Here is a 57,671-nt window from a genome sequence, read left to right as displayed (position 1 = left end):
CCGGAGCCGACCTGCGGCCCGCGCGACGTCCTCGTACGCGTGTTGGGAGCAGGTCTGTGCGGCACGGATTCCGCCGTCGTGCGCGGTAGCAGGAAGGTCCCCGCACTGCCGCGGGTGCTGGGGCACGAAGGCGTTGGCGAGATCATCGCTGCGGGCGAAGCCGTCGGCGACCGGGCCGTGGGCCAGCGGGTGGTCATCGAGCCAACTACTGCTGCCGGCGCTGCGAGCAGTGCCGATCCGGTTTCACCTCCGGCTGCGGGGACCGCATCGCCGTCGGACTCGACGCAGCGGGCGTGCTCGCCGAACGGGTCGCGGTTCCGGCGGACTTCACGCACCCGATCGCCGGTGACGTGAACAGCGCGGACGCGGTGTGCGTGGAACCGCTGACGGTGGCGCGGGCAGCCGTGCGCCGCTCCGGGGTGGGACCTGGAGATCGCTGCCTCGTCGTCGGGACGGGATCGCAGGGCCTTTTCCTCTGCCACTCCGCGGTGAGGCCTGTGGTGCTAGACGTCGAGTTCGTGGCAGGGGGCGGGCCTGCCGAGGTGGTAGCCCTGGGCCTGGTCGCAACCGAGCCGGGTGAGCAGGGCTCGCTGGGAGGACGTTTCCACGCCTTCGGCGATGACGGTGAGGTCGAGGGCGTGGGCCATGGTCACGATGCTGGTGACGATCGCCTGCAGATCGGCCGAGGTGCCGAGGTCGGTGACGAAGGAGCGGTCGATTTTGAGGATGTCCAGGGGCAGGTGCCGCAGCTGCGACAGCGAGGAGTAGCCGGTGCCGAAGTCGTCGAGGGCCAGCCGGATCCCGAGCGCTCGCAGGTTGCGCAGCGCGCGGGCCGCTTGGGCGGGGTCGTGCATGATGGCTTCTTCGGTGATCTCCAGGCACAGGGCCGTGGCGGGCAGTCCGGAGGCGTGCAGGGCGCGGTGGATTTCCTCCTGCCAGTCGGGGTCGTCGAGTTGGCGCGGTGAGAGGTTGGTGTTGAGGCTGAGGGACGGGTCGTGCCGCTGGCGCAGGTCGGCGAGATCGCGTGTGGCGGTGCGGAGCATGTGCGCGCCGATGATGTTGATCAGATCGCTTTCCTCGGCGATGGGGATGAACTCGGCGGGTGAGACCGTGCCGTGTTCCGGGTGCCTCCATCGCAGCAGCCCTTCCACGCCGACGGTGCGGCCGCTGTCCAGATCCACGAGGGGTTGGTAGGCCACCCAGAGCTGGCCGCGGTCCACGGCTTGGCGCAGGTCCTGTTCCAGGTCCACGTGCCGCTGCACGTGTTCGCGCAGGGGTACGTCGAACAGCTCGTAGCGGCTGTTGCGGCTCTTGGCCCGGTACATGGCCAGGTCGGCATCGCGCAGCAAGTCCTCGCCCGTGCGGGGATCTCCGAGTTCGCACACCGCGATCCCGAGGTTTGCCGTGACGTGCAGCTGCCGGTCCCGCAGCTGCAGCGGCCGGGTGATGGCATCGAGCAGGTGCCGGCTGAGCTCGGCCAGCCGCGCGTGCGCGGTTTCAGCCGCCAGCAGGACGAACTCGTCGCCGCCGAGCCGACCCACCACGGTGTCAGCGGAGACCACCTCGACCAGACGACGGCCGATGAGGCGCAGCACTTCGTCGCCGGCGGCGTGGCCCAGCGAGTCGTTGATGCGCTTGAAGTTGTCCAGATCCAGGTACAGCACGGCCAACGGCTGCTCGGGAGAACGCTCGTCGCAGTGCCGCAGCACGAGGGCCCGGTTGGCCAACCCGGTCAGCGGGTCGTGGGTGGCTTCGTGCTCCAGACGCTGCCGGGCGGCCCGGCTCTCGGTGATGTCGGTGAACGAGAGGACCACGGTGTGCGGTGGCTGCTCCTGCTGGGCCAGCGCCCGGGAACTGACCGACAACCACACGGTCTGTCCGTCGCGGCGCTCCAGCTGCAGCACGCGGGTGTTCTGCGGCTGGCCGGTGTGCTGGGTCGCCAGGTGGGACTCCGGCGGCAGGGCTTGGCCGGACTCGTCGAACACCGCCCACCCTTCGATGGCGGAGCCGACGAGCTCGCTCTCGGCCACGCCGAAGATGCGCTGGGCGGAGGGATTGGCCGCGGTGATCACCCCCGCGGGGTTGACCACGATGACCCCCTCGTCGAGCGCGGTGACCACAGTGGCGAAGTCCTGTTCGGTCCGCCTGCGCTCGGCCGCCTCGTGGCGAGCCAAGTTCTGCTGCACCTGCTCCCTGCGCTGCGTCTCCTCCAGGACGCGCTGGCGCATGGTCTCCACCGCCTGCGCGACCGAGCTCAACTCGCGCGGCTGCACGTCATGCACGGGGCGATCGAGATCGCCCGTGGCCACCTGGTCGACCTGGGAAACGAGCGTACGCAGCGGTCGGTTCAGCGACCTGCGCAGGAAGAACAGAGCAGCGGCCGCGAGGACGAGACTGCTCAGCCCGACGGCGACGACGAGCCCGTTCGCCGTGGATCGCGCCGCCTCCGCGTCGGCGCGTTGCGCCCCGGCGATCGCGTTGACGCGATGCTGCAGCCCGGTCAGCTCGGCCCGCAAGGCGCCGAAACGCTGCCGTTCGGCCACCGTCTCCGCTGGTGAGAGCATGTCCGGGCCCTGGGCTCGGGTTCGTGCGATCGCGGGCTCGACGGATTGCTCGCGCCAGACCTGGGCGGACTGGTCAACATTTCCCAGCAGCCCCGTCACCTCCGAATGATCGCCCAGCTGCCGACCGATGCCGACCTGCAACTGCGCGGCCTCACCCGTGTAGTTCTGGTACACCCCCAGGTGGGTGGGATCACCGGTGTTCACGAATCCGCGCAGCGCGCTTTCCTGCCCCACGTAGGCTGCGGCCAACTCGCTGGTCGCCACCTGCGCGGGCACCACCTCGGTAGTCAGTTCGGTGGTCGCCTTCTCACCTCGCCGCTGGAGCACGACCGTGCCCACCGCCATCACGCCCAGCAGCAGGATGAGGACCACCACGACCGTGTAGACGCGTCCCAGCAGGGAAACCCGTCGACGCCGCACCGAAATCACTCGTTGGAGTATCGGCGACGCACTGGCCGAGCGCTCGGCGAAAACCGCCAGCCACTTCGCCAGCGGGGGCGAAGGCCGGTGGGCGTCCGCCTGCAGAGCCTCGGCGACGTCGGTGGCGTTGCTGGTCGCCGCGTTCGGGGATGGTTTGGTGGTGGGACCGCCCGGGAGCGGCCGACAGCCTGATCAGCTGGTTCGGCGTGTTCTGCCGGTGCCGTCGCCGCGACCCCTGTGTGCTGGTGTGCGCCGGCCGCGTGCTGGTGGACGCCGCACGATCGTGGCATCCACCGCGCCCTGCCAGTCCAACGCCCCAGAGGCCTCGGCGATGACCTGCACACGGCTGACCAGATCGGCCAAGGTGCCATCCCGCCCCCAGCGCCAGAACCGAGTGCAGACGGTTCGCCACGGGCCGTACCGCTCGGGAAGGTCCCGTCACGCAATTCCCGCCTGCGCCTTGAACAACATCCCGTTGAGCACCCGACGCTCGTCCACGCGCAGCCGCCCGGGGGCTCCGGAAGCCGGCAACAACAGCTTGATGCCCTGCCACTGCTCATCGCTCAACTCGTGCCGACGGACCACACCGTGATCGCATCACACGAGCAACCGCCCTTCGAAAACACGTCCCAGGCGGGCGGTCCGAACGCTCACCTCAGTCGGCCTCCCTGCCGGACCCAGTTTCGATGTGCTGGTTGTCGACCGCGGTCGCGACGACGATCGTCACCGGAATCTCCCGCGTCAGCGCGAGATCCGTTAATCAACCGGCTCGGCACCCGGAACAACAACCAGCCCGCGCGCTGGGGAGTCGGATGAACTCCGGCGCTGCTGCACCAGTTCCTCCGCCTGACCACCCGAGGGGGACTCGCACCGACATTCCGCGACCCCCATCGGCGACACCGGCCCCAGCCGCTGGCGCCGACTCCCCAGCCGAATGCATGAGGGGCTCCAATGCCTCGATGATCCTGGTTCGTTGCTCTGAAAATAGCTGGATCGGGTGTTATTTGGTCTTGATGACGCGGAACGCTGCTACTCTTCCGGGCGCAAGATCGTTAACGCCGTTTCAACAGCGATCATGCTGTGAAATCGAAGGGCTCGTGGTGGCTGAATCACCGAAGGACGACGAAACGACGGATGTTCCCCGCAGGTCGGTGCTGCGTGGAACTGCGGGTCTGGCAGCGGGGGCCGTGTCCGCTGCGGCGCTAGCGGGTGAGGCCGCGGCCGCGTCCAAACCGGACGCGGAGACCACCATCGCGGCGGCGGAGCGGCTGGCCGCGAACCAGGATCCGTACCTGCGGCGCAAGCAGCTGTGGATGTTCGACGTGCTGGACGACGACGGCGACCGCGCGGTGACGCCCGCCGACACGCTGCAGTTCGCGCACCGCCTCGCACGGCTGACCGGTCACGCCGAGGACTCGCCACGGGCCCAGCAGCTGGAAGCGACGGTGAACCGGATCTGGCACGCGCTGGTGGTCAAACCCGCGTGGGTGCCGGACCCGGAACGGCTGGACCGGGAGCAGTTCGTCACGGTCATGGCCAACAGCGTGGCGGAGACGCCGGACAAGACGCTGCAGTACATCGGCGTGGTCACGAACCTGGCGTTCGCGATGGCCGACGAGGACAACGACGGGCGGGTCACCCGGGACGACGGGCTCCGGCTCGTCACGGAGGTGCTGCGCGTGGAGCGGCAGCACGCCGAGCACGCGTGGTCGGTGATGGACTCCGACGGGAACGGTTACCTCGGCTACCCCGAGATCCTGATGGCGGTCACCGACTTCATCATCAGCACCGATCCGCAGGCACCGGGCAACCTGGCGCTCGGACGCATCTGACGCCGTGACAGGAGTGTTCGACGGCGCCGGTCTCGTCGAACTCGCCCAGCGGGTGACGAAGCCGGCGCATCTGGTGGCGCACGAGCGGGACGGCGCGCTGGGACTCTCGGAGCGGCCGGTACCCGGGGGCGTCGGCACGGTGCCGGCCTTGTACCCGGAGTGGCTGGGCGACCAGGGCTTCACCGAGGCACACGACGTGCGGTTTCCCTACGTCGCGGGCGAGATGGCGCACGGCATCGCCGGGGTCGAACTGGTCGAGGCGATGGCGCGGGCGGAGATGCTGGCGTTCTTCGGGACGGCTGGGCTCAGTGTTGAACGGCTCGACCGGGAACTGGAACGACTGCGGACACGTCTCGCCGAGCGGCGGAACTGGGGCGTCAACCTCATCCACCACCCCGACGACGCGGCCATGGAGGACGAGGTCGCCACGCGTCTGTTACGCGCCGGAGTACCGAAGATCTCCCTGTCGGCGTTCCTGGACATCACCCCAGCGGTGGTGCGCTGCGCGGCCTCCGGACTGCGGACCGACGCGACGGGGCGGGTCATTCGGAAGACCGCGCTGTTCGCCAAGGTCTCACGCCCGGAGACGGCCGAGCTGTTCATGTCGCCACCTCCTCCCGGGCTGGTCCGTCGGCTCGTGGACACCGGTGAGATCACCGAGGAGGAGGGCCGCCTGGTCAGCCGGATACCGGTGGCGGACGACATCACCGTCGAGGCGGACAGCGGTGGGCACACCGACGGCAGACCGCTGATGTCGGTCCTGCCTACGGTCCTGTCCCTGGCGCGGCGGAAGAGCCCGGGAGTGCGGGTGGGCGCGGCGGGCGGACTCGGCGATCCGGCCGCGGTGTCCGCGGCGTTCGCCCTCGGCGCGGCCTACGTGCTCACCGGCTCGGTGAACCAGATGTCGCTCGAGGCCGCGGTCGGCGACGAGGCGAAGGCCATGCTCGCGCAGGCCGGGGTGGCCGACGTGGCGATGGCGCCAGCGGCGGACATGTTCGAACTCGGCGCCAAGGTCCAGGTGCTGCGCCGCGGCACCATGTTCGCCGGTCGGGCGGCCCGGCTGCACCAGCTGTACCTCGAACACCCGTCGCTGGAATCGCTCCCCGCCGAGACCAGGGACTCGTTGGAGCGCGAGGTCCTCGGAGCCGGTCTGGACGAGGTGTGGCAACGCACCGAGGAGTACTGGGCGCAGCGCCGCCCGAGCGAGCTCACCCGGGCCCAGGCGGACCCCAGGCACAAGATGGCGCTGATCTTCCGCTGGTACCTGGGCAATTCGGTCACCTGGGCGGTCGACGGCACGCCCGGCCGCCGCAACGACTACCAGCTGTGGTGCGGCCCCGCCGCGGGAGCGTTCAACACCTGGACCGCGGGCAGCTTCCTGGCCGAACCCGGCGGACGCGCGGTCACGCAGATCGCCCGCAACCTGCTCCAGGGAGCCGCCGTGCTCACCCGCGCGCACCAGCTGCGCGCGCTCGGGGCCCGCCTCCCCTCCGATGCCTTCGACTTCCGCCCCCGCCCACTGGTTTGAGAAACGGCAGAACGAACATGGACCACCGGATCGCGATCGTCGGCGTCAGCGCGATCATGCCGGGCGCGCCGGACGTGGACGCCTTCTGGCGCAACGTCGTCGAAGGACGCGACCTCATGACCGACGTGCCGGCCGACCGCTGGCTGATCGAGGACTTCTACGACCCCGACCCGGACGCGCCGGACAAGACCTACGCCCGCCGCGGGGCCTTCCTGCCCGAGGTCGAGTTCGACCCCATGGCCCTGGGGGTGCCGCCCCGCAACCTGCCAGCCACCGACACCGCCCAACTGCTGGCACTGGTCGCCGCGGAACGCCTGCTGACCGGGCTCTCCGACGCCGGGCTCGGCCAGATCGACGGCGAACGGGTCGGCGTGTTCCTCGGCTGCGCCTCCCTGCAGCTGCTCGGCGAGATGGCGACGCGGTCCGGACGCCCGCAGTGGCGCCGGACGCTGCTGGACAGCGGACTGTCGGAAGCCGACGCCGACGCCGTCTGCGACCGGATCCTCGAGTACTCGGCACCGTGGCAGGAAGCGACGTTCCCCGGCATGCTGAGCAACGTGGTCGCCGGGCGGATCGCGAACCGCTTCGACCTGCACGGCACCAACTTCACCGTCGACTCCGCCTGCGCGAGCTCGCTGGCCGCCCTGTCGGTCTCGGTCGACGACCTGCTGCTCGGCCGCTCCGACATGGTGATCACCGGCGGGGTCGACACGCTCAACGACGCGATGACCTTCCAGTGCTTCAGCAAGACCCCGGCCCTGTCGCCCACCGGCGACTGCCGCCCGTTCGACGAGCGCGCGGACGGCACCATGCTGGGCGAGGGCCTCGGCCTGTTCGCCCTGAAACGGCTCGCCGACGCCGAACGCGACGGCGACCGGGTGCACGCCGTCATCCGCGGCATCGGCTCCTCCTCGGACGGCAGCGGCACCTCGGTGTACGCACCGCTGGACACCGGGCAGGCACGGGCGCTGCGCCGGGCGTACGAGACCGCCGGCTACGGACCGGACACGGTCGGTCTGGTCGAGGCGCACGGCACCGGCACCGCTCCCGGCGACGTCACCGAAACAGCCGCCCTGCACTCGGTGTTCGAGGCGAGCGGGCGGACGGACCGCCAGTGGTGCGCGCTCGGGTCCGTCAAGTCCCAGATCGGACACACCAAGGCCGCCGCCGGAGCCGCGGGCCTGCTCAAGACCGCCCTGGCGCTGCGGCACAAGGTGCTGCCGCCGACGATCAAGGTCGGCCGCCCGAACCCCGCGCTGAACCTGGAGGACAGCCCCCTCTACCTCAACACGCAGGCACGGCCGTGGATCCACGCGGCCGAGCACCCCAGGCGGGCCTCGGTGTCCAGCTTCGGCTTCGGCGGCTCGAACTTCCACGTCACACTGGAGGAGTACACCGACGAAACGGCGGGAGCCCGCCCCGCGGTGCGCTGCGAAGCACGGCCGGGAGAACTGGTGGTGCTGTCCGCCGCGACGCCGCAGGAGCTGTTCTCGCTCGACCTGTCGGAAAGCCTCACGGCGGTCGCGCGGCGCTCCCAGAACGCCTTCCAGCACACGCAGGAGCACCGGCTGGCGGTGGTCGCCTCGTCCACGGAGGACCTCGAGCAGAAGCTGGAGCAGGCCCGGGGTCTGGTCGGCGCGAAGCCGTTCTCGACGCCCTCCGGCCTGCACTACGGTGTCGGTCGCACTCCGGGCCGGATCGCGTTCCTCTTCCCCGGCCAGGGCTCCCAGTACGTCGGCATGGGGGCCGACCTGGCGATGCACTTCCCCCAGGCCCACGCGGTGTGGGACCGGCACGAGATCTCCCCGCTGGTCTTCCCGCCACCGGTGTTCACCGAGGTCGAGCGGCAGGCGCAGCAGCACGCGCTCACCGACACCGGCGTCGCCCAGCCCGCCATCGCCGCGCACAGCCTCGCGCTGCTGAACGTGCTGGAGACCGCGGGTGTGCGGCCGGACTGCGTGGCCGGGCACAGCTTCGGCGAGCTGGTGGGGCTGCACGCGGCACGCGCGTTCGACGAGGACACGTTGATGCGGCTGGCCGCCCGGCGGGGCGAGCTGATGCGGGAGGGCTCCGGCGTCATGATCGCCCTGGACGCGGGCGTGGACGAGGTGACCAACCTCCTCGAGCAGCACGACCCCGGTCAGGCCTGGATCGCCAACCACAACGGTCCGCGCCAGGTCGTGGTGGCCGCGACCGCCGAGGCGGGCGCGCTGGTGCGCAAGCACGCCACCGCGGCCGGGATGACCGCACGGACGCTCGACACCGCGGCCGCCTTCCACAGCCCCCTCGTCGCCCCCGCGACCGAACCGCTGCGGGACTTCCTGTCCGCGGAGACGGTGCGCGCGCCGCTGCTGAACGTGTACGGCAACGCCGCGGCAGCCGTGCACCCGGTGCAGCCGGCCGAGATCCGGCAGGCGATCGCCGACCACGTCGCCTCACCGGTCCGGTTTGCCGACATGGTGCGGGCGATGCACGCCGACGGGGTGCGGATCTTCCTGGAAGTGGGCCCGGGAAGGGCGTTGACCAGCCTGGTCAAGGAGAACCTCTCCGACGGCCACGCGATCGCCCTGGACCGCGCGAGCTCCAACGGGGTGACCGGGCTGCTCGACGCGCTCGGACAGCTCGCCACGCTCGGCGTCCCGCTCGACTTCGCCGGGCTGTGGCACGGCCCGGACGAGCCCGAGCCCGCACGCCCGGCGATGCCCGTCCTGATCAACGGAGGCAACCACGGCAGGCGCTACCCGCCGAACCCGCAGTACGAGCCGACCGCGCCAGCACCGGTCCTGTCCGGCTCCGCAGCCCAGGAGGACGTCCCCCACGACGGCGACACGCTGCGCGCGGTCGCCGAAGCCCAGCAGGAGGTCGCCCGCGCCCACGCGGCGTACCTGAGCATGGCCGAGAAGTCGATCGACGCGCTGACCTCGCTGGACCCGGCCGCAGACCACGGCCTCGGGCAGACCGCCACCCCCTCGCCGACCTTCCGGACCACCACCCCACCACCCGCACCGGCCGGGCCACCCGCGTCTCCCGAACCCCCTGTGACCTCCGAACCGCCCGCCGCCTCCGCCACCCCGGTGGCCCCCACTGCCCCAGCGACCGCCGCGGCCCCGGAACCCGTGCCGTCACGCAGCATCGAGGAACTGGAACCCCAGGTGCTGGCCGCCGTGGCCGAGAAGACCGGCTACCCGGTGGAGATCCTGGAACCGCACATGGAGCTGGAGGCCGACCTCGGCCTGGACTCGATCACCCGCGCCCAGGTCCTCTCGGCCCTGCGCCCGATGTTCCCGCAGCTGGAGGGAATGGACCGGGAACGGCTCACCCCGCTGCTGACGCTGCGCACCCTCGGCGAGATCGCCGACCGCTTGCGCGAGCTGCTGAACGCACCCGCCCAGCCCGTCACATCCGCCCCCGACCAGACGATCCACCGGCACGTGCCGACGCTGCGGCGCGCGCCCGCACCGGGCAGCGCCATGCAAGGGCTCGGAACCGTCCTGATCACCGACGACGGAACCGGGGTCGCCGAGGAGACCGCGCGACTGCTCACCGAGCGCGGCGTCCACGCGCAGGTCGGCACCGCGGCCGCGATCACCACGCTGGAGGCCGACGGCCTGGTGCTGCTCGGCGGACTGGCCGAGACCGCGTCCGCGGACGAGGCCCTGGACACCCAACGGGACGCCTTCCGAGCCGCACAGGCGATCGCGCCCCGGCTGCGCACCGCGGGCGGTGTCTTCGTCACAGTGCAGGACACCGGAGGCGGATTCGGCCACCGCGACGCGCAACGGCCCTGGCTCGGCGGCCTGGCCGCACTCGCCCGCACCGTCCGCTGGGAGTGGCCGCTGGCCGCGGTCAAGGCCATCGACTGCCACCGCGCGGACCGCTCGGCGACCGAGACCGCCACCGCCCTCGTCGACGAGCTGCTCACCGGAGGCCCGGATCTCGACGTCGCGCTCGCCGCGGACGGCACCCGGTGGACGCTCGACACCACCGAGGCCCCGGAACCGGCCGCGGACGGTGCCTGGGAAGCCGACCCGGTGATCGTGGTCTCCGGCGGGACCGGGGCCGTCACCGCCGCCGCCCTGCGCGAGCTCAGCTCCCGGCACCGCGCACGCTTCGTCATGCTCGGCCGCAGCTCCGACCGCGAGGTGGACGGGCTGGACCAGGTCCGCTACATGCGCGTCGACGTCCGGGACAGCGAAGCCGTGCGGGCGGCGCTCGCCGACGTCCGGCAGCAGTGGGGACCGATCACCGGCCTCATCCACGCGGCCGGGGTGCTGAACGACCAGCGGGTGGAGGACAAGACCGAGGACCAGTTCGAGGCCGTGTTCAGCACCAAGGTCGACGGGCTGCGGGCACTGCTGGACGCCACCCGCGAGGACCCGCTGCGGCTGCTGTGCGTGTTCTCCTCGGTCGTCGCCGCGACCGGCAACGCCGAGCAGTGCGACTACGCGATGGCCAACGAAACCCTCAACCACGTGCTCGCCACCGAGCAACATGCTCGGCCGGACGCGGTGGTCCGCTCGCTGCTGTGGGGACCGTGGGAAGGCGGCATGGTCACCCCCGAGCTGGCCGAGGTGTTCCGCCTCGGCGGCGTCGACCTGATCCCCCTGCAGGACGGAGCGCGCGTCTTCGCCCGGGAACTGACCGCCCCTGCCGACGACCCGCGCGTGCTGATCACCGCCGGCCGCGCGCTGACGCGACTCGGGGAGGCCACCAATGGATGACCAGGATTTCGAGGTCATGCCCCGCGCTCCGCGGTCCCACCAGCCGGCACCGGCCCCGATCAGCGCCGCGGCGGCGATCTCCGAACAGTTGCGGCAGGCCACCCAGCTCCACGAACGCTTCCTGGCCACGCAGGCAAGCGTTCACCCGCCCACCACCGGGGCGGCCACCGGAACGGCCGCTGAGCCCGCCACCGAACCGGCCCGCACGGCCCGGGCCACCGTGGAGCTGGACGGCTGGTACCTCGACCGCGCCGGTCGCATGACGGGCGGGGCCGTGCTGGACGAACTGCTGGCGCTGTGGCCGCAGCGCGACGGCGCGCTCGACGGCGAACTCACCTTCCACCACGCCCTGCCCGCACCTGGCGATCAGCTGCTCAGCTCGCTGACAGTCACCGAAGCGGCGCTGCGAGGCGAGGTCGACGGCCACCTGTCGTTGCGCGGCAGCCTGGCGGACCACCTGGACCTGCCCGCACCGACCGAGCACCCCGGGGCCGCGTTCGACACCGATGCGGTCACGGCGTTCGCCGAGGGCCGCCCGGCCGACTGCTGGGCCGGCCCCGAGTGGGAACTCACGCGCGCCCACGTCCGAACCCCCGGAATCGGGTCGCGACGCATCCTGCTGCTGCGCGAGGTCACCGCGTTCGATCCCGAACGCGGGCTCACCGCGACCGGCCGCACCCCGCCGACCACGTGGCACTCGCCCGCCGCGCTGCTCGAAGGCGGGCTCCAAGCGATGGCGTTCCACCTCGCCGCGACCGGGAGCACGATCCACCACGACGGCTGGCGCTTCGAACCGCTGCCGGAGTCGCCCACCCGCCTGCGGGTCCTGCTCAACGCGCCGAGCGGCACACCCCGGTACCACCTCACCCTGCGTTCGCTCACCGGCACGACCGCGCACGCCGACGTAGTCGTCACGATCGAGCAGCAGGTGGTGCTGCGCGCCGAAGGGCTCGCCGTTCACCTCGTCGCCGACACCCCCCTGCCGCACTGGAAGCTCCTCGGTCCACCCGCGGTCCAGCGCACCGGCGATCCGGTCCCGCTCAGCGCGCTGGCAGGCCTGCGCGGCCACGAGGATCCGGCCGCAGCGAGCACGGGCCGAATCCGCTACGACCACGCCACGATGCTCACCGCCGCCTGGGGGCCGCGCGCCGAGATCCTCCCCGGCGCCAGCGACGACGCGTTGCGGCTGCCGGGGCCGCCGTACCTGTTCCTCACCCGGGTCACCGAGCTGTCCGCCACCCAAGGGAACTTCCGCCCTGGCAGCAGCCTGGTCGCCGAGTACGACGTGCCCCGGCACGTGTGGTTCCGCGAGCAGAGCGGGACGGTGCCGGTCGCCGTGCTGATGGAGATCGCGCTGCAGCCCTGCGGCTTCCTGACCGCCCTGATGAACGGCGGCACGGCCGACGAGCAGCTGCGGATCCGCAACCTCGACGGTCGACTCTCGACGGTCCGCGACGTGCCCCCCGAGGTCAGCTCGGTGCGCACCGCGGTCGAGCTCACCGACGTCGAGCACTGGGACGGCACGACGATCGAAACGTTCCGGATCCGCTGCGAAGCCGACGGCGTCACCGTCCTGGAGGGGACCACGGTCTTCGCCCTGACCTCGGCGGAGCAGTTGACGCCCCAGACCGGTCTGCCGGTGACCGACCACGACCGCTCCCGCCTCGCCCAGCCCTGCGAACACCCCGTTGTCGACCTGCGATCCCGCCCCGCCCGCTTCTTCGGGCGCTCCGCCCGCCTGCCCGGCCAGATGCTGCTGATGCTCGACCGGCTCACCGGCTACTGGACCGACGGCGGCCCGGCCGGCCTCGGACGGCTGCGCGCCGAGTGCGACGTGCGCGCCGACGCCTGGTACTTCAAAGCGCACTTCTTCAACGACCCGGTCCAACCCGGCTCGCTCGGCGTCGAAGCGATGTGCCAGCTCCTGTCCTGCTACCTGATCCAGCGCGGCGTCGACGACGGCTTCCGCTTCGACCCCGTCGTGCCCGACTCGTGGAAGTACCGCGGCCAAGTCCTGCCCTCCGACGCGCTCGTCACCGTCGAACTGGACGTGCTGGACGTCGAACTGGGCCCCGGCGGCGGGCACGCAGCGGCCGAGGCCTGGCTGTGGGTGGACGGCCGCAAGATCTACCACGTGCCCCGCCTGCAGGTGCGCGTGGTGCCCGGCGCGCCGGACTCGCCCTCCACGGTCGACACCGTGCTCGACCCCCGGGCGGACACGTGGCTGGCGGACCACTGCCCCACCTGGACGGTCCCCGCCGTGCCGCTGATGTCGACCGCCGAGCTCCTCGCCCGGTCCGCCGGGGACCGCGCCGGACGCCCGGTGCGGGTGCTGCGCGACCTGAGCATGCAGCGCTGGCTGCCCGTGGCCAACCCGACCCGGCTGCGCACCACCTGCACCGACGAACAAGTCCGGCTCGCGGTGTGGCACGAGGCCGGCGCACTCTCCCGCTTCGTCCCGGTGGCCACCGCGACGGTCGGCTTCGAAGCACCACCCCGGCCGACTCGCTTCGCCCCGCTGGAGGACCTCGCGGACGCGCCGGACCCCTACGAGAACGCGAACCTCTTCCACGGGCCGAGCTTCCAGTACGTGACGAGGCTGCGGATGGGCTCCACCGGGGCCAGCGGCGTCCTCGAGGCCGAACGCGGGTCGGTGCCCCGCGGCGCGCTGCACCAAGGGCTGCTGGACGCCGCGCTGCACACCATCCCGCACGACGCGCTGCACCGGTGGGACCCGGCGATCGGCTCCGACCGGCTGGCGTTCCCGCACCGACTCAACCACCTCACCGTGTACGAGCCCCTGCCCGACCACGGCCAGATCGAGGTCGAGGCCCGTTTCGCCGGCACGCTGCCCGACGACCTCGTCGCGATCGACATCCAGATGTGCCGCGGACAGCACGTGCTGGTCGCCTTCCAAACCGTGGTCATGCACATCCCGATCGGAGCCCTGACCGCGGTGTCAGGTCCGGAGCGACGCGCCTACCTGCGCGACGCCGCACCCGACTCCCGCCTCCTGCTGACCGGCTCGGACGGAGTGCTGCGCAGGCGCGACGTGGAGCGGGCCGACACGGTGCCGGGCACCGTCAACGCCCTCTACGGCCTGCCCGCGGACACCCGCGCCGCCGACTGGCTGGCCCACATCGCCGTCAAGGACCACCTCGCCCGAACCACCGGCGTCCACCCGAGCACGGTCGAGGTGACCACCCTCGACGGCGTCAGCTGGGACGAGAACTCCGCCACCGTGAGGACCCCATGATTCTGATCACCGGAGCCTCCGGGGCCGTCGGCTCCGCCCTGCTGCGCGAGCTGGACGGCACCGAGGAGGTCATCGCGCTCACCCACCACAAACCGGTCGAGACCACGTCCGTGCGCGGCGATGTGACCCGCCCCTGGCTCGGCCTCCACCCGGCCGAGTACCGCGAGCTCGCGGCCGAGGTCGACGTGGTCGTGCACTGCGCGGCGGCCGTGAACTTCTCGGCCTCGCACGAGCACCTGCACCGGGTCAACGTCGTCGGCACCGGCCACGTGCTGCAGTTCGCCGAGGACGCGGGCGCCCGCCTCGTGCACGGTTCCACGGCGTTCGTCACCCGAGCGGGCAACGGCACGCCCTTCGACGCGTACGCCGCCACCAAGACCGCCGGCGAGACCCTGGTCCGCGAATCCGGTCTGCCCACCTGCATCGCCCGCATCTCCACCGTGATCGGCGACTCCCGCACCGGCGACATCCCGCGGCTCCAGGCGTTCCACTACCTGCTCGGGTTCGCACTGTCCGGCCAGCTCCCCTTCCTGCCCTGCACGCCCGGCACACGCATCGACCTCGTCCCCCGGGACGCCGTCGCGGCCGCGCTGGCCGCTCTCGCCCGCGACCACGACGCGCACGGCGAGCACTGGGTCACCGCCGGCCCGGCCGCCCTGCCGATGGAACGCATCATCGACGTCGCCAGCGACGCCTCGGCCGCCCGCGCCCAGTACGACGAAGACCTGCGCGACATCGACCAGACGGTCTTCCACACCCGTCTCATCGATCCGGCCGTCGCCGCCACGGTCATCACCAGCGTCCTCTCACGCTCCTCCAGCTCCGCGGCACCCAGCGTCATCCAGCGCGCCGCCGACCTCATGGCCGCCTACGACAACGCCGATCCCTTTCCCACCTCCCTGGGAGGCATCCCCTCCGGCCCACCTGCACCCACCGCCGAATCGAGCGAAACCGCCCTGCGCCACCTGATCGATCACCTCGCCGAACTACCCCGGGAAACTTGGGAGCTCTCGTGACGCGCACTCCTCGAGAGCCTCCAACTGGGCCTCAAGTACGAACCACACGCGAGGACCGTGGAAGCCGCTATCACGCCGCGTGTGGTCAACGATCGTGTCGGAGGGGCGAGCCGAACCGACTCCCCACGCTCGTGCGGACCCCGAGCTCTGGCTCAGGACCTCGTCGTGGGCGGTTGCGAGACGTGCTGCTCATCGTGTTCACCAGGAAGACGGGCACGATTCCCACCGCCCGGCCTGGAGCCGGAGCCCAGCGGGCCGAGGTGGTCGCGGTCTGACCACGGCGAAGCACGGGTGGGTGAAGCGGCTGTTGCGCAGACCGCCGGCTCGGCCACGTCGGTCTCTCCGCCGGAATCGGGCGCAGGCGGTTCCGCGCGTACCGACGCCACGCCCGACGATCAACAACGTAGCTGGTCACAGCGTCCCAACCGCGAAAAGGACCCTTCCGATGAAGTGCTCGCGGAGCGCGAAGACCTACAACTGCCAGCGACCTGCTGCTGCACGGCTCTGATCCGGGCACTACCGCGCGGTCTTGATGAACCGGAGCACGGTGGCGCCGACAGCGGAGAAGAGCGCGGCGCCGAGGTAAAGCGCCATGTAGTTGCCGCCTCCTCCGATGGCCAGGAAGATCGGTGCGATCGCGGGACCGACTGACTGGGGAAGGGCGCTGGCGATGTTGAAGACGCCCATGCCCCTGGCCGCCTCGGTACCGCTGTTGGGCAGCACGCTGGCGACGAGCGCGTAGTCCACGCCCGCGTAGACCCCGTAACCGATGCCGGCGATGGCCACCCCGATGATGAACCCCGTCACCGAGTACGAGAAAGCGATCACGAGCATTCCGATTCCGAAGAGGACGGACGCGGCCGCGACGAAGATTCTCCGGCGCTGTATGCGGTCGGACCACCAGCCGCAGACCGTGCTGCCGCAAGTGACGGTCACGGCCAGTACGAGCATCGTCCACAGGAGGATGCCGGCCGCTTGCGCGCTGGAATAGCCGAGCCGGTCCATGAGGAAGTAGGTCTTGTAGGTGCTCAGCAATGCCCAGGCGATCCACACCAGGAACCGGCTGGCGAAGGCCCAGGCGAAATCGGAATGCTTGACGGGATTGATCCACAGGCTGCGGGGGATGTCCATCCAGGACCGTTGTGGCAGTTCTGCACGGGTTTTCGGAACTTCCTTGAGGTAGAAGGTGAAGCCCAACAGGAACGCCAAACCGATGGCGGCCGGGACGAGGAACATGCCGAGGCCGGAGGTGTCGGTGAACTGGATGAGGAACGTGCCGGTGACCACGGCGACCTGGTTGGTCATCCCCATCAGGCCGGCGACCTTGCCACGCCGTGCGTCCGGCACCCGTTCGGGCAGCAGGGCGACCATGGCCGCCAACGCGGCGTTGAGGGAAACCTGGGTCAGGCACCACCCGAGAGTCACCACGGCGATGTTCGGTGCCGCGCCGATCAGCAGCAGTGCGGCGGCGCCGAGCACGGTTCCGCCGAGCATGAAGGGCCGGCGCTGCCCGAAGCGCGAGGCGGACTGGTCGGACAGCTGCCCGAAGACGGGGTTGGCGAGCACGGCGAAGATCGCACCGGTGCCGGTGACGATCGCCAGCGATGAGGCCTTGCCCTCCGGGTCGAGCGCGGCGACTCGCAGCGAGAGCGTGACCGAAGCGGGGGTCATCAGCGCCACCCACAGCCCGAACATGGCCAGGATGTACAGGGCAACGAATCCGATGCCCACCGGTTGACCGGTCAGGCGGATGAGGCGTTCGGGCTGGGATTCCGAGGCGTCGGGTCTGTGTTCGGGACTTTCCGGCAGGGGTGGGTGCGCAGTCGTGGCCACGGGTGACTCCTTCGTCAGTACCGGCGGAGTTGCCAGCCGGCGCCGGCTGCGCAGAGCCGTCGAGGAGCCGGTGCCGGCCGGTGGAGGGGAGGGGGTTCGTCGCCGTCAGCGGTGTCAGGCGGACGTGCGGGCGCCACGCACGGGGGCGGGGCGTTCGACGGTGCTGGTGATGGGCGTGGCGCCGGTGGACATGGCGCGACTTTGCAGCGCGGAGAGCACGTCGAGGACGTGGTAGGCGAAGGTGCCGGTGGCGCGGTGGTCGTCACCGGCGAGGTGTGCGGCCAGGTCGACGACACCGAGGCCCCGGAAGGGACGTGGTGGGTCCGGGGTGGTCCGTGCGATGACCGGGGGAACTTCGGACCAATCGTCGTCGGTGCGTCGGCGGAGCAGCACGGGTTCGTCGAAGCGGTTGGGGTCGGGGACTTGCAGCGTGCCGTCGGTGCCGTAGATTTCCAGGTGCGGCAGGGTCGTGTCCCAGACGTCGAAGCTGTACATCGCGGTGGCCAGCGCGCCGGAGGCGAACTGCAGGACGGCGGCGGCGTGGGTGTCAACGGACACGTCGATGCGCTCCACGCGCCGGTTGGCGGCGGTGACCGCGAGTTCGTCCTGTGCCCGGCTCGTGGCCCCAACGACCTGCGTCACCGGCCCGAGCAGGTTCACCAGGGCCGCGACGTGGTACGGCCCGAAGTCCATAACCGGGCCGCCTCCGTCCTGGTACAGGAACGACGGGTCGGGGTGCCAGGTTTCGGCCCGGGAGGACCGCACGAACGAGGCGGCGGCGAAGGGCCGTCCGATGAGGCCACCGTCAACGGCGGCGCGAGCGGTTTGACCGGACGTGCCGAGGAACGTCTCGGGCGCTCCGCCCAGGATCCTGCCGGTTTCTTTCGCCACGACGAGGTTCTCCCGCGCTTCGTCCGCGGTGGCGGCGAGCGGCTTTTCGACGTAGACGTGCTTGCCCGCGCGCAGCGCCGCGTTGGTCAGCGCGGCGTGGGCTGCGGGTGGGGTGATGTTGACGACGAGGTCCACCTCGGGGTCGGCGAGGAGGTCGTCGGTGGTGCCCCAGGCCGGGATGTCCCATTCCTCGGCTGCTGCGCGGGCACGGTCTTGGTCCAGGTCGGCGACGCGCACGAGGGGCAGGTTCTCGTGCAGGGAGAGTCCGCGGGCGTACGCCCGGAAGATGGTGCCGGTGCCGAGGATTCCTGTGCGCAGGGACTGACGAGCGTCGATCATGGTGTCTCCACGTCTCGGTTTGTCGGGCAGCGCAGGGGGTGCAGCTCCCTGCGGACGTCGCTGCTTGCGGCGGCGACAAAACCGGGCTGTGAGACAGAGCACATGATTAGCGTTGCGGTGCGGTCGTGTCAAGTGCCGGCGTGGTCATCAGGCGGGAGATGCCCGAGGGGGACAGGACGTTCTCGATCCCGGCGACCGCGCCTCCGGCGAGTCCGGCGGAGCGGCCGAGCAGGCTGTGCTGCAGGGCGAGGTGGCGGGTGGCCAGCGGTAGTGCTCTTCGGTAGACGACGCTGCGGATGCCGGCGAGCACGTCGTCGCTGGCGACGGTGATGAGTCCACCGAGGACGATCGTTTTCGGGTTGTAGAAGTGCACCAGCATCGCCACGACCTCGCCGAGGGTTTCGGCCGCGGAACGGACGAGGTGCACCGCCGCGGGATCACCATCGCGCAGAAGCCGTGCGAGGTCCGCGACGGACGACTCCTCGCCGCCCTGCTCCGCGTGCAGGCGGCGCAGCACAGCACCGGCGGAGGCGACGGCTTCGACGCACCCGACGTTGCCGCACTGGCAGACGACGTGATCGGCGCCGGCCACGCGGATGTGGCCGATGTCGCCGGCAGAGCCGTCGCTGCCGCGGTGCAATTCGCCGTCGGCGGAGACGACGCCACCGCCGATGCCGGTGCCGGTCTTGAGGAACAGCAGGGGAGCCGCCTCTGCCGGGAGGGCACGGGCCTCGCCGAGGGCCATGAGGTTGACGTCGTTGTCCACGAGCGCGGTGCAGCCGAACCGTTCGCCCATCACCTGGCCGACCGGGAAACCGTCCCAGCCGGGCATGATCGGTGGGCGCACGGGCGTGCCCACCTGCGAGTCGACCGGACCGGGCAGGCCCATCACCAGCGCCTGCACTTCGGCCTGCGCCACCTCGGACGAGGTGAGCAGGTTGTGGAAGTGCTCGGTCAGCGCGTCCAGGCCCGATTCGGGTCCCTCGGCGATGTCGAGAGCCACCTGCTGTTCGGCCAGCACGGTCTGCGCGAGATCGACGATGGCCAGCCGGGTGGTGTGCACACCGACGTCGGCCACCAGGACCACCCCTGCGCGGGGCGCGAGGCCCAGCCGGTGAGCGGGGCGGCCCTTTCCACCGTTGCCCGCGATCCCGGATTCGACCACGGCCCCTGCGGTGAGCAGCGCCTCGAGATGCGTGTTCACCGTCGAGCGCGCCAGGCCCGTGGCCCGCACGAGCTCCGCCCTGCTGACGGCGGCACCCGAGGCGATCAGACGGGCCAACGAGCTGTGCACCAGGCTGCCGTGGGCTCGTCCGGACGTCGTCGGCACTGCCAGCCTGATCGGCTCCCAGCTCACCATCCGTCCCCCTGGTTCGTTTACAGCGGATTAATGACTGAAAAGAACATAAATGATGTCTCTTGTGGTCGCAAACAACGCGATCTACCTTTATTAGCGACGAAAATCGGGCGTGAGACACCCGTACTCCTGTCGATTCCTGCGGAAGGAGGCTCTCCGTGAGCCCGGAAACCGCTGTCGAACCCCCCGAACGCGGCGGCCGCTGCGGTGAGCGTCGCCGAATCGCCGTCCTCGGTGCCGGCATGATCGCCGAGGTGCACCGGCGGGCCGCCCTGCTGGCCGGGGCTGAAGTCACCGGTGTGCTGGCCTCGTCGCCGCACCGGTCGCGGCAGGTCGCCGAGCAGTGGCGGGTGCCGACCGCCTATCACGATCTCGACGACGTGCTCGCCGATGACCGCATTGATGTCGTCCACATCTGCACGCCCAACACGACCCACGCGCCGTACGCCGAAGCCGCGCTGCGGGCCGGAAAGCACGTCATCTGCGAGAAACCGCTCGGCGTTTCCGCCGAGGAAGCCGAGCGCATGGCCGGGCTCGCAGCGGAGAGCGGGCTCGTGGCCACCGTGCCGTTCGTCTACCGCTACCACCCGATCGTGCGCGAGCTCCGCTCCCGACGGCTGGCGGAGGAGTTCGGGTCCTGGAACTTGATCCACGGCAGTTACTTGCAGGATTGGATGCTCTCGCCCGATGCGTCGGGGTGGCGCGTGGACCCCGAGGTCGGTGGACCGTCGCGGGCCTTCGCCGACATCGGCTCGCACTGGTGCGACCTCGTGGAATGGGTCGCCGGCGAACCGTTCGCGGAATTGCTGGCCGCGACCTCGGTGGCCGTGCCGCACCGCCCCGCCACCGGAGGACCGTCGTTCACCTCACCTGACCAGGAGGCGACCAGTGACCACCGCGTGGCGGTGTCCACGGAAGACTCGGCGGCTCTGGTGTTGCGCACCAGCGGTGGCGTCCTGGCTTCCACCACGATCTCGCAGGTCGCGGCGGGGCGGAAGAACCGCTTGTGGTTCGAACTGGACGGGTCCCGTGCCAGCGCCGTCTTCGACCAGGAAGACCCGGAACGGGCGTGGCTGGGAACTCCGGGCGGAGCGCGCGTCCTCGTTCGCGACATCGACACCGGCTCGGACGAACAGCGGCGCTTGTCGCATCTGCCCGGCGGGCACGCCCAGGGGTATGCGCAGTGCTTCGAGGCGTTCGTCGCCGACACCTACGCCGCGATCGACGGCGAGACCCCGGAAGGGCTTCCCACCTTTGCCGACGGACTCCGCTCGGCCCGCCTGGTCGAGGCCGTCCTGAACTCCTCCCGCACCGGCTCGTGGACGAAGGTGTAACCATGCAACTCGGAATGATCACCGCCTGCCTGCCCCAATGGCCACTTCCCCGCATCGCGGAGTGGGCCGAAAGCGCGGGATACGAAGCGCTGGAAGTCGCCTGCTGGCCCAGCACCGGCAGCCGCGACTTCGAAGCCAACCACCTCCCGGTCACCGATTTCCGCCCGCAACACGTCGACGACACGCTCACCCTGTTCGAACGGCACTCGTTGAAACTGTCCGCACTGGCCTACTACGAGAACAACCTGCACCCGGACCCCGGGCGGCGCAAGGAAATCCACACACACCTGCGCCACACCATCGACGCCGCACACGCCCTCGGCGGGGGCTACGTCGGCACGTTCATCGGCCGCGACTGGACCAAACCGGTTGCGGACAACCTCGCCGAGGCCGAGGCGGTGTTCCGGGAACTGGTGGACTACGCCGGGCAACGCGACGTCGCGATCATCATCGAGAACTGCGTCATGGAGGGCTGGCACCCCGACGGCTACCCGGGAAACCTCGCCTATTCCCCGGAGCTGTGGGAGTGGATGTTCTCGCTGGGCCTGTACCTGAACTGGGACCCCTCGCATCTCACGTGGATCGGCATCGATCCCGTCGAGACCATCGCCCCGTACGCCGACCGGATCGTGCACGCCCAAGCGAAAGACGTCGAACTCGACCCGAGTGCGCGGCAGCGCTACGGATTCTTCGGCAAGGTCAACAAAGACGACGACCCGTGGGACATGGGCTGGTGGCGCTACCGCGTTCCCGGACTGGGCCAGGTCGACTGGCCCCGCGTGGTCGATCGGCTCTACGAACACGGCTTCACCGGAACCCTCTCCGTCGAGCACGAAGACCCCGTCTGGAGCGGCGATGCCCACCGCGTTACTCAAGGCTTGAGCATCGCCCACCGCACGCTGCGCCCGCTCATCATCGGCTGAAACGAGGAGATCTGCATGACCCGCACAGGCACCTTGTCCGCCCAGCTCTACAGCCTCCGAGACCAGCTCGCCGCTGACCAGCACTCCACGTTGGAACGCCTGGCACAACTCGGTTTCCGCTACGTCGAACCCTTCGGCCTCGGCTTACCGGACCGGCCCTTCACCGAACGCCTCGCCGCCGCCCGCTCCCTCCGCGCAGGACTCGACGCCACCGGCCTGACCGTTTCGGCCGTGCACGCCGCCGTACCACCCAGCATCACGGAACTGGCCGAGGAATGCGCGAGCATCGGGGCCGATACCATCTTCGTCCCGCACCCGAAACTGGTTCCGGGATTCGATGAACAGGCATTCGCCGACGTCGCCCGGGTGGACGCCTTCGCCGACGCACTCAGCGCCCTCGTGCAGGAAGCCGCCGCACACGGCCTCAACGTCGGCTACCACAACCACTGGTTCGAATGGGCTGCACTTCCCGACGGCACGAGCGGCTACGAACGGTTCTTCTCCCGCGCCAGCGATGACCTCCTCGCCGAGCTCGACATCTACTGGGCCGCAGCAGCCGGCGTCGATCCCGCCGGAGTCCTCAAGATGCTCGGCACCCGAGCCGTCTCGGTGCACGTCAAAGACGGACCCGCCGAACCCGGAGCACCGCAAACCCCCATCGGAACCGGCACCGTCGACATCCCGGCAGCCCTCAAAAGTGCGGAAAACGCTGACTGGCACGTGGCCGAAATCGACACCACCAACGTCGACCCCTACGAGTTGCTCAGCAGCAACGCCGAACACCTCGTGGGAACAGGTCTGTCCCGCTGGTACTGACTGGTCCGACAACGACGGCTCTGGTGGGGAACGTTCCACGGCACATCCCAACGCGTCACCCACGGGCGGTTCCGAGCACGACGACGTTCACCTGCGCCTGGTCTGGCCGCAGTGGCAGGGTGCTGGCAGCTCCAGCGTCGAATCCTTCGCCTCCGAGTTCTCCCCCGACGTCGCTCACCGCGGTTATGCCGTGGGCACGGCCGTGCTCGAAGCGGTGCTGCCGCCGCACGACGGCCCCACCGCGACCGTGCCGGTCACGATGGCCGACCGCGGTCTCGAGCAACGCGACGGCGTCGAGGCCAAAACGGTCGTCGTCGAGCAGCTCGCACGTGCTGTGGAGATCGTGCGCCACCACGACCCGGCACGCATCACGACCCTCGGCGGCGAGTGCTCCGTGAGCGTGGCCCCGTTCGCCGAACTCGCCCGCCGCTACGGCGACGACCTGGCGGTCGTCTGGATCGATTCGCACCTCGACATCGGCACCCCGCGCAGCGAGTACCCGGGTTATCACGCGATGGCCGTGGCCGCGCTGACCGGCCACGGCCATCCCGAGGTGCAGGATTTGCTGCCGGCGACCGTTCCCCCGAACCGGGTCGCCCTGGTAGGGCTGCACTCGTGGACCGACGACGATGTCGGCAACATCGCCGAGTGGGGCATCCCGCCGTTCAGCCCCGGCACCCTCCGCGAAACCACGCAGCCGCTGCTCGACTGGATCGCGGGTACCGGCTGCTCACGCGTCGCCGCACTTCGACGTCGACGCGGTCGACAGCAACGAGATCGCGCTCGGCCTCGGCCCCGAGAACCCGGTGGACTCACCAGCACCGAGGTGCGGCGCGTCGTGGCCGACATCGCCGGAGCCGCAGACGTCGTCGGGCCCGCGATCGCGGAGTTCCTCCCCCGCCAGGTGATGCACCTGCAGCAGATCCTGAACGGCTTCCCGCTGATCTCGGAACCGACGGCGGACCGGCGCTAGGCACCGCGTGGAATCTTCGTCTCCCACATCGCGGGCGCCAAAGGTCACGGCAGCTCCTTCGGTCAGCGAACCGTGAGGCCGCCGCTGAGTACGAGTGTTTCGCCGGTCATGTAGGTACCGTTGCTGAGTTTCCGGACCCAGTCGGCGATCTCTTCGGGTTGTGCGGCGCGCCCCAGCGGGATGGTCTGCACTGCCTGTTCGAGGCGTCCTCCGGCTCGGGTGCCGGGCGTGTCGACCCAGCCGGGGGCGACGCCGTTGACGGTGATGTTGTCCTCGCTGAGCTCGGTGGCCAGCGAGCGGCTCAGGGACACGACGGCGGCTTTGGAGGCGCTGTAGAGCAGTTGACCCCGAGAAACGGCGAAGGCGTCGATGGAGGCGAAGTTGACGACGGCGCCGCCACCGGAGACGCGCAGGGCAGGTACGGTTTCGGCGATAACGTTGACGGTGCCGAGTACGTTGACGTCGAAGATGCGGCGGTAGTCGGACTCGTCGTAATCGGCCAACGTCGTGGTTGGGCAGGTCCCGGCGGCGTTGACCACGGCGCCGAGCCCTCGCGGCAGAGTGCCCAGCGCTGCTGACAGTGCCGTGCGGTCGGTGATGTCCGCGGCGACCGGGGAGAATGCCGCGCCCTTCGAGGTCGCCGCCTTGTTCAGGGCGTCTCCGTCCTGGTCGACGCCGAGGACGGTCCACCCTTCGGCGAGGAAGCGTTCGGCCGCGGCCAGGCCCATGCCGCTGGCCGCGCCGGTCACGACGACCGTTCGCCGAGCGGAGTCAGGGGACGGTGCGGGGTCAGCGGGCGAGGAAGCCACCATCGATGATCATCTCCGTTCCGGTGGTGAAGCTGGAGTCGTCGGAGGCGAGGAAGGCCACGGCCGCTGCGATTTCGTCGACCCCGGCTCGGCGGCCCATGGGGGTCTGGGGGATGACCCCGCCTTCGGTCTCGTTCTCGTTCATGGGAGTGCTGACTCCGCCCGGGCAGAGGGCGTTGACCCGGATGTCGGTGGCGGCGAGTTCAAGCGCGGCGGTCTTGGTGAGCGCGATCAGCGCGCCCTTGCTGGCGGTGTAGGCGGCGTGGCCGGCGGCACCAGCCGCTCCGAAGGTCGAAGCGGTGTTGATAATGGAGCCGCCGCCGTGCTGGCGCATCAGGGGCACGGCCGCTTGGACCCCGAGCAGCGGACCGGTGGTGTTGACCGTGAGCGTGGCGTGCCAGTCTTCGAGGCGCTCGTCGAGGAGCGGGTTGATGTCGAGGATGCCGAAGGCGATCACCGCCACCGGACGCGTGAAATCCAACAGCCCCGCCACCCCGGCGCGGCCAACACCGCCCCGGGCTCGCACGCGTCCGCCTCGGTCACGCTCACGCGAGCCTCGTCGCCGAGGATGTGCCGCGCGTGGTGACGCGCGATGGCCTCCCAGTCCACGTAGGCCACCCGCGCCTGGGAGTTGTGAGCGTGGGCGACTTCGTGGACGTTGCCCACCGTCGGCACCCAGGGGCCCAGCAGAGGACGAGCAGCCCCACGCCGACGCCGAAGCTCGTCCAGGTAGCGGTCGCACGGTCGGCGATGAGCCGCAGAGCGGGGCCGACCGGAGCGCACACGGTGAAATGCGGGGGGACCCTCGTCCCCGCCGGCCGGTGCGCGCCGGACCTGAACCGAACATGACCGGACCGGAGACCCTCGCGGCCACCGAGGGGGAGGGTGTCAGGCGAGCCGGTCACCAACACCGTCGGCGGTGACAGCCGGGGCGTTAGGCTGCGTCTGCCCCGATGACGGACGGAACGGCGAAAGCGATGTCGAGATGACGGCAGTTCCCCGAACGGCACGGCCGTCGGCTGCGCGACCGGCCCGGACGGTGCTTTTCGGATTCGGCCTGGCAGCTCTGCTCGGCACAGTCTTGTTGATGCTGCCGGTGGCCACGGAACCCGGCGCGCGCATCGATGTCGTGCGCGCGCTGTTCACGGCCACCTCGGCGGTGTGCATCACCGGCCTCGCGGTCGTCGACACCGGCACCACCTGGTCGATCTTCGGAGAACTCGTCATCCTCGGGCTGATTCAGGCCGGCGGACTCGGTGTCATGACCCTGGCGTCCCTGCTGGGTCTGCTGGTGTCGCGACGGTTCGGGATGCAGATGGAACTTTCCGCTCAGCGCGAGACCAAAAGCCTCGCGCTGGGCGAGGTGCGGTCCGTGGTGGTCGGGGTGGTCAAGCTCAGTCTCGTCTTCGAAGTCGTGATCTCGCTGGCGCTGACCCTGCGTCTCCTGCTCGGCCACGGCTATGCGTTCACGGAGGCGCTGCACTCAGGGATCTTCCACGGGATCTCCGCGTTCAACAACGCCGGATTCTCCCTCTACGACGACGGAATGACCCGCTTCGTCGCGGATCCGTGGATTTCGGTGACGGTGTCATTCGCGGTCATCGCAGGGGGTCTTGGATTTCCGGTGTGGTTCGAACTCGGCCGCAGGCTCCGGAAGGGCCACGGGGGATGGACGATCCACACCAAGATCACACTGCTGGCCACCGGAATGCTGGTACTGGTGGGCTTCGTGGCCATCACGGCCAGCGAATGGAGCAACGACGCCACCTTCGGCCCCCTCACCGTTCCCACGAAGTTCCTCGCCGGCTTCTTCGCGGCGGTGATGCCCCGCTCGGGTGGATTGAACACCGTCGACATCGGCGAGATGAACTCGGTGAGCCTGCTGGTGCAAGACATACTGATGTTCATCGGTGGCGGCAGCGGTAGCACCGCGGGCGGCATCAAGGTCACCACGTTCGCGCTGCTGGCCTTCGCCATCGCGGCGGAACTGCGCGGGGAGCCGAGCGTGCACGTCATGGGCCGCAAACTGCCCGTCGACGTGCAGCGTCAGGCGTTGACCATCGTCCTGCTGACCGTGGGCCTGGTCGTGCTGACGACCACCACGTTGTTGGCCCTGACCGACTTCGCCATGGACGCGGTGCTGTTCGAAGCGATCTCCGCGGCCGCAACCGTGGGGTTGTCCACCGGCATCACCCCGGACCTGCCGCCAGCGGCGCACATGTTGATGTCGGCGCTGATGTTCATCGGCCGCCTCGGACCGATCACACTCGGCGCTGCCCTGGCACTGCGGACCCGTCCCAGACGCTACGAACGACCGGAGGAAAGGCCTATCGTGGGATGATCCCGACACCACCCACCACTTGCAGCGCCATCACGTTCGGGTGGCTCGCTCGGCAACGGTGAGACACCCGAACGGGTGCTCAACTGGTGTGCGCGGCAGGCTGGTCTGCGGTTCGTGCGGAGGCCTGGGCGGTGCGCCCATCGCGGTTTCCGCTGTCGGCGGGGTGTTGGCTGAACCAGTAGCCGTAGGAAACGTAGTCGGGCAGGGGGCTGAGGAACGCATCGTGCGAGCCGAACCGGAGGCGCAGGCTCTCGTCGGTGACGAACCGGGCGGGGATGGTGAAGGTGGGCTCGGCCCAGCCGGCGCGGGCGTCCGCGCGGTGCCAGGAGCCGACGCGGCGACCGTCCACGGAGACCTCGATGCCGTATGGCGAGGTCTCGTCGTCGACGGCCTCGATGCGCCCGGTGATCGTCAACGGCAGCCCCGGGGTGAGGTGGCGGACCGTCATCGTTTCCCCGCCGAGGACTTTCCGCCCGCTGTCGACGACCTGCCCCCGTCGTGTGCGCTCGGTGTCCAGGTCGGTGGTGGGTTGGAATCCCGTGTGCGCCGGGTCGACCTGGTAGTCGTGGGCCCGTTCGTCGTCGAGGTCGGCGACGTTGACGTGGTCGCGGACCGTGCCGGCTCGCATCGCCGTGAGCGGGGTAGTGTCGGGTTCGGCCGCGTTCCAGTCGGCGCGGTGGATGTGCACGACGTTGCAGTAGCGGGCCGCCTGGCAGGTGCTGCTCCCGCCGGGGGCGGTGTGGGAGTAGGTCGGCGAGTCGAGCCGGAAGGTCGCCAGCGGCTTGCCGGCGAACACGCCACCGTGGACGAGGTCGTGCACCGACCAGTTGGGAAAGACCACGAAGTAGTCCGGGCGCTGCTGCTCCGGCATGTCGTGCAGCGCCTCGTACAAGCTCCCGGCGCCGTGGGTGCTGGGCACGGTGAGCTCGTTCGTGGCCAGGCCGATCAGGTCGACGATCCGGTGCTCGCCGAGGAACGCCGGCGCGCCGACGTCGTTGACCGCCACCACCGCGTCGGCGGGCAGGTGGCGATCCGCCCAGGCGGTGATGGAGACCTGCTGGTCGCGGATGCCGGCCGCCTGCTGACCGAGTCGAATGCCCCATCCCGGCGTGTGCACCACGGTGAACAGCAGCGCGCCGGTGAACACGAACGCTCCCGCTCGCCCGCGGCCGCGCTGCGAGTCGAGCGCGGAGGCGAGGCCGTGCAGGCCGACCGCGGCCAGCAGCACCAGGATCGGCAGGAACGGCTGGACGTAGCGCAGGTGGTGCACCGTGGGCGTGCTCATCGTCGAAATCGCCAACAGCACCAGCAGGAAACCCGCGAACAGGGCCAGCGCGATCGGGAAGTGGTCCGATTGCCGCCGGGCGAGCCGCACCACGCCCGCCAGCGCGGCGATCAGGGCCGCGGGAAAGAGGAAGTCGAAGCCTTCCAGACCGGTGAACACCCGCACGAACTCGGTGAAGTGGGCCAGCGCGGCGCCGGCGAATTCCGTCGGGTAGAAGATCGGCTCGTGCAGCAGGGACTTCGCCAGCATCCCGTTGGCGGAGGAGCTCCCGGTCGCCGCGAGGTAGAACAACGACTGGCCGCCGTAGGCGAGCACCGGCAACGGCAGCAGCGCCGAGGACGCGAACACGCGGGGCCACGTCCCTGCGCCACGAGCGTGCCGCAGGGCGATCCAGGCCATCGCGACCGTCAGCACGACGACGAAGAGGAAGGCCTCCGGGCGGGCCAGCGAAGTGACGAACCCGAGGACCGGGGCGAGGACGAACCGCCCGCGCGGTGCTTCGACGACCACGGCCCACGTCGTCGCCGCCAGCAGGACGGCGACGACACCGATCTCCATGCCGCTGGCACCGCCCCAGACCAGCGCTCCGTTCACCGCGACGAGCAGGCCGGCCCAGATGCCGACCGCGCGGCCCGCGAGCCGGCCGCCGATCGCGCAGACGCACACCGCCGTGAGCGCCATGCACACGGCCCCGAAGATCATGGCCGTGGCCAGCAGGGCGTGGCCCTGCACTCCGAGCGCGGCGAAGCCTCCGAGCACGACCACGTAGAGCAGGCTGCTCGCGCCCTTGCTGACCGGATCGCCGGTGTTGTACTCGAACGGGTGGCCGGAGCCGAACTGCGCGGCGTACTGCAGGTGGATGTAGACGTCATCCAGCGGCGGAACGAACGTCCAGTCGTTGTAGGAGAGGCTGATCAGGATGAAGCACGTCGACAGCAGCGCCGACAACGCCCCGACCGCCCAGTAGGCCGGATCGAACCGACCAGCGAACCACCGGCGCCGACCCGCTGCTGCCGGGTGGTCCGCAGGCCGGGCGGCAGTGTCGGCTGCGTGCTCATCGAGCGGCGCAGACGGCGGCAGGTGGGGACTTCGTTCGTGCGTCGCCTCAGCGCTCATGCGGTGGTTGCTCCCCTGCTCGGCACTCGGGCGCGCATGTCGGCGGCCCGCTGGACGAGCAAGCATTCTAAAGAGGCTCGAATTGCACCCCGCATCGGGACGAAAAAGAACGATTTGACATGATCGCCGGAATTGAATTGCCGCATTTCGCGGCTGCGGCGACACTTCGAGCCCGCTCGGAATCGCTGGTCGCGTGACGGACGTGTCACGCAGGACGGCCCCATCTGTGCGGTGTACGTGGCACGCTTGGTCGCGACCGGTTTGCACCGCCGACGAACCTGGGCCCGCCTGCTCGTTCGATCGAACGGCGAGCCAGTGGACGCGTCCCCGGGACTCGCCGCATCGGAGGGTCGCGGAGCCGACCCCGTCCTACGGGGAGACACTGCTGTGCGGCCACTCGCGGAGGCGCTTGCGCCCGGTGACCCTGTCGTAGATCACACGAAGGGTGACGGCGCCGATGATCGTCCACAGCATTGCACGCGCCCTCGTCGTCCGGCGGACTCCGTTCCTGATCAGACTGCGGCTCGCGCAGCTGTGCCATGCACCTGGACCGTTCCCGCTCCTCGGGCAGTCGTGCGCCTGCCCGCGTTGCGGCCTGTTCGACCTTTTAGGGTGAGTTGTGTGGCTGTGATGTGGATGTGCGCTCGTGACCGGGGTGGGGCCTGTGGCCGTTGAGTGGGTCTTGCTCGGGCTGGCGGTGGTGTTGGTCGGGGCGAACGCGGTGTTCGTGGCCGCCGAGTTCGGGTTGGTCACGGTCGACCGGGCGCGGGTGGATCGTGCTGCCGAAGCGGGCGATCGACGCGCACGAGGCGTGGCGTCCGCGTTGCGGTCGTTGTCGACGCAGTTGTCGGGTGCCCAGTTGGGCATCACGGTCACGAGCCTGGTCGTGGGCTACGTCGCCGAACCCTCCCTGGGGAGGCTGTTGCGCGGCCCGCTGCAGGCGGTGGGTCTGGGGCAGGCCGCCACGCCGGTGGCGTTCACCCTCGCTTTCGTGGTCGCGACCGGCGTGCAGATGGTATTCGGCGAGTTGGTGCCGAAGAATCTCGCGATCGCGCGTCCGTGGCCCATCGCCCGCGTGGCCGCGCCGCTGCAACGGGGGTTCACGACCGCGGCGGGGCCGTTGATCCGCGTGTTGAACGGCTCGGCCAACGCGACGTTGCGGATGGTGGGGGTGTCTCCGCAGGAAGAGCTGGCCTCGGCCCGGTCACCGCAGGAGCTGGCCTGGACGGCCCGTCATTCCGGCGAGCAGGGCACGTTGGACGCCGAAACCGTGCGGCTGGTGTCGCGGTCGCTGGCGCTGGGCGCGAAGACCGCCGCCGAGGTGATGACGCCGCGGCGGCGGGTGCGCACCGTGGCGGCAACAGCGCCGGTGGGCGAGGTCGTCGCATTGTCCGAGACCACGGGGCATTCCCGGTTCCCCGTTGTCGGGCACAGCGCGGATGATCCGGTCGGAGTGGTGCACCTCAAACAGGCCGTCGCCGTGCCGGAGCACGAGCAGCCTCACCAGTTGGTGAACACGGTCATGTCCCCTCCAGTACTGGTGCCCGAGAGCAAGGACCTCGACGGATTGCTGTCACTGCTGCGCCGCCAAGGCATGCAGTTGGCCGTCGTGGTCGACGAATACGGCGGCACGTCCGGGGTCGTCACGTTGGAAGATCTGCTCGAAGAACTGGTCGGCGAGATCAGTGACGAACACGACCCGGGCGGCGCGCCGATCCGGCAACGAACGGACGGGGTGTGGACGATTTCGGGGCTGGCCCGACCCGACGAAGTCGCTGAGCTGACCGGGGTCGCGCTGCCGGAGCACGGCGAGTACGACACGATCGGCGGCCTGGTGCAGTACTCGCTGGGACGGATCCCGACCGCGGGGGACGTGCTCACCCTTGCCCTGCCGGACGGCAGCGTGGTGATCACGGTGCGGCGGATGGACGGATTCCGCGTCGACCGCGTCGACCTGCAGTGGCAACCGGCGGACCCGGCGAACGATACCGGGCAGGAGGAGCACGCCTGATGGGATCGATCCTGCTGGCCGTCGTGCTGTTGGGGGGCAACGCCTTCTTCGTCGGTGCCGAGTTCGCCCTGATCTCGGCGCGGCGCAGCCAGATCGAGCCGCGCCTCGCCTCCGGGGGACGGATGGCGCGAGTGACGCTGCACGCGATGGAACGCGTGTCGCTGATGATGGCCGCCGCCCAGCTCGGCATCACCGCGTGCTCACTGGGCCTGGGTGCGGTGGCCGAGCCGGTCGTGGCGCACTGGCTCGAGGCCCCGTTCACCGCCGCGGGCCTGCCGGACTGGTTGCTGCACCCGACGGCGTTCGTGCTGGCCCTCGCGGTGGTGACCTACTTCCACATGGTCTTCGGCGAAATGGTGCCGAAAAACCTCGCCCTGGCCGCGCCGGAACGAGCCGCGTTGCTGCTCGGACCGCCGCTGTACGGCCTCGTGCGGGTGGTCAAACCCGCCGTGGTCGTGCTCAACGCCCTGGCCAACGGTCTGGTGCGGCTGCTGCGGGTGACCCCGCGCGAGGAGGTCTCCGCCAGCTACAGCCGCGACGACATGGCAGCGTTGATCGACGAGTCCCACCAACACGGCATGCTGCCCAGCGCAGAACACGAGCTGCTGGAACGAGCACTGCAGTTCCCGCAGCACACGGTGGGCTCGGTGCTGCTGCCCCTGCGGGAACTGGTGACCCTGCCGGCCGCGGCCAGCCCGCAGACGGTGCAGGCCACGGCCACGCGCACCGGATTCTCGCGGTTTCCCATCACCGACGCCTCGGGTGAGCTGACCGGCTACGTGCATCTGCGCGACGTGCTCTCCGCCGCCCGAACCACACCGCAACCGGGAGAGCCACCACTGGCCGGGGCACTGCGCGCGTTGCCCACAGTACCGGCGCACACCCCGCTGCACGAAGCCCTGCACACCATGCGCCGCCAAGGCACCCACCTGGCACGAGTCACCGACACCCACGGCACCGTCCTCGGCGTCGTCGCCCTGGAAGACGTGCTCGAAGAACTCGTCGGCGAAATCCGCGACACCGCCCATCGCCGATCGGCGTGACCGCAGGAAAAGCACCGCGACGGAGGGGCAGGCGCGCCGTAGGCGTGCAGGGCGGCGTCGCCGGGCAGCTCGGTCGCACCGCTGACCTCGACCGAGGCCGCGTACGAACTGGAGGCCCCGACGAGGCGGTCAGCGGTCTCCCCCGAATTGATGCCCATGCCCTGCACCGGGGCGGAGGATCCCTCCGGGTAGACCTCGCCGGCCTGCGGGAAGGTGAACTGGACGTTGCGCATCGCGATGCCGCCCTTGTCCTCCGAGCCGCCGTTGACGGCCGCGACCTGGGTCTCCGCCGCCGCGTTCGTCAGCTCTCCCGTTGGTGTTCCGGAGCGCGGACGGGGAGGAGCGCGATGAGGCCGAGTGCGAGGACGAGCACGATTCCAGCTATGCCCGCCCGTTGGACGCCGAACACGGCGATGAAACCGCTGAAGGCCAACGGCCCCAGAAAGCTCACCGCCCGCCCGGTCGTCGCGTAGAGGCCGAACGCTTCTCCTTGACGGGCCGAGGTGCTGATCCGGGCCAGGAAGGTGCGACTGGCCGACTGGGTCGGTCCCACGAAGATGGCCAGTGCCAGCCCGCACACCCAGAACACCGTTTTTCCTTCGAGGACCATCAGAACGATGCCCATCAGTATCAGCGCGAGCAAGCCACTGACGATCAGTCGTTTCGGCCCGAGCAGATCGTCCAGCCACCCGCCGGTGATCGCACCGAGACCGGCAGCGAGGTTGGCCGCGATCGCGAAGAGCACCACCTCTGCGGCGCTGAAACCGAAGGTCCCCGCGGCGAGCACGCCGCCGAAGGTGAACACGGCGGCCAGTCCGTCGCGGTAGAGGGCACTGGCTCCGAGGAACCACAGGGTGCGGCGTTCGGTGCGCCACATGTCCCTGAGCCGTTTGCCGAGCGCGACGTAGCTGGCGAGGAAGCTGAGCCGCCGCGCGTCCTGCGACGGCGGGTTCTCCGGTGCGAAGATCAAGACCGGCAGCGCGAACATCGCGAACCACAGCGCCGAAAACACCGCGACCGCCCGGATGTTCAGACCGTCCTCGCTGGTCACGCCGAACAGGCCGACCTCAGGTCGGATGAAGGCGAACAGCACGATCACCAGCGCGATGAGGCCACCGCAGTAGCCCATCCCCCAGCCGAAACCCGAGACCCGCCCGACAGTTTCCCGTCGGGAGATCTGCACGAGCATCGCGTTGTAGTTGACCTGGGCGAACTCGGAGAAGACGCTGCCGACCGCGAGGAGCACCAGCCCCAGCAACAAGTAGGAAGGCTCGTCCCGGACGAAGAACAGCCCGCCCATGCTCGCAACGACCAGGCCAGTGTGGATGCCGAGCCACAGCTTGCGTCGGCCGCCGGCGTCGCTGCGTTGTCCGGTGATCGGCGCGAGTACCGCGATGAGCAATCCCGCGACGGCCAGGGCGGCGCCGAGGCCCTGCGAGCCGCTGTCCGGGTCCGGGGCCACGGTATCGGTCAGGTAGACCGTGAAGACGAAGGTCACGATGATGGTGTTGAACGCCGCCGAGCCCCAGTCCCACAAGGCCCAGCTGATCACGGCACGCCGCCCCCGGCGGACCCTCGACGACGCAGGAACAGGTGTTGTGGCCACAGGGGCAAGGGTAGGGGCTTGCACGGTAATCAGCTTCGCTGGAAGCCGGAGCCCAGCAACCCCCGTGCGGCCGCGGCCGCCTCAACCTCGATTCCGGCGGCGAACTGGTGCGCCCGAGACGGCGGCGAGATCGCCACCTTCGCGGGTGCACCGCCTCGTCATCGCCGCTGGCCTGGAGGTGGTCGGGGCCACGCTCGGCGCGTTGCGGGAGCGGGGCGGTGCGGTCGGCCGCGGAGAAGGTGGTCACGCCCGCACGCGTACCTGTCGCGCCTGCCGCACGGTGGCCTTGCCACGGGTGTTAGTTGACGCAGGGGATGTCGTCGGCGGTGATGGCGTCGTCGCTCGGCTCCGGTGGCGCCGCGGGGGCGGCGGGGGCTTGGTGGGCGGAGCCGTCCAGCTGCACCGGGCCTTGTGCGGCGACGTTGGTTTGCAGCGCGGGGCCGTCGTAGTCGTCGGCCAGCAGCACGCGCACCTCTCCCCGAGTCAGGGTGGGGTCTTCTCGCGTGGGGATCCCGTCGAGGCGGTCGGCGACGAACCCGGCCGCCTGCTTCTCGCCCGGCGCGTAGCGCACCTGTGAGGTCTCGCGCGGATCGGCGTTGCCGGTATCGCCGACGGGCACGTCGTCGGCGGCGAGGTCCTCGGAGACGCGTCCGGCCAGTCCGGTGATGTCGGTGGTGTTGCGCACGTCCACCGTGGCCTGGGCCAACTGCCGGGGTGGCCGTGGCTCGGGCGGGCGACCGTCGTTGACGCGTTGGATCGTCTCGGCCACCTCGTCCGGGTCCACTTTCACGGCCTCGCCCTCGGGTGTCTCGTAGGCGGGGTTTTCCACCGGGATCGTGTCGAAGGTGAGGTCACCGCCGGCCAGGCCCTGCATCTGCTGGGTGAAGGAGAGCACGTCCCACCCGTCGTCGAGCACGAGCGAGTCCTGCACCGAGTCGAAGATCTCGCCCAACCGGCCCGGGTTGGCCAGCGTGCCGCTGGAAAGCATCGACCGGGCCAGCCCGGCCAGGAACGCCTGCTGGCGCTGCACCCGGTCCAAATCCCCCATCGGCAGGCCGTGGCGCTGCCGCACGAACGCCAACGCCTGCGAGCCGGACACCGTCTGCACCCCTGCGGAGAAGTCCGCACCCGAGCACGGGTCGTCGACCGGCTCGTTCAGGCACACCTGCACCCCGCCGACGGCCTGGGTCAACCGGTAGAAGCCCAGCAGGTTCGCCTCGGCGTAGTGATCCACCCCCACCCCGGTGAGCCCCTCGACCGAATCCACCAACAACCCGCGCCCCTCTTCGGCCGACCGGCGGCGCAGCTCGGCCGGATCGGTCAGGCTTGCTGCTGCAGGTCCTGCTCGGCCTCGCTCTGGGCCCGAGCGTAGGCCGAGTTGATCTTGTGCTGGCCGTAGCCGTCGGGCAGCGACACGTACGTGTCCCGCGGGATCGAATACGCCACCGCGCGGGACCGGTCGTGGGGAATGTGCAGCAGGAGCAACGTGTCGGTCAGGCTGGCCTCGTTGTCACCGGCCTGCAGCTTGTCCAACACCTCCTGCGGCAACGGGTTGCCCTGCGCATCGGTGCGGCTGTCCTTTCCGACCAACAAGATGTCGGTCGCCCCGTCCGCACCGGCGTCGGCCGTGACCTCGCTGGTGTTCATCCCCGCCCCGAGATCCCGCAGCGCCACCCAGCCGTATCCGGTGACCACGAGCACCACGGCCGAGACCACCGCCAGCGCGCTGCGCAACCCCGCACGCCACCGCGGCGAGAACCAGCGGCCACTGCCCGAGGCCGACGACATCCGGACCGTGGGCTCGGCGCCGGCCGTGCCAGCAGCCGGTCGGCCAGAGCCCGTACCGTCGACCGGTTGGTCTCGCTGGGGCGCACGCCGTGGTGCTTCCGCACCACTCCGAGCGCGGGCGGACGTCTCCGGGTGGGGTGGTGGCTGCACCGGCCCGGTCAGCGAGCCCTGAAACGCCGGGCCCCGGTTCCTGCTCACGCCGTCCCCGTGCGGTGTCAGGCCGTGCCGGCCGCGGGGGCGGGGTGGGTGGCGCAGCTCGCTGCGGCCTGCCACCGCGTTGATCCGGAGGGGGCGCGCCGGGACCGTGCCGGGACGCGGGGTTCTGCGGCGAACCGTGGCCAGGACGCTGTGCCTGTTCCCGGGGAGGCTGCTGCGCCGGTCCCTGGGAAGGCCGCTGTGCCGGCCTCTGAGGGGGTTGCTGCGCCGGCGGGCCGGGTTGGGAGTGGCCTCCGCGCGGCTCCCGCTCCTGCGGGGGTCGTCTGCGCGGGCCGTCGGCGCTTGCCAACATCCACCTCCCGTGCACTGGCGCGCGTGCTGCATCAGGTCGCCGCTGCCCCCGGTCGGCGCTCGTTCCATGGTCCACACGTTCAGCCAGTCTGTGCCACGAGGGGCCACATGTCGGTAGGGTCAGACCCGTCTGGGCGAAGCCAGCTACCCCCGATGTGCCGACACCTCTGAGCCGGAGGAGGGCCCGTGCCCGGCATCAGCGACCTGCTCGCCGCGCTCGGCACGCTGCCGCGGCCCGCGCTCATCGCCGCCACCGCCGCCCTGGCCCTGGCCGAATGCACCCTCGGCCTCGGCTTCGCCGTCCCCGGCGAAAGCGGCCTGCTGCTGACCGCGGCAACAGTGACCACGCCGGACATGTTCGCACTGCTGACCGCCAGCGTGACCCTCGGCGCCTCCGTGCGCTACCTCGAAGACATCCTCGGCCAGGCCAGCTGGCTCGTTCTCGGAGCCGTGGTTCTCGCGGTACTCGGCACCGTCGTCGTCACACGTCGCCGCCACCGCACCCAAGACCACGACGCCGCTGTCACGACTCGATGACCCGGAAGTCCCGGCCAGCGAGTACGCTGATCGCGCCCAACATCCTGGCTGGGCGCTTGCCGCGCCCCGAGGACACCCCCTTCGGGGCGCCCCACCGGGGCCGACGCGTTCTCACGCACAACGTTGGCGCGCAACGTTCAGCTGGCGAGAAACACCAGCAGCATGACCACCGCAATACCTGCGCACGCGAGCGTCAACGGCCACAGCTCCTGCCACCACGACCGCTCCGACGAGCGACTCCGATCACCGGTCCCCATGTCACCGAGCATAGTCGTGGGCTGGCACTTGATGGCTGGCCGAGAGGTTCACGCTCCTGCTGCGGGGCGCATCGCGGCACAGAAACGGCGCCTGTCGTCAACGGAGGGGCGCAGTGGTGTTTCACATGTCGCGGCTCGTGATGACTCAATTCCCAATGTGACGATCCGGGCCTCGCGCCGAGCACGTCGGCCGAAATACCGCCCCCTTTCCTGCTCAGTCGGTTCCTCGTGGCGGACATGCGTGTGCTGTAGTTGTTCCGCGCACGTGTCCGATCACGGCGCGGCCGGTCCAGGGGAACCAGCAAGCCCCGGTTGCCGCGCTGGCGGGGAAGAGAGGTTCGTTGCCGGTGCCCGACGAGCACTCGATCCGGTTCGCCAACATCCTGGCCTCTTTCGGGAGACGTCGCTGAGTAGCCCCAGCCCTCGCACGAACCGCACCACACACCCAGCACGCACCACCCCTCGACCGCTCAGCGGGCGCGATCCGAGGGTGGGCATCTGTACCAGATCAACCTGTTCCGGGTACTCAGCTTCGCCAGCGTGATCCTGATCCACGTGCTCAGCGGGGCGGCGCTGCTGCCGAGCATGCCCTCGCACGCGGTGCAGATGCTGTTGCACTTCACCCGCGAGGCGTTCTTCGCGCTGACCGGGTTCGTCCTGACCTACCAGGCCCTGCGCCGTCCCCTCCCGGCGCGGCAGTTCTGGCGCAAACGCTTCCCCTGGGTGGCCGCGCCCTACCTGACCTGGAGCGTGGTGTACTGGATCCGGTTCACCTGGGGCGCCTGGCCGCAGACCACCCTCGAGGACGCCCTCGACGGCCTCCTGCTGGGCCTGGTCACCGGCGGACACTGGTACCACCTGTACTTCCTGCTGGTCACCCTGCAGATGTACCTCGTCTTCCCCGCACTGCTGCGCCTGGTGCGCGCCACCGCCGGCCAGCACCGATGGTTGCTCGCGGCCAGCATCGCCGCACAGCTGGCCCTGGCCGGACTGGCCAGCTACGCCCCGCGGACAGGCCTGTGGACGCCCGTACTGGATGAGCACATCGACGTGATGCTGCCGGCCTACCAGCTCTACGCCCTCGTCGGCATGCTCACCGCGTGGCACTTCGACGCGATCCACGCCTGGGTGCGCCGGCACGGCCGGATCGTCCTGGCCGCGCTCGCCGGTACCGCACTGCTGGCGCAGGCCTGCTACTGGACCGTCGTGGCCCACGGCATGTCGCCGCTGCGCGCCGGCACCGTGTTCCAGCCCTGGCTGGTGCCGTACTTCCTCACCGTGCTGGCCACGTTGTACGCCGTCGGCAGCTGGTGGGCCGCGCACCGGCGACCGGGCGACCGGGCCTCCCGCGTGATCACCTACGCTTCCGAGCGCTCCTTCGGCATCTTCTTGGCCCACCCGCTCGTCCTCGATGCCTTGCTCGCACCCTTCCGCGCCCTCGCCGCCACGATCGGCCCCCTGGCCAGCCTGGCCCTGCTGTACCTCGCCACCATCGCCGGCACCGCGCTGCTGACCGAACTCCTGCGTCATCTGCCCGGCAGCCGCGCCCTCACCGGACGGGCCCGACTTCCCTGGCCCCCGCTCCCGCAGTTCGGACATCCCCGCAACTCATGACCAGCCCGCCGGACGACGAGGTAGCAGAGCCTGCCGGCGAAGCTCCAACCGCCGCGGGGGCCGCGCGGCGTGGTGCGTGCAGTCGCATTCGCATCGCTGCCTATTCACCGCTACGGTGACACCGGCCCCTGAAAAGGCCCCGGCACCGTCAACAGAATGCACTGAGGGATCATGCGCAACACATACACCAATCTCCTCGGGCTGTTCACTCTCCTGTTCTTTCTCCCACTGCTGGTCCTGGTCGGCCGATCGACGCTCACCGGCTTCCGAAGAATCGACGAAAACGCCTATATCGACACTCTTGCCAACCCCGTGACGCTGCTCGGCGGGCTCCTCGCAGCGCTGTGGATCCTCTTGAAGCTCACCACGGGCGATCAACCCTCAAGCGGTCAAAACGACCAGGAAACGTGAATCCTCCGCGCTCGGAACGGGATCCCCAGAAGGGGACTCCGCGGGGCAGTCGAGCACGGCCGAGTCCCGGCGCGGAGAATTTGGCCGACGAAGAACACCAGCAGCAGTACTGCTGCAACACCTGAGCACACGACTCTCAACGGCAACAGCTCTTGCCACCACGGCAGTTCAGACGGCCGATTCGGATCACGAGCTTCCACCGCATCGACTCCAGTCGTAGTGCCTCGGGAAGTTGCGCACGGGGAGATCGGCTACGGCTATCTGCCGGGCGCCGTCGACGATCACTCCCGGCTGGCCCACAGCGAGCTCCTGCCCGAGGAGCGCAAAACACCGCCCCGGTATTCTGGATCCGCGCCTGCGCCCGGTTCACCTCCTCCTGGGGTGAACTCCGTCGGTCGAGCAAGCCCCGTTGAGGCGGTGCTGCAGGATGCCGGGAGTCGTTTGGTGTCCGGCGGTGGTGGGTATCGATTGATCAAGTGCGAGTGTCCCGGGACACGTGGCACTCAGGTTTGGTGTCGTTCAGCGCGTAGCGGCAACGATCCCGGGGGCGTCGGGGCATGGGGGTTCGTTCAGCAGCATCCACGTCCCGCCCTGCCGTCCGTCCGCCCCTGGGCGGGGTCGGATCGACCGAAGGTGCGGGAAGCCGGTAGCGTGCTTGGTGCGGTCGGTTGAGCAAGCAGCCTGCCAGGATGCCCAGCCCTCGTTGGGTATCGCTGCGCCGCAGGGGTGTGCCGCTCCCACCGTGCTCTGAACGTGGGTTGGCAAGGTCCGGACTGGGAGACCCGTGTTCAGAGATGGAGTGTTGTGCCCACGAGTTCCCGGTCAACCGGAACCAACAGCCCACAACGCACTCGAGCACAAGCCCCTCAGCGGAACAGGCGGAAGCACTCCGCAACTTTGCCGAGGAGCGACTGCGGCTGCGGGTGCGGGTGCACTACCCCACCGGCAACACAGCAGTGCTCACCGTCAGCGGCGAGGTCGACGACGCCAACGTGGAGCGGCTGTGCGCCGACGACACCCTCGACAACGCGCTCGCGACGATGTCTCGCTTCCAGGTGCGTCAGCTCCCCGTCATCGACCAGGGGCGACTCGTCGGCATGATCTCAGTGGCCGATATTGCCCGGGCTCTTCCGAACTCGCAGGTCGGCGACTTGGTCGAGCTCCTCAGCGCCCCCTGAGCACGACTTGCTCGCCCGCAGCCCTGCGGGCGCACGACACGGAACCGTGAACGGCGACTCACGAAAGAGGACACAGTGGTGGAAGAGATGTGGGAAGGCACGACCATGCGTGCGTTCGTCGAGCAGGTGCAGTCCGGAGCTGGTCTGTCCTCAACGGACGAGGCCTCGCGGGTGGCACGGGCGACGCTGACCGCGTTGGCTGAAGGCATCGGCGGCGGTCAGACCGATGAGTTGATGCAGGGGCTGCCGCCGGAACTGCGGCGCGAACTGTCCCACCGCAGCGGACAAGCGCGGGCGCTGGACAAAACCGAGTTCCTGGACCGGGTCAGCGATGAGATCGCCACCACCGATCCCGATACCACCGAGCAGCAGGTGCGGGCGGTGTTGACCACGCTGCGCAACTGGGCTCCCGAAGGCGGAACCGACGACGCCGTGGCACAGCTGCCCCGTTCGATCGCCGCCCTCTTCGAGTAGGCGCAGCCCCGGGGTGCTGGTCAGCAGGCCTGTTGACCAACACCCCGCCTCGCGCGGCGCACGGGAAACGCGGTCGACGCAGAACGTACGTGCTCGCGAGCTCTTCGGGCAGTGCGTCGCGCAGCGCCGTGCGGTCCTGCACCTCCCCGGCCAGCACGAGCAGCCGCGGACGGAACGAGGCCGTGTCCGTGCGCAGATGCGCCACCACATCCTCGAAGTTGCGCTGCAGGGACCGCTCGGCACGGCGTTGCAGCTGCTTGTGCGCCAACGCCCCACCGCGTGGCTCGTGCGCGTCCGAGCGCGCATGACCCGTGACGCTGTCGGTCTCCACCTCGCGGGCCACGTGCTGCTCGGCCACCACCTCCTGGCGCACTTGCGCTCCCTGGTGCTTGGCGATGGCCACCAGCATCCGTACCGAGCGGCATTCCTCGCGCACCAACGCACCCAGCTCCGCTCCCACGAGCCCATCAGCGCGGACCGGCCGAGGCCGGGGAGAACGCGGCGATGAGGGCCTACGAGTCGGCCGAGTCCTCGTCTGCAAGCTCCGAACGAAGCCGGTCGGCACCGGAAACGGACTGCAGCAACCTCGGATCGAGCGGCCGGCCCTGCCCGTCGACCGTGAGCACCGACACCGTGCCCGTGGTTTCCAACACCACCGCAGCGACCTGCTCACTCCGGACAACGCCCGCCAACCGCAACTTCGACCGCAGATCATCATCGCTCATGCGGGCGCGCGCCAGATTCCCGGTCAGCACCTCAGTGCCGTCCATGAGCAACAACGGTCGACTATCCACGGCCCGTTCAATTCTCTTGGTCCGACGCAGGTAGGCGATCAGTGCCTGCACCGCGAACAGCACCGCAAGCGCCACAACTCCCTGCACCAGCGACGTCGATGTGCTCACAGCCGTCGTCGCGGACATGGAGCCGAAGATGATCGTGGCGGCGAAGTCGAAGTTCGTCATCTCGGCGAACGACCGCAACCCGGCGATCCGCGAGAACAAGATCAATGCCAGGTAGACGCCAACGGTACTGATCACGACCAGGACGATCGTGCTCCACGCGGCCCCCAACTGAGACAACAAAACCCATCACATCCTTCCCGACCGTGCGACATACTGGATAGGGCTCGACGATCCGTTCGCCGCGCCGCGGGTCACGCAGTGCCAAACCTAAGACGTTCAGGCAACAAGGCTTCGGGCTGACCCAACGCCCCCATGAGCTGCGGCGCGTCGCAGCCTCCTCGTGGCTCAACGGCGATGTTGAACCGACCCGCGCAGCCGAGTGCCCCGACAAAACGGAACCATGCAGACTGCGGGCCACCTGAACCCCCGAGCAGTTCGCACCAGGAGCAGATCCGGAGGAAAGGCTCGAGGGGCGGCCACGGATTCCCCGGAGTGTTTAGGTTTTGGTTGATGCCTGATGTGCGAGGCTCCAGCAGGCTGGCATTCGGACGCGATTCCAGCGCCGCGCGGCTCGATGCGACGTGGCTGACCGACATCACCGAGCACCACCGACACCGCCGGTCACGAGGACTCGGCCGTTTCACCCCGACCGAGTTCGAGGTCATCGACACCGCCGCACGCGGCCTGAAAACCGCCAACCCCGCGTGCCAACCGAACCCGGGGCACTCCCCTGCCCGGCAGGTGCGCCGCTCGCCTCGCCTCGCTCCTCGAGCGAACCGGCACCGAGGGCGGGTACTGGCGCTCTGACGAGCGTCCAGACGCCGGGAAAGCCCCTGCGGTGCCTCCGCGACCCCCTCGGCCCCGTCGGCCCCGTCGCGGACACCAGTTCCGGAGTTCCGGCTATTCTTGCTCCGGACGTTGGGGGACGGCGGTTTCGACGTCCCCGGTGCTGGTGTATTCGCGGTCGGCGAGACCGTGCAGCGCTCGCATCGTCTTCGCATCGGCCTGGCGGGTCTCGGCGTAGTCGAGCAGGTAGCTCTTGCTCACTGGGAACTCGAGGCCTTGCAGGATTTCGCGGACGCGTCGTTCGTCGGCATCGGTCATCGCTGCCTCCTCGCTCTCACTCGTCGTCGACTCGCACCGCCCGGCGGTCGGCGCGTGCACCCGGGCCATCACCCCCGAGAAAAGGCCGCATTCCCCGGGGTTCGGAGTTTGCCCGCAATGTGGGCGCGCATGCGTGCTTGCGTCGCGCGGCTCGCAGCGGTCCTCACCCACACCCGTCGGCTCGACCTGTTTGAGCTGCCGGGGGCGCGTCGACACCGTCATTGACGGGGGACCTACCCGCGGAGCGCGAACATCAAACCCGAACCGGAACTACCTGGTGCGCGGCGCCGCGCAACTCCCGCCAGCAACCGGCCGTGGCACTGCTCCGCGCGAACGCGCACCGGGCGTGTTGCTCGGTGTTGGCGGTGAAGCCGCTCCGGGACGGACTCGACACGCCCGCCCCGCCCCCGCCAGAGTTGTCCCACGCGGTGGCGAACACCCCGCCGCACCGGGTCCGGAGCCCTCTGGATAATGAGTTGTCCCTCGAACAACACGCCAACAACACACCGAGGTCGTTATGTCTGGATTCCCGATGGAAACGGTCCAGGTCCTGCTGCCCATCAGCCGGCTCACTCCCACGGAGTTCCACGTCACCGGCGGATCCAATCCCCAGCTCCGCGCCTTCGGCGAGCACATCTCCGTGGGCCTGGCCGCAGCCGGCGACGCGCAGGGCAACCTCGACGAACAGGATGCTGCGGCGGCAGAGGCCTTGTTGCAGGCCGTCACGGAATACCGCAACGCCGTGCGCGCCCGCGTCGCCGACCAAGAGGCGGTATGACAGCTGGCGCACATGTGCGCCGCTCCGGGCGAGCGGGAAACCACCGCATCTGACAGCGCCGGAGTCGCATGAGGCACCTCCGCCGATGAGGGCGCGAACTCGTCCTGTGATCCCGATCAGCACGCTCCGCGACGGCCTCGGCGTGACTGGCGGAAACGGCAGGAGCTTCCCGGAAAAGGAGGCAGCATGCACGCACACGAGGACAAGTGGGACCTCACGCCTGACAAGCCCGAATACGAGGAAGAACGAGTCCAGGAACGGGCTCAACTGCTGCCCGAGGAGGAAACCGCGGGCAGCACGAACCCCGAAGAACAGGCACAGATCATCCTGCAGGAGTCCGAGGAACGCGCCGCGCAGGCCGAAACGGATGCACGGACGCGCACGGAGCCGATCGAGCGGCACAACCACGACGACCCGCTCTGATCGGCACGCTCCGAAGACCTGCTGAGGCCAGCTCACCAGGTGCGTGCGGAGTTGCCCGCTCGCGTTGCTCGGCCCGTCGACCGCCGGGACAGTGAGGCCCTGTTGACCTGTAGGAGCAGCGCGCTGCTGCCGCTTTCCGCCCGGCGTGCTGACCCGGTCGGGATCGGTGGTTCCGTCGTGCTGGTCTCTGCCTGCAGGTCGTGCCAGTGGGGTCTGCGGCGTTGGGGAGGCTGCGGTGGCTGGTCCGCACGGGGCCGCGAGCGCGTCCGGATCGGACCCGGAGGCCGACGGGTGGCTGGTGGCCAAGATCCGCGGTGGTGACGTGCAGGCCTACGAGGCGCTGGTACGTCGGCACCGGGATCGGACCTACCGGATCGCACTGCGCATGCTGGGCAATCCGCACGACGCCGACGACGTGGCCCAAGAGGTGGTCATCCAGCTGTGGACCGCGATCGCGAGCTTCGCCGAGACGGCGCGATTCATCACGTGGCTGTACCGCGTGGTGATCAACCGGTGCCTCAACCACCAGCGCCGCCACCGCCCCGCGCAACCGTTGGTTGAGAGCGACCCGCCCGCGGTGACCGGGGCCGAGGAGTCGGCCATCGCCGCGCAGCGGGCCCGGGCGACGATGGCCGCCGTGGCGGCGTTGCCGGATGAGCAACGCGCTGCGCTGGTGTTGCACCAGTTGGAAGGGTTGAGTTACCGCGAGGTTGCCGCCGTTTTGCCCGATCCGGACACCCCCACCCGCTCCACCTTGTGACGCACATCACCGAAGGAGAAGCCGGTGATCGCGTGAGGCTTCCCGGAGCGGCGGTGTCCCACGGGTGACAGCGGAACGAGGCACGCGCCGCCGCCCGCGACCGTGCCCACCACCTGCGGAGGAGTCTGCGATGAGCACTGCCGCCAACCCCCAGTCGGCGAACACCGAACAGGAAGAGACCAACGGGACCGCCCGCAGCGAGCCGACCGCGTCCGGCTCGCGCGCCCTGGCGACGACGTCGAACCAGCCCACGGAGCTGGAGAACAGCCAGGGGACGACCACGATCTCGAACATGGTGGTCTCGAAGATCGCCGGTCTGGCCGCCCGCGAGGTCAACGGCGTGCACGACTTCGGCGTCGGTGCCTCGCGCGCCTTCGGCGCGATGCACGAACGCATCCCGGGAGCGCGCTCCAGCACCAGCCAGGGCGTGGCCGTCGAGGTCGGCCAGCGCCAGGCGGCGATCGATCTGACCGTCGTCGTGGAATACGGGGCGTCCATCGTCGAAATCGCCCGCGCGATCCGGCGCAACGTGATCGGAGCCCTGGAGCAGATGACCGGTCTCGAGGTCGTCGAGGTCAACATCAACGTGGTCGATCTGCACCTGCCCGGCGACGACGAGGAGGGGTCCACGCCCTCGGGCCGCGTGGAATGAGCGGCGGACCGAGCTCGGAGGTGCCCACCCGAGCGGAGGCCCTCGCGTCCGCGGTGCTGGCGCGATCGCCGAGCCCCCGGGCGCAGCGCAGGAGGAGTCGTCATGAACTACACCGCCCTGGGCCTTCTCACGGGGCTGGCATTGGGATTCGCCGGCGCGTTCGGCGGATTCGGGGCTTTTCTCATCGTGGCTCTGCTCGGTGCCGTCGGCCTCGCGGTGGGCCGGTGGCTGGACGGGCACCACGACCTGGCCCGGCTGGCCGAGACCGCGCGCGAGCGGGAACGCTGATGAGCGCACCCCGCTCCTCGACAACGCCCCCACCGCCACGAGGTCCCCGCAGCAGGCCGACAACCCCGAGCACCCGCGAGACCTGCACACCACGTGCGCCCCCGCCGACGCGGAGCAGCGGGGCTCGCGTCTGACGGGAATCCCAACCCTGTGCCCGGCGCGGCCACGAACTCCGAGCTCGGTACGGGATGCCCTCGCCTCAGCTCACCGGCGCGGGAACGGTCTCATCCTGGTCGGCCGTTCCACGCCGCCGACCCCACCTCGCTCCGCTTGAGGCGCTGGCCACCGTGGTGGTGGGGGGCTCAGCCACCGCGGTACGGGTACTTACCGGGCATGTCCCGCGAACAGGAACCCGCTGAGGAGACCCCGGTCCCGGCCCGGGGCACACGCCCGGACCCGATCGAGGAGGGTGGTGCGGTGCCTCCCGGCGGGACACCACCGGAGGCAGCCCAGGCGAGCCGCGCCGTTGCACTTCGGGAAGGCGCGTCCGCCCGGCGATCAACGAAGTGGACCGGGCTGATCGCGCTCGGAGTCATCGTCCTGGTGGTCGCCGTGTTCTTCGTGACGGTGGCCCTCGGTCTCCTCCCTTAGAGCTCCTAACGCATTGGTTGTGGGAGTCGGCGCCAGCAGATGAGGCTGGTGGCCAGGGTGAGGAAGCCGTTGTGGATGTCGGTGCGGCGCTCCCAGCGGGTGGCCAGGCGTCGGAACTGGTGCAGTAGTGCGAGGGTTTGTTCGATCACCCAGCGCACGGGTTGGTTGTTGTCCCGGGTACCACGGCGGCTGATCAGCGGTCGGATTCCCCGCTGTCGCAACAGAATCCGGTGATGATCATAGTCGTAGCCACGGTCAGCGACCAGAACGTCGGGCTTGCGTCGCGGTCGGCCAGGTCGGCCGCGCACGGGCGGGATGGCTTCGACCAGTGGGAGGAGTTGGGTGATGTCGTTGCGGTTGCCGCCGGTGAGGATGGCCGCGAGCGGCAGCCCGCGGCCCTCGGTGATGAGGTGGTGCTTGGAGCCGGTCTTGCCGCGGTCTACCGGGCTGGGGCCGGTCGCTGACCCCCTTTTTTCGCCTGCACATGGGACGAATCCACGATCGCTCGTGACCAGTCGATCTGACCGGCTGCGTGTAGCTCGGCGAGCAGCACTTCGTGGAGTTCAGCGAAGACGCCCGCCTCGTGCCAGTCCCGTAACCGGCGCCAGCAGGTCATCCCCGAACCGAACCCCAGCTCCTGGGGAAGGTCTTCCCACCCAATGCCCGTGATGAGCACGAACAAGATGCCTTGGAGCACCTGCCGGTCCGGCAACGGCTTCGGACCGGTCTTACCGGCCGGGCGTACCGGCAGCAACGGCTCGATGCGCTCCCACAACGCGTCCGAGACGATCCATGGCGCAGTCACACCAAGATCATCTCACATCAAGATCATCAATGTGTTAGGGCCTCTTAGGGCGGATAGGTTTGACCCCGTTCCTGACCAGCCACGACCGGTCAGAACGCACAACCACCACGTGAGCTCAATACCGCGAAGGGACGCAGTGAGCACTGACCACACCACACGTGACACCGCGAAGCCCGCAGACGAGAACGCGGAGCGTGCCGCGGAGGCCCCGCAGAACGTTGCGGACGCGGAGGGCGAGGAGACCGCGGCCGCGGAAAGCGCGGAAGCTGAACAGGAGGCTCAAGCTGAACAGGAAGAGGAGGCCGGGGTCGCCGCGCAGGAAGGTGCAGGCCCCCGCGTGTTGGGCATCGTGGCCGATCCCGACATGCCCACCCAGGTCGGCTCCAACCTGGCGGCCGAGCTGACGCACTGGCTGAACGAGCACGCCGGCGGGAAATGGACGATCGAGGTGCTCTCCGACCCCATCACCGCGGGCGAAGGAGATCGGGCAGACCTGTTCGCGGCGCTGCAGGACTACCAGTCGCACCGCGGCTGGGAATACACCATCTGCGTGACGGACCTGCCGTTGCTGCTGCAGCAACGCCCGCTGATCGCCGACGTGGACCCCTCCCGCCAGGTCGGCGTGGTCTCCCTGCCCGCCCTCGGCGGGCTGCAACCGCACCGGCGGATGCGGCACATGCTGCGCCAACTGCTCGAAGAACTGCTCACCGAGGGCCACCACCAGCCGAGCAGCACGAGCCGCCACCGGCTCTACAGCTGGCTGACCAACCTCACCGCCCCGGTGCACCGAACGACCCTCTCCGAAGCCACCGGAGTGCGCTACACCGCCACCCGGTGGGGCGGCTGGTTCCGGTTGCTCTCCGGCATGGTGCGCACCAACCGCCCCTGGCGGTTGATCTTCGGAATGTCGAGCGCGCTGGCCGCGGCGCTCGGCACCAGCGCCTTCGGGCTCTCCTCGAGCACGATCTGGCAGATCGCCGATGCCCTCAGCCCCGCCAAAGAAGTCCTCGCCGCGGCCGCCTCCGTGGCCCTGCTGGTGGTCTGGCTCATCACCGCCCACAACCTCTGGGAACGCAGCAAGCACCGCGCGCAGGGCTTCCGGCGCCTGGCCCGGCTCTACAACAGCTCCACCGTGCTGACCCTGACCATCGGCGTGACCTGCCTCTACCTCGGACTGCTGATCACCAACACGGCCGTGGCCGCGTTCCTCATCCCGCCCTCGGTGTTGACCAGCACGCTGCAAACCCCGGTGACGCCGGACACGTACTTCAACCTCGCCTGGAGCTTCACCACCATGGGCATCATCGCCGGAGCCCTCGGCTCCAGCCTCGAATCCGACCGCGCCGTCCGCCAAGCCGCCTACGGCTACCGCGAAGAACAACGCCGCAACAACCACAGCAGCCGATGAGAACTCGATGAGCCCTCCACCACGGAGCGCAGCATCTCGCCGTACGTCGCCTGGCCACCGCGACCGAAGCGGCCCACGACCACACTGCGGCGGTACTCACCGCCCTGCGCCAGTGGGCACCCCGTGAACTGCTCGACACCGCCGGACAACTTCCCGAGGAACTGTCGAACCTGCTCCGCTGAGAAACCCGGATCCCTCAGGAGTGCGCACCCTGGAAGAGTCCCCGTGGTGCACAGCTCACCCTGCGCACCACGGGAACGGGCGGGGGATCCGATGCACTGCCCCATGATCTGCGCAACAGCAGGTTTCGCCGATCACCGTGCCGGGAACATGGGCGCTGTGCACATTGATCGATTACAGCACGGCGAAGTTGCACGTTCGACCTTGCATGCGGCTGCGGTGTTCTGCGCTCGGTGGCTGGTGATCGCAGCGGCGCTCGCCCTGGCGGGGTGGGTGGCGACACGGCTTCTCATCGTGGTTTTTCCCCTGGCAGTCGCCCTGTTGCTGGCCGCGCTGCTGGCGCCGTTCGTCCGAGCCCTGCGGCGCCGCGGTGTGCCGCGAAGTCTGACCACCGCAACGGTCGTTCTCACCGGCATCGCAGCGGTGGCAGCCGTGCTGACCTTCGTGGTCGGATCGTTCCTTTCCAACCTTCCCGTACTTGCCGAACAGCTCGGCGAAAGCCTGCGGCTGACGCGGAGCTGGCTGGTGCAGGGCCCGCTGAACCTCGAACCCCAACAGCTCACCGGCCTGCAACAGCAGATCACCACATGGGCGAGCAACAATCAGCAAGGCCTGGCCCGCGGGGCGTTGACCACGGGGTCGACGGTGGGCAGCCTGCTGACAGGAACACTGTTGACCCTGTTCGCCCTCGTCTTCTTCCTCCACGACGGTGCACGTCTCTGGAACGCAACGTGCCGCATCGCGCCCTCCACGCAGCGAGAACGCATCGCCGCTGCGGGCCGCCGCGCGTTTGCCGCGTTGACGGCCTTCATGCGCGCGACAACCCTCGTCGCCGCGGTCGACGCGGCCGGCATCGGCCTCGCGCTCGTTCTGACCGGAGTCCCGCTCGCAGGCCCGATCACAGCTCTGGTGTTCATGGGCGGATTCGTCCCCGTCATCGGCGCGCTCGTGTCCGGAGTGATCGCGGTGCTGGTGACGCTGGTGACCCAAGGGCTGCTGCCGGCTGCGATCATCCTGCTCGTGGTGGTGGCCGTGCAGCAGCTGGAAGGAAACGTGCTGCAACCGTGGTTGCTCGGCGACGCCGTGCGCATCCACCCCTTGGCGATCGTGTTCGGCGTCACCGGTGGGACCGCACTCGCCGGAGTCGCCGGCGCCCTCTTCGCCGTCCCCCTGATCACCACCGTGCACAGCGCGGTCACCACGTGGACGCACGCCGGCGCTGACAACTCCGCTCGCGGCGACGTGGCCACCGGCCCCAACTCGCCCGAACTTCCCGTTCAGTGACGTGCCCACCACGGAATCCGCGCCCCTGCATCGCACGCCATCCTCGATCCCGGTTCGTTCAGCGCGGCTCGTGGCCGTGGAACCGACGCGCTCCTCGTCGCGCCTCGTGATCAACGACCGCACGCGGTTGCGCCTGGACCGCGCCGTCACGACCGCCGGCCGTCTCGAGCACAGGGGAATCGCGGCCATCGCCCGCGCGGTGGCGCGGGCCCAGGCGGTCGCTGCCCACCACCGCCTCGCGCGTGCTTTTCGTTGGCGACCTCGAGCATCCGCGACGCGCCCAACGCCGCGGCGGTGGTCCGGGCGGTCGCGGCGCAAACGGGGATGAGGCTGCGGTTCCTCTCCGGAGCTGTCGAGGCGGTCTCGGCCTACCGAGCCTGCCGCCGGTGGTTCGGCGCAGCGCCAGACCGGTTGACGCTGGTGGACATCGGCGGCGGCGGCACGCTCGAACTCACCGCCGGTACTGGCGAACAACCCGAGACCGCGCACAGCGTGGCCCTCGGCGTCCGCACGGTCAGGAACTGGTGCAGCGCTGAGAACCCCTCCCCCGCGGAGCTGCCCGCCCTGCGCTCATGCGTGCGACGACGCGAAGCTGCCGGTGGCCGGCACGCGGCCGCCTTGCGGCACTTGTGCACCGAAATGCTCGGTCAGCTCTTCCACTGCCTCCAGCCCCGCCAGCTCCACGACCCGATCAAGGCGTTCGGCACCGTGCCGCCCACCGCTGCCGCTCGACCAGTACCACCGATCGGCGGCTGATCTCCTGCAGCACCCAGGCCAGTTCCGCTTCCCGCCCGTTGGGCGTCCCGGGCCGCCCGTTGGCCACACCCTCGATCGCGTCACCGTCCGGAACGACGATGCCGAGCGGCATGTCCGAGGCGATGATCTTCCAGGTGGCGTGGGACCGCGCCAGCTCGTCGACCAACCACCGCGCCTGCCTCTCGCCCAGAATCCGCTCTGGCGTCGTTCCGGCTGAGTTCGGGTCGCTGTAGCTGCGCATGTCGAGCACGAAGACGTCCAACAGCGGCCCGTGCGGGACCTTCCGGTACACGCGGCCGTCCACAGGGCCCTGGCGGCGGACCGGCTGCCACTCGTGGAACGCCTGGAATCCGCGCTGCGCGAGTACGTCGACGCGCTTCTCGGTGCAGTCGTCCGAGTCGAGGACCTCGGCCGGGTACCAGTTGTTGGTCACTTCGTGGTCATCCCACTGCACCAACTGCGGAACGTTCGCGGCGAACCGCCGGAAGCTCTCGTCGAGCAAGTTGTAGGCGAACTGGCCGCGGAACTCGGCTAGCGTTTCCGCCACCTTGGACTTCTCCGGGGTGACGAGGTTGCGCCACTCCCGGCCGTCCGGCAGCGTCACGGACTCCGAAATCGGTCCGCCCGCGTACACGGTGTCGCCGCTGTGCAGGAAGAAGTCGGGATCGAGGGCGGTCATCGCCGAGCAGATCGGCATGCCCCGATATCCGGGTTGATCCCCAGCCCTGTCCGGCGACGTCGCCCGACCACAGGAAACGTGCGTCCCGCCGGTCCACGGCCGCGGTGCGGAACCTGCCGGTCAGTGGTTCGCTGTCGGCGCGGCCCTCGACATCCTGGGCGATGACGCGGTAGTGCATCTCCTGTCCCGGTGGCAGGCCGGTCAGCAGCAGCTCGCCGGTGCCGTCGGCCTCGGGGTGAGCATCGGGCCGGGAATCCGCACGGCGGCGCGAAAGTCCGAGTTGCGGGCGACCTCGACGAACATCCGGGACGGACGGTCCGCTCGGGTCCACACCACGGCGCCGTCCTGTCGGGGATCACCGAGCTGCGCGCCGTGCGTGAGCACCGGACGATCGGCGCGGACGAACCCGGGAGCTGCAGTGGCGGTCGGGGACGCGGCCAGACCAGTGGCGGCCAGGCCAAGACCGGTGGCTCCGTGGCGGAGGAGAGCACGTCGATTCAGGCGCATGGGACGGTGTCTACACGTCCGCAGCGGCGCACTCGTCACACCGACACGACGAACACGTGAACCAGGCACCGGGCTCGGGGTGAGACAGACGCCACAGCTGCGCGCGCCTTCGACCTCGATCACTCCCCGATCGCCCTGAGCATGATCAGTGATCCGGGCCAGGTCGAAAACGCTGACTGTCCTGAACTGCGAGAACCACGAGGTGAACGCGTTCCTGACCATCGCTGGAAACCCGACCCCACTGAAGCGGATGCGCGGTGATGCGCATGACCGATGCGCTGATGCGCATCACCGGGTGATCATGCGTTGGTAGCGTGTGCCGCTCCGCGGCGACCGGCGCGCGCCGCGTCGTCGCATGACGGGTGGCAAGGCGGAACTCGGTCACCGATCACCGGCGCGGGAGTCCGCCGCGGTGCCGTTTCCGGCCGCGCCGGAATCCGGCCGCGAACAGCCCCGACCCCGTGGACCCTCCGCGAAGTCGGAGGGACCGGAGTCGGGCACGTCGTCGTCGAGCTCGCCCCGTTCGAGCAGGTAGGCCGCGGTGTTCACCTCGATGGTGCGGTCGCGGTCACGGCGCTCGGCCATCCCAGCACTCCTTTCACCCGGGAAAAGTATCCGCCTTCGGCGAGACCGACGCATCCCCTCGGCCACGCCGATCACCGACGGTCGCAAAGGACGATCATCCGATGGAAGGAGAGTGCCGCGGCGGCGGCACGGCAGCCCCGAAGCGGCGTGCGGAGATGGCACGATCCCGGCAGGATGCCGCTATGAAGGTCAACAGCCTCTCCCGCGTCCCGTTCGGCACGGCGTTGCCGCCGGAATGTTCCGGCACGGTGACCGAGCACGTCGACGGCACCGAAGGGCCCTGCTCCCGCGGAACCACCTGCACCGGTGGGTACCACGCCCGGGCCGAGGAATGCGTCTTCGCTCCCGAGCAGTGCCGCTACTGCCTCGCGCTGCGCTGCGAGCACAACGTCATCGAACACCGCACCGGCGCCGAGGAATGCCTCGGCCACGGCGCGGCGTGCCCACCCGGGGCCTGGCACAGCGGGGTGCACGTGGACTGCCTCGACGTCTGCGGCACCGAGCACGTCTGCCCACCGCGGCGCGCACTACCAGGCAAGGCCGGCCTCAACTGACCCGGCACGGGGTCCGGCGCTGTTTCCACCGCTGCCCTCGGTGCGTCGGCACCGGGACTCGTGCGCAGGCGGCGACCGTGCGCACGGATGCACCTGGTCGCCGTGCTGCGCGGCGGCTTACCACCAGGCATCCAGCACGGCCGAGTGCTGCTGCAGCCGTCGGCGGCGGGCCGGGGCGGTGGTTTCTTCCGGCTCGGCGGCCCACTGCCCACAGCACCGCAGCACCGTCGCCGGTTCTGCGGCAACACCAGAAGCCGCACAGAACTCGGAACTGCCACGCGCGCAGCCAGCCGTCATCGCGGCTGCGCCTGAGCCGCAAGGTAGTCGGGATGGGCGGAATCCGCGAGGCCACCGCTACGACCATCGCCGAGGCCGCGGTGGAAGCGGCAAAAACACAGACCACCACGATGTCCGGCGAGGAGGTCACCGCACAGCTGGTAGCGGGGCTGGCCGAGGACATGCTGCGCCTCGATGACCGCATCGCCGAACTGGATATCGCCATCGAGAGCCGATTTCGCCGCCACCGACTGGCCGAAGTGATCACCACCATGCCCGGCATAGGCTTCCGCCCCGGCGCCGAATTCCTCGCCGCCACCGGAGATCCGAGCTGGTTCGCCTCCGCCGGGCACTTGGCCGCCTACGCCGGCCCGGCGGCGTAAGTAGCTGTCACCAAACCCCGCATCAGCCCCACGACACCACACCGCCGAGCGAGTACGATCTCGCTCGCGTCGCGTGTCGTCGTACCGCGGGGAAGGAGAGCCAGGATGGGTGAATCGGCGTTGCCGCCCAGTGAGCAGCCGCACACGGGAGTGGATGGGACCGTGCCGCATTCGGCGCGGCTGTACAACTACTGGCTCGGCGGTAAAGACCACTACGCGGTGGACCGCGAGGCAGGCGAGCAGTACGAGCGGATGTTTCCCGGCATCACCCAGCAAGCCCGCGACAGTCGGAGCTTTCTCGCGCGGGCCGTGCGGTATCTCGTCGACGAGTGCGGCATCCGCCAGTTTTTAGACATTGGCACCGGTCTGCCCACTGCTGAGAACACGCACGAGATCGCGCAACGATGCGCGCCGGAATCGCGCATCGTCTACGTCGACAACGACCCGCTCGTGCTGACCCACGCTCGTGCGCTGCTTGCCAGCACTCCAGCCGGTGCCACCGACTATTTGGATGCCGACCTGCGCGATCCCGCAACGATCCTGCGCCGCGCCGCCGAGACACTGGATCTCACCCGCCCGGTGGGGCTGCTGTTCATCGCGGTGTTGGGCCACATGCCCGATCACGCGAGTACCCAGACGATCGTGCATCAGCTGCTGGGCGCGCTCCCGGTGGGCAGCTACCTCGTCATCAACGACGCCACCAACACCAATCCGGAACACGCCCAGGCCCAGGACCAGTACAACAGCGGCGAGGCCGTGCCCTACCGGCTGCACACCCCGGACCAATTCGCCGAGCTGTTCCAGGGGCTCGAGTTGATCGAACCGGGAATCGTGCCCACCACGCACTGGCACGCGCACACCGCGCCACCGACCACCATCCCCGCCTCCTGGTCCACCCGCGCTGCCATCGGGTACAAAACCTCGGCCACCCCACCTCCGACAGCACCGAGCACGCGTAACCGGGGAGTCTCGATCTAACGGCGCTGTCCCAAGGTGCGTGACCGCCGACCAACGCAGGTCGACACGGTCGTCGAGATCACCGTCGGCGCGACCGCACGCGTGTTGTTGTGCCACGGATGCGACGCGGCAAAGCAGCAGTGGTCCACCCCGACGTGGAGAAGGTCGGACGGATCCCCGACGGTGGAGGTTGGCGTATCCACGGCCGCGGAAGCGATCGGGCCAAGGACGCCGGGCGAGCGAAGTCAGCTGGCGCGAAGCGCGGATGCACCTACCTGCATTCGGCGATCGACGGCTTCTCCCGGCTCTCCTGCACCGAGCCTCTCAGCGACGAGAAGGGAGCGACCGTTGCGGCGTTCCTGGCACGAGCGAAGATCTAGGAGCTGTTTAGGAATTGATCTTGGTGAGGTCACGGAGCCAGATGTCGATGGCGGCGATGTGCAGGGTGGCTGCGTACCGGACGGCGAGTGTGTCGTAGCGGCTGGCGACGGCCCGGTGGTGTTTGAGCTGGTTGATGCCGCATTCCACGGCGTGCCGTTGCCGATACATCACCGGATCGAAGGCGGGTGGGCGTCCTCCGGCCGTGCCGCGGGCACGGCGGTGGGCGGCCTGGTCTTTCGGGGTCGCGATCGTGGCCGGGATCGCTCGCCTGCGCAGGTAGCGCCGGTTGGCTGCGGACGAGTACGCCTTGTCGGCCAGCACCCGATCCGGGCGTGTGCGTGGGCGGCCGCGCCCGGGGCGTGTCACCCGGATCGCGTCGAGCACGGGGATCATCTGCGGGCTGTCCCCGGCTTGACCGGCCGTGATCAGCAGCGATAGGGGTTTGCGGCCCTGTTCGCAGGCCAGGTGGATCTTCGTGGACAACCCGCCCCGAGACCTGCCCAGCGCGTGATCACTGGGTTCGTCGCCGGGCGGTTCGACCTGCTGCTCGGGTCGGTGGCGGGCCCCGGCGGCGTGCTGATGAGCCCGGTTGATCGTGGAATCGGCCGAGACCTGCCAGGACATCACCCCTGCGGCGTCCGCGAACGCCTGCAGCTGCACCCAGATCCAGACCCAGATGCCGTCCCGTTGCCAGCGGCGAAACAGCTGATAGATCGACTGCCAATGCCCATACCGCTCCGGCACGTCCCGCCACGGAGCACCGACCCGCGTGCGCCAGCGGATCCCGTCGAGCAACTGGCGGCGTGTCCACGTCGGACGTCGCCCGACCTGCGGTTGAGGCGGGAGCACACGTTGCAGCGCTCGCCACTGCCGGTCTGTGAGATCCTTCCGCGCGCCGACCGATACGCTACCCATCGAGGTCTCCGGTTCGATGTTGGTCTTCTTGGTCGTTGATCCCTCTACCGGAGACCTCGCTATTTTCTGACGGCGGGCCCTCGTTCCTAAACAGCTCCTAGTAGGGCTTTGTTAGGTGTTGATCTTCTGTGTGATGATCTTGGGGTGACTCCGGAGGAGATGCGGTCGGTGGCCCCGCGTGTGGAGGCGTTCGCGGCTGAGATGCTGGCGGGGCTGTCGCGGCGGGATCAGCGGGCCAAGGGCCAGTTGTATCTGCGTGGGCTGTTGTTGGATGGCAAGCGCAAGTCGATGCAGCCGATGGCGCAGCGGCTTGAGGTGGATCATCAGCAGTTGCAGCAGTTCGTGTCCTCGTCGACGTGGGATTACGCCGGGGTGCGCCAGCGTCTGGCGGGCTGGGCCCAACGGTTTCTGCAACCGCGGGCGTGGGTGTTGGATGACACCGGCTTTCCCAAGGACGGTCTCGACTCGCCCGGGGTGGCGCGGATGTACTGCGGGGCGCTGGGCAAGACCGGTAACTGCCAGGTCGGGGTCAGCCTGCACGCGGCCACCGACTGGGCCTCGGCCGCGCTGGATTGGCGCCTGTTCCTGCCCGTCAGTTGGGACGATCACACCACCGAGGATGCCGAGGCCGCAGAGCGCATCCAGCGTCGCCGGGCTCGTGCCAAGATCGACGACGAGGTGCGGTATCGGGAGAAGTGGCGCTTGGCGCTGGACATGCTCGACGAGGCGATCAGTGACTGGGGCTTGTCGGCACGGCCGGTGGTGGCCGACGCCGGCTACGGCGGTATCACCGAGTTCCGCCGCGAGCTCGCTGCACGCGGCCTGAGCTACGTCGTGGCGGTCAAGGCCAGCACCAGTGTTCAGCCCGGCGACGCCGAGATCACCACACCACCCTGGCCCGGCACCGGGCGCCCGCCGAAACCCGGCTATCCGCACCAGCCCACTGACCTCCGCACGCTGGCGCTATCCGCCGGGAGGACAGCACTGCGGCAGGTGACCTGGCGCCACGGCACGAAGAAAACCGCCAGCAACCGCACCGGCGCGATGCGCTCGCGCTTTGTGACCCTGCGGGTACGCCCGGCCAACCGCAACAACGCCCGAGACACCAACGGAAACCTGCCCGCCTGCTGGATGATCGCCGAATGGCCCCCAGGCGAGCCCGAACCCACCGACTACTGGCTGTCCAACCTGCCCACCGACACACCGGCGCGTGAGCTGGTGCAACTCGCCAAAATGCGCTGGCGCATCGAACACGACTACCGCGAACTCAAAGACGGCCTCGGCCTCGACCACTTCGAGGGCCGCAGCATGCCCGGCTGGCACCGCCACGTCACCCTCGCCAGCCTCGCCCAAGCCATCTGCACCCAACTGCGCTATGACCCAAAAGCCCCTGCGCCGGCCTGACCCTCTACGCCGTGATCCGCGAACTCCAGACACTACTGGCCGTCTGGACCGGCGCCTGCCACACCTGCCACCAACCCCTCCGAGACAGCGCGAAACCCCCACGCCAGCAACGATTACGCACTTAACAAAGCCCTACTAGCCCCGCCGCGTCGCGCACGACACGCACCACCCCTGGTGGCCGCCCACGGGCGAGACACCGCTGCTGCGCGCAGCACATCCGGCCGGGGCACCCCGGGCGTGTTCCGCCGCGAGCACAACCGCACCGCCGACGAGTTCACCTGACCCGAGCCGGCCACGCGGGGCCGGGTGGCCGGCGGCC

General features: G+C 69.7%; 49 protein-coding genes and 4 pseudogenes (1 of these 53 only partly in view). 33 read left to right on the top strand and 20 right to left on the bottom strand.

Translation table 11 applies throughout. The features are described 5' to 3' along the window. Positions 1-354, top strand: the 3' portion of a protein-coding gene (locus tag ACVGV0_RS09940) for an alcohol dehydrogenase catalytic domain-containing protein (protein ID WP_459159567.1). Its footprint begins 51 nt before the window's first position; the window shows 354 of its 405 coding nt (coding positions 52-405); the start codon falls outside the window, past its left edge; the stop codon is at positions 352-354. A 149-nt stretch (positions 355-503) separates the two neighbouring features. On the opposite strand, the gene ACVGV0_RS09935 is transcribed toward ACVGV0_RS09940, so the two are convergent. Further along, positions 504-2,993 carry an EAL domain-containing protein gene (locus ACVGV0_RS09935; protein ID WP_459159566.1) on the bottom strand — a complete coding sequence of 830 codons (2,490 nt, stop codon included), beginning with the start codon at positions 2,991-2,993 and terminating at the stop codon, positions 504-506. 429 nt (positions 2,994-3,422) lie between these two features. Then, the gene (locus ACVGV0_RS09930; RefSeq protein ID WP_459159565.1) at positions 3,423-3,569 is read right to left on the bottom strand and encodes a transposase; all 147 of its coding nucleotides are present in this window, start codon (positions 3,567-3,569) and stop codon (positions 3,423-3,425) included. A 566-nt stretch (positions 3,570-4,135) separates the two neighbouring features. On the opposite strand from ACVGV0_RS09930, the gene ACVGV0_RS09925 reads away from it, so the two are divergent. The 5 genes from ACVGV0_RS09925 to ACVGV0_RS09905 are packed head-to-tail and all read left to right on the top strand — an operon-like array spanning position 4,136 to position 15,337. Further along, complete coding sequence (locus tag ACVGV0_RS09925) at positions 4,136-4,816, top strand: EF-hand domain-containing protein (RefSeq protein ID WP_459159564.1); 681 nt, start codon at positions 4,136-4,138, stop codon at positions 4,814-4,816. Positions 4,817-4,820: 4 nt separating this feature from the next. Then, positions 4,821-6,344, top strand: coding sequence for a PfaD family polyunsaturated fatty acid/polyketide biosynthesis protein (locus ACVGV0_RS09920; protein ID WP_459159563.1), 1,524 nt, complete (start codon positions 4,821-4,823; stop codon positions 6,342-6,344). 17 nt (positions 6,345-6,361) lie between these two features. Beyond that, positions 6,362-11,065: an SDR family oxidoreductase gene (locus ACVGV0_RS09915; protein ID WP_459159562.1), complete on the top strand. Its 4,704-nt coding sequence runs from the start codon at positions 6,362-6,364 to the stop codon at positions 11,063-11,065. Next, positions 11,058-14,321 (top strand): polyketide synthase dehydratase domain-containing protein, encoded by a 3,264-nt coding sequence (locus ACVGV0_RS09910; protein ID WP_459159561.1) that lies wholly within the window; start codon positions 11,058-11,060, stop codon positions 14,319-14,321. The genes ACVGV0_RS09915 and ACVGV0_RS09910 overlap by 8 nt, the downstream gene beginning before the upstream one ends. Beyond that, positions 14,318-15,337 carry an SDR family oxidoreductase gene (locus tag ACVGV0_RS09905; RefSeq protein ID WP_459159560.1) on the top strand — a complete coding sequence of 340 codons (1,020 nt, stop codon included), beginning with the start codon at positions 14,318-14,320 and terminating at the stop codon, positions 15,335-15,337. Before ACVGV0_RS09910 ends, ACVGV0_RS09905 begins: the two co-directional genes overlap by 4 nt. 516 nt (positions 15,338-15,853) lie before the next feature. On the opposite strand, the gene ACVGV0_RS09900 is transcribed toward ACVGV0_RS09905, so the two are convergent. The 3 genes from ACVGV0_RS09900 to ACVGV0_RS09890 all read right to left on the bottom strand — a co-directional run bounded on the left by ACVGV0_RS09900 (position 15,854) and on the right by ACVGV0_RS09890 (position 19,760). Further along, positions 15,854-17,170 carry an MFS transporter gene (locus ACVGV0_RS09900; protein WP_459159559.1) on the bottom strand — a complete coding sequence of 439 codons (1,317 nt, stop codon included), beginning with the start codon at positions 17,168-17,170 and terminating at the stop codon, positions 15,854-15,856. Positions 17,171-17,284: 114 nt separating this feature from the next. Further along, positions 17,285-18,400, bottom strand: coding sequence for a Gfo/Idh/MocA family protein (locus ACVGV0_RS09895; protein ID WP_459159558.1), 1,116 nt, complete (start codon positions 18,398-18,400; stop codon positions 17,285-17,287). A 106-nt stretch (positions 18,401-18,506) separates the two neighbouring features. After that, on the bottom strand, positions 18,507-19,760 hold the full coding sequence (locus tag ACVGV0_RS09890) for an ROK family transcriptional regulator (protein WP_459159557.1): 1,254 nt from the start codon (positions 19,758-19,760) through the stop codon (positions 18,507-18,509). A 155-nt stretch (positions 19,761-19,915) separates the two neighbouring features. Between ACVGV0_RS09890 and ACVGV0_RS09885 the strand changes: the two genes are divergently transcribed. The 4 genes from ACVGV0_RS09885 (at position 19,916) to ACVGV0_RS09870 (ending at position 23,803) form a co-directional block, all read left to right on the top strand. Then, positions 19,916-21,091 (top strand): Gfo/Idh/MocA family protein, encoded by a 1,176-nt coding sequence (locus ACVGV0_RS09885; protein WP_459159556.1) that lies wholly within the window; start codon positions 19,916-19,918, stop codon positions 21,089-21,091. Positions 21,092-21,093: 2 nt separating this feature from the next. Next, the gene (locus ACVGV0_RS09880; protein ID WP_459159555.1) at positions 21,094-22,014 is read left to right on the top strand and encodes a sugar phosphate isomerase/epimerase family protein; all 921 of its coding nucleotides are present in this window, start codon (positions 21,094-21,096) and stop codon (positions 22,012-22,014) included. Between the two features lie 90 nt (positions 22,015-22,104). Next, the gene (locus ACVGV0_RS09875; protein WP_459159554.1) at positions 22,105-22,830 is read left to right on the top strand and encodes a sugar phosphate isomerase/epimerase family protein; all 726 of its coding nucleotides are present in this window, start codon (positions 22,105-22,107) and stop codon (positions 22,828-22,830) included. 190 nt (positions 22,831-23,020) lie between these two features. After that, positions 23,021-23,803, top strand: coding sequence for an arginase family protein (locus ACVGV0_RS09870; protein ID WP_459159553.1), 783 nt, complete (start codon positions 23,021-23,023; stop codon positions 23,801-23,803). Positions 23,804-23,865: 62 nt separating this feature from the next. Here the strand turns inward: ACVGV0_RS09870 and ACVGV0_RS09865 are convergent, their stop codons facing one another. Genes ACVGV0_RS09865 through ACVGV0_RS09855 form a run of 3 tightly spaced genes read right to left on the bottom strand, consistent with a single transcriptional unit; the run spans position 23,866 to position 25,395 of the window. Then, entirely contained in the window at positions 23,866-24,552 is a 687-nt protein-coding gene (locus ACVGV0_RS09865; RefSeq protein ID WP_459159552.1) for an SDR family NAD(P)-dependent oxidoreductase, read from the bottom strand. A 40-nt stretch (positions 24,553-24,592) separates the two neighbouring features. Next, on the bottom strand, positions 24,593-25,105 hold the full coding sequence (locus ACVGV0_RS09860) for an SDR family NAD(P)-dependent oxidoreductase (RefSeq protein ID WP_459159551.1): 513 nt from the start codon (positions 25,103-25,105) through the stop codon (positions 24,593-24,595). Next, positions 25,066-25,395 carry an SAM-dependent methyltransferase gene (locus ACVGV0_RS09855; RefSeq protein WP_459159550.1) on the bottom strand — a complete coding sequence of 110 codons (330 nt, stop codon included), beginning with the start codon at positions 25,393-25,395 and terminating at the stop codon, positions 25,066-25,068. The genes ACVGV0_RS09860 and ACVGV0_RS09855 overlap by 40 nt, the downstream gene beginning before the upstream one ends. A gap of 304 nt (positions 25,396-25,699) precedes the next feature. Here ACVGV0_RS09855 and ACVGV0_RS09850 point away from each other — a divergent pair, with 304 nt between their 5' ends. Next, positions 25,700-26,953: a TrkH family potassium uptake protein gene (locus ACVGV0_RS09850; protein WP_459159549.1), complete on the top strand. Its 1,254-nt coding sequence runs from the start codon at positions 25,700-25,702 to the stop codon at positions 26,951-26,953. Positions 26,954-27,032: 79 nt separating this feature from the next. On the opposite strand, the gene ACVGV0_RS09845 is transcribed toward ACVGV0_RS09850, so the two are convergent. Next, positions 27,033-29,186, bottom strand: coding sequence for a hypothetical protein (locus ACVGV0_RS09845; RefSeq protein WP_459159548.1), 2,154 nt, complete (start codon positions 29,184-29,186; stop codon positions 27,033-27,035). 832 nt (positions 29,187-30,018) lie between these two features. Here ACVGV0_RS09845 and ACVGV0_RS09840 point away from each other — a divergent pair. Both ACVGV0_RS09840 and ACVGV0_RS09835 read left to right on the top strand, forming a co-directional pair. Then, complete coding sequence (locus tag ACVGV0_RS09840) at positions 30,019-31,365, top strand: hemolysin family protein (RefSeq protein ID WP_459159547.1); 1,347 nt, start codon at positions 30,019-30,021, stop codon at positions 31,363-31,365. After that, a complete protein-coding gene (locus ACVGV0_RS09835) occupies positions 31,365-32,408 on the top strand; it encodes a hemolysin family protein (RefSeq protein ID WP_459159546.1) in 1,044 nt (347 codons plus the stop codon). The genes ACVGV0_RS09840 and ACVGV0_RS09835 overlap by 1 nt, the downstream gene beginning before the upstream one ends. Positions 32,409-32,709: 301 nt before the next feature. Here ACVGV0_RS09835 and ACVGV0_RS09830 read toward each other — a convergent pair whose 3' ends face one another. The 3 genes from ACVGV0_RS09830 to ACVGV0_RS09820 all read right to left on the bottom strand — a co-directional run bounded on the left by ACVGV0_RS09830 (position 32,710) and on the right by ACVGV0_RS09820 (position 35,748). After that, complete coding sequence (locus ACVGV0_RS09830) at positions 32,710-33,960, bottom strand: MFS transporter (protein WP_459159545.1); 1,251 nt, start codon at positions 33,958-33,960, stop codon at positions 32,710-32,712. Between the two features lie 352 nt (positions 33,961-34,312). Next, the gene (locus ACVGV0_RS09825; protein ID WP_459159975.1) at positions 34,313-35,281 is read right to left on the bottom strand and encodes an LCP family protein; all 969 of its coding nucleotides are present in this window, start codon (positions 35,279-35,281) and stop codon (positions 34,313-34,315) included. 53 nt (positions 35,282-35,334) lie between these two features. Then, positions 35,335-35,748 (bottom strand): LCP family protein, encoded by a 414-nt coding sequence (locus ACVGV0_RS09820; protein WP_459159544.1) that lies wholly within the window; start codon positions 35,746-35,748, stop codon positions 35,335-35,337. Between the two features lie 747 nt (positions 35,749-36,495). Between ACVGV0_RS09820 and ACVGV0_RS09815 the strand changes: the two genes are divergently transcribed. The 6 genes and pseudogenes from ACVGV0_RS09815 (at position 36,496) to ACVGV0_RS09790 (ending at position 40,780) form a co-directional block, all read left to right on the top strand. Continuing rightward, positions 36,496-36,846 carry a hypothetical protein gene (locus ACVGV0_RS09815; RefSeq protein ID WP_459159543.1) on the top strand — a complete coding sequence of 117 codons (351 nt, stop codon included), beginning with the start codon at positions 36,496-36,498 and terminating at the stop codon, positions 36,844-36,846. Positions 36,847-37,601: 755 nt separating this feature from the next. After that, positions 37,602-38,717: an acyltransferase gene (locus ACVGV0_RS09810; protein WP_459159974.1), complete on the top strand. Its 1,116-nt coding sequence runs from the start codon at positions 37,602-37,604 to the stop codon at positions 38,715-38,717. Positions 38,718-38,888: 171 nt separating this feature from the next. After that, positions 38,889-39,128 carry a hypothetical protein gene (locus tag ACVGV0_RS09805; protein ID WP_459159542.1) on the top strand — a complete coding sequence of 80 codons (240 nt, stop codon included), beginning with the start codon at positions 38,889-38,891 and terminating at the stop codon, positions 39,126-39,128. Between the two features lie 249 nt (positions 39,129-39,377). Next, a pseudogene (locus ACVGV0_RS09800) lies at positions 39,378-39,505 on the top strand (IS481 family transposase); the annotation flags it as partial. Between the two features lie 552 nt (positions 39,506-40,057). Next, positions 40,058-40,306, top strand: coding sequence for a CBS domain-containing protein (locus ACVGV0_RS09795; protein WP_459159541.1), 249 nt, complete (start codon positions 40,058-40,060; stop codon positions 40,304-40,306). Positions 40,307-40,393: 87 nt separating this feature from the next. Further along, complete coding sequence (locus ACVGV0_RS09790; RefSeq protein ID WP_459159973.1) at positions 40,394-40,780, top strand: DUF2267 domain-containing protein; 387 nt, start codon at positions 40,394-40,396, stop codon at positions 40,778-40,780. 97 nt (positions 40,781-40,877) lie between these two features. Here ACVGV0_RS09790 and ACVGV0_RS09785 read toward each other — a convergent pair. The 3 genes and pseudogenes from ACVGV0_RS09785 to ACVGV0_RS09775 form a co-directional block, all read right to left on the bottom strand. Next, positions 40,878-41,189 (bottom strand): annotated as a pseudogene (locus ACVGV0_RS09785) (baeRF2 domain-containing protein); the annotation flags it as partial. Between the two features lie 103 nt (positions 41,190-41,292). Continuing rightward, positions 41,293-41,817, bottom strand: a complete 525-nt coding sequence (locus ACVGV0_RS09780; RefSeq protein WP_459159540.1) for a DUF421 domain-containing protein — start codon at positions 41,815-41,817, stop codon at positions 41,293-41,295. A gap of 765 nt (positions 41,818-42,582) precedes the next feature. Further along, positions 42,583-42,786, bottom strand: coding sequence for a DUF2795 domain-containing protein (locus ACVGV0_RS09775; RefSeq protein ID WP_459159539.1), 204 nt, complete (start codon positions 42,784-42,786; stop codon positions 42,583-42,585). A gap of 532 nt (positions 42,787-43,318) precedes the next feature. Between ACVGV0_RS09775 and ACVGV0_RS09770 the strand changes: the two genes are divergently transcribed. From ACVGV0_RS09770 to ACVGV0_RS09745, 6 genes are all read left to right on the top strand, one after another. Then, complete coding sequence (locus ACVGV0_RS09770; protein WP_459159538.1) at positions 43,319-43,564, top strand: hypothetical protein; 246 nt, start codon at positions 43,319-43,321, stop codon at positions 43,562-43,564. Between the two features lie 186 nt (positions 43,565-43,750). Then, complete coding sequence (locus ACVGV0_RS09765) at positions 43,751-43,987, top strand: hypothetical protein (RefSeq protein ID WP_459159537.1); 237 nt, start codon at positions 43,751-43,753, stop codon at positions 43,985-43,987. Positions 43,988-44,222: 235 nt separating this feature from the next. Continuing rightward, positions 44,223-44,747 carry an RNA polymerase sigma factor gene (locus ACVGV0_RS09760; RefSeq protein ID WP_459159536.1) on the top strand — a complete coding sequence of 175 codons (525 nt, stop codon included), beginning with the start codon at positions 44,223-44,225 and terminating at the stop codon, positions 44,745-44,747. A 130-nt stretch (positions 44,748-44,877) separates the two neighbouring features. After that, entirely contained in the window at positions 44,878-45,399 is a 522-nt protein-coding gene (locus tag ACVGV0_RS09755; protein WP_459159535.1) for an Asp23/Gls24 family envelope stress response protein, read from the top strand. Between the two features lie 102 nt (positions 45,400-45,501). Beyond that, entirely contained in the window at positions 45,502-45,687 is a 186-nt protein-coding gene (locus ACVGV0_RS09750) for a hypothetical protein (protein ID WP_459159534.1), read from the top strand. Positions 45,688-46,020: 333 nt separating this feature from the next. Continuing rightward, entirely contained in the window at positions 46,021-46,278 is a 258-nt protein-coding gene (locus tag ACVGV0_RS09745; RefSeq protein WP_459159533.1) for a DUF6480 family protein, read from the top strand. Positions 46,279-46,283: 5 nt separating this feature from the next. On the opposite strand, the gene ACVGV0_RS09740 is transcribed toward ACVGV0_RS09745, so the two are convergent. Next, a protein-coding gene (locus ACVGV0_RS09740; protein WP_459156287.1) for an IS5 family transposase occupies positions 46,284-47,083 on the bottom strand; the annotation gives its coding sequence in 2 pieces (ribosomal slippage) (positions 46,284-46,738 and positions 46,738-47,083; 801 coding nt in all). 136 nt (positions 47,084-47,219) lie between these two features. Here ACVGV0_RS09740 and ACVGV0_RS09735 point away from each other — a divergent pair. From ACVGV0_RS09735 to ACVGV0_RS09725, 3 genes are all read left to right on the top strand, one after another. Further along, a complete protein-coding gene (locus ACVGV0_RS09735) occupies positions 47,220-48,491 on the top strand; it encodes a hypothetical protein (RefSeq protein ID WP_459159532.1) in 1,272 nt (423 codons plus the stop codon). 285 nt (positions 48,492-48,776) lie between these two features. Next, a complete protein-coding gene (locus ACVGV0_RS09730; RefSeq protein ID WP_459159531.1) occupies positions 48,777-49,955 on the top strand; it encodes an AI-2E family transporter in 1,179 nt (392 codons plus the stop codon). 252 nt (positions 49,956-50,207) lie between these two features. Next, positions 50,208-50,711 (top strand): Ppx/GppA phosphatase family protein, encoded by a 504-nt coding sequence (locus ACVGV0_RS09725; RefSeq protein WP_459159530.1) that lies wholly within the window; start codon positions 50,208-50,210, stop codon positions 50,709-50,711. Here the strand turns inward: ACVGV0_RS09725 and ACVGV0_RS09720 are convergent. The 3 genes and pseudogenes from ACVGV0_RS09720 to ACVGV0_RS09710 all read right to left on the bottom strand — a co-directional run. Then, positions 50,695-51,897: pseudogene (locus ACVGV0_RS09720) on the bottom strand (alkaline phosphatase D family protein); the annotation flags it as partial. The gene ACVGV0_RS09725 and the pseudogene ACVGV0_RS09720 overlap by 17 nt on opposite strands. Positions 51,898-52,042: 145 nt before the next feature. Beyond that, positions 52,043-52,282, bottom strand: coding sequence for a hypothetical protein (locus ACVGV0_RS09715; RefSeq protein ID WP_459159529.1), 240 nt, complete (start codon positions 52,280-52,282; stop codon positions 52,043-52,045). Next, positions 52,279-52,482 carry a hypothetical protein gene (locus ACVGV0_RS09710; RefSeq protein WP_459159528.1) on the bottom strand — a complete coding sequence of 68 codons (204 nt, stop codon included), beginning with the start codon at positions 52,480-52,482 and terminating at the stop codon, positions 52,279-52,281. The genes ACVGV0_RS09715 and ACVGV0_RS09710 overlap by 4 nt, the downstream gene beginning before the upstream one ends. 182 nt (positions 52,483-52,664) lie before the next feature. Here ACVGV0_RS09710 and ACVGV0_RS09705 point away from each other — a divergent pair, with 182 nt between their 5' ends. The 4 genes and pseudogenes from ACVGV0_RS09705 to ACVGV0_RS09690 form a co-directional block, all read left to right on the top strand. Next, the gene (locus tag ACVGV0_RS09705; protein WP_459159527.1) at positions 52,665-53,036 is read left to right on the top strand and encodes a hypothetical protein; all 372 of its coding nucleotides are present in this window, start codon (positions 52,665-52,667) and stop codon (positions 53,034-53,036) included. A 329-nt stretch (positions 53,037-53,365) separates the two neighbouring features. Beyond that, positions 53,366-53,695, top strand: coding sequence for a transposase (locus tag ACVGV0_RS09700; protein ID WP_459159526.1), 330 nt, complete (start codon positions 53,366-53,368; stop codon positions 53,693-53,695). A 105-nt stretch (positions 53,696-53,800) separates the two neighbouring features. Further along, positions 53,801-54,673 (top strand): SAM-dependent methyltransferase, encoded by an 873-nt coding sequence (locus ACVGV0_RS09695; RefSeq protein WP_459159525.1) that lies wholly within the window; start codon positions 53,801-53,803, stop codon positions 54,671-54,673. A 119-nt stretch (positions 54,674-54,792) separates the two neighbouring features. Next, a pseudogene (locus tag ACVGV0_RS09690) lies at positions 54,793-55,026 on the top strand (IS481 family transposase); the annotation flags it as partial. A gap of 13 nt (positions 55,027-55,039) precedes the next feature. Here the strand turns inward: ACVGV0_RS09690 and ACVGV0_RS09685 are convergent. Continuing rightward, positions 55,040-55,948 (bottom strand): IS5 family transposase, encoded by a 909-nt coding sequence (locus ACVGV0_RS09685; protein WP_459159524.1) that lies wholly within the window; start codon positions 55,946-55,948, stop codon positions 55,040-55,042. Positions 55,949-56,092: 144 nt separating this feature from the next. Here ACVGV0_RS09685 and ACVGV0_RS09680 point away from each other — a divergent pair, with 144 nt between their 5' ends. Then, positions 56,093-57,352, top strand: a complete 1,260-nt coding sequence (locus ACVGV0_RS09680; RefSeq protein ID WP_459158707.1) for an IS701 family transposase — start codon at positions 56,093-56,095, stop codon at positions 57,350-57,352. The last annotated feature ends 319 nt before the right edge of the window (positions 57,353-57,671 follow it).

The organism is Salinifilum ghardaiensis, from assembly GCF_054491345.1.
This window is presented reverse-complemented; position numbering and strand designations above follow the sequence as displayed.

Excerpts from the sequence above, each read along its gene's own strand:
- ACVGV0_RS09915 (WP_459159562.1), top strand. The coding sequence starts at position 6,362 with ATGGACCACCGGATCGCGATCGTCGGCGTCAGCGCGATCATGCCGGGC.
- ACVGV0_RS09910 (WP_459159561.1), top strand. The coding sequence starts at position 11,058 with ATGGATGACCAGGATTTCGAGGTCATGCCCCGCGCTCCGCGGTCCCAC.
- ACVGV0_RS09905 (WP_459159560.1), top strand. The coding sequence starts at position 14,318 with ATGATTCTGATCACCGGAGCCTCCGGGGCCGTCGGCTCCGCCCTGCTG.
- ACVGV0_RS09895 (WP_459159558.1), bottom strand. The coding sequence starts at position 18,400 with ATGATCGACGCTCGTCAGTCCCTGCGCACAGGAATCCTCGGCACCGGC.
- ACVGV0_RS09890 (WP_459159557.1), bottom strand. The coding sequence starts at position 19,760 with ATGGTGAGCTGGGAGCCGATCAGGCTGGCAGTGCCGACGACGTCCGGA.
- ACVGV0_RS09880 (WP_459159555.1), top strand. The coding sequence starts at position 21,094 with ATGCAACTCGGAATGATCACCGCCTGCCTGCCCCAATGGCCACTTCCC.
- ACVGV0_RS09850 (WP_459159549.1), top strand. The coding sequence starts at position 25,700 with ATGCTGCCGGTGGCCACGGAACCCGGCGCGCGCATCGATGTCGTGCGC.
- ACVGV0_RS09835 (WP_459159546.1), top strand. The coding sequence starts at position 31,365 with ATGGGATCGATCCTGCTGGCCGTCGTGCTGTTGGGGGGCAACGCCTTC.
- ACVGV0_RS09805 (WP_459159542.1), top strand. The coding sequence starts at position 38,889 with ATGCGCAACACATACACCAATCTCCTCGGGCTGTTCACTCTCCTGTTC.
- ACVGV0_RS09790 (WP_459159973.1), top strand. The coding sequence starts at position 40,394 with ATGTGGGAAGGCACGACCATGCGTGCGTTCGTCGAGCAGGTGCAGTCC.
- ACVGV0_RS09775 (WP_459159539.1), bottom strand. The coding sequence starts at position 42,786 with ATGACCGATGCCGACGAACGACGCGTCCGCGAAATCCTGCAAGGCCTC.
- ACVGV0_RS09770 (WP_459159538.1), top strand. The coding sequence starts at position 43,319 with ATGGAAACGGTCCAGGTCCTGCTGCCCATCAGCCGGCTCACTCCCACG.
- ACVGV0_RS09765 (WP_459159537.1), top strand. The coding sequence starts at position 43,751 with ATGCACGCACACGAGGACAAGTGGGACCTCACGCCTGACAAGCCCGAA.
- ACVGV0_RS09755 (WP_459159535.1), top strand. The coding sequence starts at position 44,878 with ATGAGCACTGCCGCCAACCCCCAGTCGGCGAACACCGAACAGGAAGAG.
- ACVGV0_RS09750 (WP_459159534.1), top strand. The coding sequence starts at position 45,502 with ATGAACTACACCGCCCTGGGCCTTCTCACGGGGCTGGCATTGGGATTC.
- ACVGV0_RS09745 (WP_459159533.1), top strand. The coding sequence starts at position 46,021 with ATGTCCCGCGAACAGGAACCCGCTGAGGAGACCCCGGTCCCGGCCCGG.
- ACVGV0_RS09730 (WP_459159531.1), top strand. The coding sequence starts at position 48,777 with ATGATCTGCGCAACAGCAGGTTTCGCCGATCACCGTGCCGGGAACATG.
- ACVGV0_RS09710 (WP_459159528.1), bottom strand. The coding sequence starts at position 52,482 with ATGGCCGAGCGCCGTGACCGCGACCGCACCATCGAGGTGAACACCGCG.
- ACVGV0_RS09705 (WP_459159527.1), top strand. The coding sequence starts at position 52,665 with ATGAAGGTCAACAGCCTCTCCCGCGTCCCGTTCGGCACGGCGTTGCCG.
- ACVGV0_RS09700 (WP_459159526.1), top strand. The coding sequence starts at position 53,366 with ATGGGCGGAATCCGCGAGGCCACCGCTACGACCATCGCCGAGGCCGCG.
- ACVGV0_RS09695 (WP_459159525.1), top strand. The coding sequence starts at position 53,801 with ATGGGTGAATCGGCGTTGCCGCCCAGTGAGCAGCCGCACACGGGAGTG.
- ACVGV0_RS09685 (WP_459159524.1), bottom strand. The coding sequence starts at position 55,948 with ATGGGTAGCGTATCGGTCGGCGCGCGGAAGGATCTCACAGACCGGCAG.